Annotated in this window: 47 protein-coding genes and 1 tRNA gene (2 of these 48 cut by a window edge); 19 read left to right on the top strand and 29 right to left on the bottom strand. The window is 69.0% G+C overall.

The genetic code is table 11. The annotated features are described in order from the left end of the window. A protein-coding gene (locus tag ABDZ92_RS03925) for an autotransporter outer membrane beta-barrel domain-containing protein (RefSeq protein ID WP_206432218.1) crosses the window boundary here: on the bottom strand, positions 1-5,884 show its 5' portion. 1,346 nt of this gene lie to the left of the window's left edge; the window shows 5,884 of its 7,230 coding nt (coding positions 1-5,884); it begins with the start codon at positions 5,882-5,884; the stop codon falls past the left edge of the window. 175 nt (positions 5,885-6,059) lie between these two features. Continuing rightward, positions 6,060-6,899, bottom strand: coding sequence for a transporter family protein (locus tag ABDZ92_RS03920; RefSeq protein ID WP_125961250.1), 840 nt, complete (start codon positions 6,897-6,899; stop codon positions 6,060-6,062). Positions 6,900-7,228: 329 nt separating this feature from the next. On the opposite strand from ABDZ92_RS03920, the gene ABDZ92_RS03915 reads away from it, so the two are divergent. The 6 genes from ABDZ92_RS03915 (at position 7,229) to ABDZ92_RS03890 (ending at position 14,356) form a co-directional block, all read left to right on the top strand. Continuing rightward, positions 7,229-8,905 (top strand): sulfatase family protein, encoded by a 1,677-nt coding sequence (locus ABDZ92_RS03915; RefSeq protein ID WP_125961248.1) that lies wholly within the window; start codon positions 7,229-7,231, stop codon positions 8,903-8,905. Positions 8,906-9,005: 100 nt separating this feature from the next. After that, positions 9,006-9,503, top strand: coding sequence for a YciE/YciF ferroxidase family protein (locus ABDZ92_RS03910; RefSeq protein WP_125961343.1), 498 nt, complete (start codon positions 9,006-9,008; stop codon positions 9,501-9,503). Positions 9,504-9,590: 87 nt separating this feature from the next. Next, positions 9,591-10,058 (top strand): (2Fe-2S)-binding protein, encoded by a 468-nt coding sequence (locus tag ABDZ92_RS03905; RefSeq protein ID WP_125961247.1) that lies wholly within the window; start codon positions 9,591-9,593, stop codon positions 10,056-10,058. After that, complete coding sequence (locus ABDZ92_RS03900; RefSeq protein ID WP_125961245.1) at positions 10,058-12,397, top strand: xanthine dehydrogenase family protein molybdopterin-binding subunit; 2,340 nt, start codon at positions 10,058-10,060, stop codon at positions 12,395-12,397. Before ABDZ92_RS03905 ends, ABDZ92_RS03900 begins: the two co-directional genes overlap by 1 nt. Continuing rightward, complete coding sequence (locus ABDZ92_RS03895) at positions 12,394-13,716, top strand: c-type cytochrome (protein WP_125961243.1); 1,323 nt, start codon at positions 12,394-12,396, stop codon at positions 13,714-13,716. The genes ABDZ92_RS03900 and ABDZ92_RS03895 overlap by 4 nt, the downstream gene beginning before the upstream one ends. A gap of 211 nt (positions 13,717-13,927) precedes the next feature. Continuing rightward, positions 13,928-14,356: a hypothetical protein gene (locus tag ABDZ92_RS03890; protein WP_125961241.1), complete on the top strand. Its 429-nt coding sequence runs from the start codon at positions 13,928-13,930 to the stop codon at positions 14,354-14,356. Positions 14,357-14,488: 132 nt separating this feature from the next. On the opposite strand, the gene ABDZ92_RS03885 is transcribed toward ABDZ92_RS03890, so the two are convergent. The 6 genes from ABDZ92_RS03885 to ABDZ92_RS03860 all read right to left on the bottom strand — a co-directional run bounded on the left by ABDZ92_RS03885 (position 14,489) and on the right by ABDZ92_RS03860 (position 17,677). Beyond that, on the bottom strand, positions 14,489-14,794 hold the full coding sequence (locus ABDZ92_RS03885) for a hypothetical protein (RefSeq protein WP_125961239.1): 306 nt from the start codon (positions 14,792-14,794) through the stop codon (positions 14,489-14,491). A gap of 80 nt (positions 14,795-14,874) precedes the next feature. Further along, positions 14,875-15,414, bottom strand: a complete 540-nt coding sequence (locus ABDZ92_RS03880; protein WP_125961238.1) for a hypothetical protein — start codon at positions 15,412-15,414, stop codon at positions 14,875-14,877. A 13-nt stretch (positions 15,415-15,427) separates the two neighbouring features. Next, positions 15,428-16,225, bottom strand: a complete 798-nt coding sequence (locus tag ABDZ92_RS03875) for an SDR family NAD(P)-dependent oxidoreductase (RefSeq protein WP_343761647.1) — start codon at positions 16,223-16,225, stop codon at positions 15,428-15,430. Between the two features lie 76 nt (positions 16,226-16,301). Then, positions 16,302-16,478, bottom strand: coding sequence for a hypothetical protein (locus ABDZ92_RS03870; RefSeq protein ID WP_164521297.1), 177 nt, complete (start codon positions 16,476-16,478; stop codon positions 16,302-16,304). Between the two features lie 82 nt (positions 16,479-16,560). Further along, positions 16,561-16,636 (bottom strand) — tRNA-Val (locus ABDZ92_RS03865). Between the two features lie 42 nt (positions 16,637-16,678). Further along, the gene (locus tag ABDZ92_RS03860; RefSeq protein WP_125961342.1) at positions 16,679-17,677 is read right to left on the bottom strand and encodes an LLM class flavin-dependent oxidoreductase; all 999 of its coding nucleotides are present in this window, start codon (positions 17,675-17,677) and stop codon (positions 16,679-16,681) included. A 95-nt stretch (positions 17,678-17,772) separates the two neighbouring features. On the opposite strand from ABDZ92_RS03860, the gene ABDZ92_RS03855 reads away from it, so the two are divergent. Further along, a complete protein-coding gene (locus ABDZ92_RS03855) occupies positions 17,773-18,438 on the top strand; it encodes a pyrimidine 5'-nucleotidase (protein WP_125961234.1) in 666 nt (221 codons plus the stop codon). Then, complete coding sequence (gene dapD / locus ABDZ92_RS03850; RefSeq protein ID WP_125961232.1) at positions 18,435-19,256, top strand: 2,3,4,5-tetrahydropyridine-2,6-dicarboxylate N-succinyltransferase; 822 nt, start codon at positions 18,435-18,437, stop codon at positions 19,254-19,256. The genes ABDZ92_RS03855 and dapD overlap by 4 nt, the downstream gene beginning before the upstream one ends. Positions 19,257-19,370: 114 nt before the next feature. Here dapD and ABDZ92_RS03845 read toward each other — a convergent pair whose 3' ends face one another. Then, positions 19,371-19,799 carry a CoA-binding protein gene (locus ABDZ92_RS03845; protein WP_125961231.1) on the bottom strand — a complete coding sequence of 143 codons (429 nt, stop codon included), beginning with the start codon at positions 19,797-19,799 and terminating at the stop codon, positions 19,371-19,373. A 4-nt stretch (positions 19,800-19,803) separates the two neighbouring features. Beyond that, the gene (locus ABDZ92_RS03840) at positions 19,804-20,769 is read right to left on the bottom strand and encodes an Mrp/NBP35 family ATP-binding protein (protein WP_125961229.1); all 966 of its coding nucleotides are present in this window, start codon (positions 20,767-20,769) and stop codon (positions 19,804-19,806) included. A 70-nt stretch (positions 20,770-20,839) separates the two neighbouring features. On the opposite strand from ABDZ92_RS03840, the gene hflK reads away from it, so the two are divergent. The 3 genes from hflK to ABDZ92_RS03825 all read left to right on the top strand — a co-directional run bounded on the left by hflK (position 20,840) and on the right by ABDZ92_RS03825 (position 24,418). After that, positions 20,840-21,955: a protease modulator HflK gene (hflK, locus tag ABDZ92_RS03835; protein ID WP_272695267.1), complete on the top strand. Its 1,116-nt coding sequence runs from the start codon at positions 20,840-20,842 to the stop codon at positions 21,953-21,955. Continuing rightward, positions 21,952-22,809: a protease modulator HflC gene (gene hflC / locus ABDZ92_RS03830; protein ID WP_125961841.1), complete on the top strand. Its 858-nt coding sequence runs from the start codon at positions 21,952-21,954 to the stop codon at positions 22,807-22,809. Before hflK ends, hflC begins: the two co-directional genes overlap by 4 nt. A gap of 94 nt (positions 22,810-22,903) precedes the next feature. Further along, a complete protein-coding gene (locus tag ABDZ92_RS03825) occupies positions 22,904-24,418 on the top strand; it encodes a Do family serine endopeptidase (RefSeq protein ID WP_125961839.1) in 1,515 nt (504 codons plus the stop codon). Positions 24,419-24,737: 319 nt separating this feature from the next. Here the strand turns inward: ABDZ92_RS03825 and ABDZ92_RS03820 are convergent, their stop codons facing one another. From ABDZ92_RS03820 to queF, 3 genes are all read right to left on the bottom strand, one after another. Next, positions 24,738-26,018 carry a glycoside hydrolase family 130 protein gene (locus tag ABDZ92_RS03820; RefSeq protein WP_125961838.1) on the bottom strand — a complete coding sequence of 427 codons (1,281 nt, stop codon included), beginning with the start codon at positions 26,016-26,018 and terminating at the stop codon, positions 24,738-24,740. 41 nt (positions 26,019-26,059) lie between these two features. Next, positions 26,060-28,327 carry a glycosyltransferase family 4 protein gene (locus ABDZ92_RS03815; RefSeq protein ID WP_125961836.1) on the bottom strand — a complete coding sequence of 756 codons (2,268 nt, stop codon included), beginning with the start codon at positions 28,325-28,327 and terminating at the stop codon, positions 26,060-26,062. Between the two features lie 171 nt (positions 28,328-28,498). Continuing rightward, a complete protein-coding gene (gene queF / locus ABDZ92_RS03810; protein WP_125961835.1) occupies positions 28,499-28,945 on the bottom strand; it encodes a preQ(1) synthase in 447 nt (148 codons plus the stop codon). Between the two features lie 117 nt (positions 28,946-29,062). On the opposite strand from queF, the gene ABDZ92_RS03805 reads away from it, so the two are divergent. The 4 genes from ABDZ92_RS03805 to ABDZ92_RS03790 all read left to right on the top strand — a co-directional run bounded on the left by ABDZ92_RS03805 (position 29,063) and on the right by ABDZ92_RS03790 (position 33,615). Then, entirely contained in the window at positions 29,063-29,887 is an 825-nt protein-coding gene (locus tag ABDZ92_RS03805; RefSeq protein ID WP_241211956.1) for a sulfurtransferase, read from the top strand. Further along, positions 29,884-31,080: a cystathionine beta-lyase gene (metC, locus tag ABDZ92_RS03800; RefSeq protein ID WP_241211955.1), complete on the top strand. Its 1,197-nt coding sequence runs from the start codon at positions 29,884-29,886 to the stop codon at positions 31,078-31,080. The genes ABDZ92_RS03805 and metC overlap by 4 nt, the downstream gene beginning before the upstream one ends. Before the next feature lie 4 nt (positions 31,081-31,084). Further along, positions 31,085-32,419 (top strand): mechanosensitive ion channel family protein, encoded by a 1,335-nt coding sequence (locus ABDZ92_RS03795; protein ID WP_425542276.1) that lies wholly within the window; start codon positions 31,085-31,087, stop codon positions 32,417-32,419. A gap of 62 nt (positions 32,420-32,481) precedes the next feature. Next, complete coding sequence (locus ABDZ92_RS03790) at positions 32,482-33,615, top strand: GNAT family N-acetyltransferase (RefSeq protein ID WP_343761638.1); 1,134 nt, start codon at positions 32,482-32,484, stop codon at positions 33,613-33,615. Positions 33,616-33,699: 84 nt separating this feature from the next. Here the strand turns inward: ABDZ92_RS03790 and ABDZ92_RS03785 are convergent, their stop codons facing one another. From ABDZ92_RS03785 to ABDZ92_RS03755, 7 genes are all read right to left on the bottom strand, one after another. Further along, positions 33,700-35,313: a hypothetical protein gene (locus ABDZ92_RS03785; RefSeq protein ID WP_241211960.1), complete on the bottom strand. Its 1,614-nt coding sequence runs from the start codon at positions 35,311-35,313 to the stop codon at positions 33,700-33,702. Positions 35,314-35,459: 146 nt separating this feature from the next. Next, positions 35,460-36,677 (bottom strand): argininosuccinate synthase, encoded by a 1,218-nt coding sequence (locus ABDZ92_RS03780; RefSeq protein WP_125961829.1) that lies wholly within the window; start codon positions 36,675-36,677, stop codon positions 35,460-35,462. A gap of 91 nt (positions 36,678-36,768) precedes the next feature. After that, positions 36,769-38,112: an MATE family efflux transporter gene (locus tag ABDZ92_RS03775; protein ID WP_241211953.1), complete on the bottom strand. Its 1,344-nt coding sequence runs from the start codon at positions 38,110-38,112 to the stop codon at positions 36,769-36,771. Between the two features lie 275 nt (positions 38,113-38,387). Then, positions 38,388-39,626, bottom strand: a complete 1,239-nt coding sequence (locus ABDZ92_RS03770) for an SAM-dependent methyltransferase (protein ID WP_125961827.1) — start codon at positions 39,624-39,626, stop codon at positions 38,388-38,390. A gap of 62 nt (positions 39,627-39,688) precedes the next feature. Then, a complete protein-coding gene (locus tag ABDZ92_RS03765; RefSeq protein ID WP_125961826.1) occupies positions 39,689-41,053 on the bottom strand; it encodes a dihydrolipoamide acetyltransferase family protein in 1,365 nt (454 codons plus the stop codon). After that, entirely contained in the window at positions 41,053-42,057 is a 1,005-nt protein-coding gene (locus ABDZ92_RS03760) for an alpha-ketoacid dehydrogenase subunit beta (protein WP_125961860.1), read from the bottom strand. The genes ABDZ92_RS03765 and ABDZ92_RS03760 overlap by 1 nt, the downstream gene beginning before the upstream one ends. 50 nt (positions 42,058-42,107) lie before the next feature. Further along, a complete protein-coding gene (locus ABDZ92_RS03755) occupies positions 42,108-43,394 on the bottom strand; it encodes a thiamine pyrophosphate-dependent enzyme (protein WP_125961824.1) in 1,287 nt (428 codons plus the stop codon). A gap of 193 nt (positions 43,395-43,587) precedes the next feature. Here ABDZ92_RS03755 and ABDZ92_RS03750 point away from each other — a divergent pair, with 193 nt between their 5' ends. Beyond that, positions 43,588-44,157, top strand: a complete 570-nt coding sequence (locus ABDZ92_RS03750; protein WP_164521329.1) for a lysozyme inhibitor LprI family protein — start codon at positions 43,588-43,590, stop codon at positions 44,155-44,157. Next, positions 44,100-44,402: a hypothetical protein gene (locus ABDZ92_RS03745; RefSeq protein WP_125961819.1), complete on the top strand. Its 303-nt coding sequence runs from the start codon at positions 44,100-44,102 to the stop codon at positions 44,400-44,402. Before ABDZ92_RS03750 ends, ABDZ92_RS03745 begins: the two co-directional genes overlap by 58 nt. 4 nt (positions 44,403-44,406) lie before the next feature. Here the strand turns inward: ABDZ92_RS03745 and ABDZ92_RS03740 are convergent, their stop codons facing one another. The 7 genes from ABDZ92_RS03740 to rpmI all read right to left on the bottom strand — a co-directional run bounded on the left by ABDZ92_RS03740 (position 44,407) and on the right by rpmI (position 51,247). Beyond that, a complete protein-coding gene (locus tag ABDZ92_RS03740; protein WP_125961817.1) occupies positions 44,407-45,438 on the bottom strand; it encodes a glycoside hydrolase family protein in 1,032 nt (343 codons plus the stop codon). Positions 45,439-45,504: 66 nt separating this feature from the next. Next, positions 45,505-46,377: an aldose 1-epimerase family protein gene (locus ABDZ92_RS03735; protein ID WP_241211950.1), complete on the bottom strand. Its 873-nt coding sequence runs from the start codon at positions 46,375-46,377 to the stop codon at positions 45,505-45,507. Further along, positions 46,370-48,757 carry a phenylalanine--tRNA ligase subunit beta gene (gene pheT, locus ABDZ92_RS03730; RefSeq protein WP_125961814.1) on the bottom strand — a complete coding sequence of 796 codons (2,388 nt, stop codon included), beginning with the start codon at positions 48,755-48,757 and terminating at the stop codon, positions 46,370-46,372. The genes ABDZ92_RS03735 and pheT overlap by 8 nt, the downstream gene beginning before the upstream one ends. Then, on the bottom strand, positions 48,754-49,866 hold the full coding sequence (gene pheS / locus ABDZ92_RS03725) for a phenylalanine--tRNA ligase subunit alpha (protein WP_125961812.1): 1,113 nt from the start codon (positions 49,864-49,866) through the stop codon (positions 48,754-48,756). The genes pheT and pheS overlap by 4 nt, the downstream gene beginning before the upstream one ends. Positions 49,867-49,938: 72 nt before the next feature. Further along, complete coding sequence (locus tag ABDZ92_RS03720; RefSeq protein WP_125961810.1) at positions 49,939-50,559, bottom strand: LysE family translocator; 621 nt, start codon at positions 50,557-50,559, stop codon at positions 49,939-49,941. Positions 50,560-50,664: 105 nt separating this feature from the next. Next, positions 50,665-51,030, bottom strand: coding sequence for a 50S ribosomal protein L20 (rplT, locus tag ABDZ92_RS03715; RefSeq protein ID WP_125961809.1), 366 nt, complete (start codon positions 51,028-51,030; stop codon positions 50,665-50,667). 13 nt (positions 51,031-51,043) lie between these two features. Further along, positions 51,044-51,247 carry a 50S ribosomal protein L35 gene (rpmI, locus tag ABDZ92_RS03710; RefSeq protein ID WP_125961808.1) on the bottom strand — a complete coding sequence of 68 codons (204 nt, stop codon included), beginning with the start codon at positions 51,245-51,247 and terminating at the stop codon, positions 51,044-51,046. Between the two features lie 183 nt (positions 51,248-51,430). Here rpmI and ABDZ92_RS03705 point away from each other — a divergent pair, with 183 nt between their 5' ends. Continuing rightward, the gene (locus ABDZ92_RS03705; protein WP_125961806.1) at positions 51,431-53,587 is read left to right on the top strand and encodes an AsmA family protein; all 2,157 of its coding nucleotides are present in this window, start codon (positions 51,431-51,433) and stop codon (positions 53,585-53,587) included. 21 nt (positions 53,588-53,608) lie between these two features. Here the strand turns inward: ABDZ92_RS03705 and ABDZ92_RS03700 are convergent, their stop codons facing one another. After that, positions 53,609-54,184: a cysteine hydrolase family protein gene (locus ABDZ92_RS03700; protein WP_125961804.1), complete on the bottom strand. Its 576-nt coding sequence runs from the start codon at positions 54,182-54,184 to the stop codon at positions 53,609-53,611. 186 nt (positions 54,185-54,370) lie between these two features. On the opposite strand from ABDZ92_RS03700, the gene ABDZ92_RS03695 reads away from it, so the two are divergent. Further along, a complete protein-coding gene (locus tag ABDZ92_RS03695; RefSeq protein WP_125961802.1) occupies positions 54,371-55,480 on the top strand; it encodes a lactonase family protein in 1,110 nt (369 codons plus the stop codon). A gap of 323 nt (positions 55,481-55,803) precedes the next feature. On the opposite strand, the gene pepF is transcribed toward ABDZ92_RS03695, so the two are convergent. Further along, a protein-coding gene (pepF, locus tag ABDZ92_RS03690) for an oligoendopeptidase F (protein ID WP_272695264.1) crosses the window boundary here: on the bottom strand, positions 55,804-57,496 show its 3' portion. 182 nt of this gene lie beyond the right edge of the window; the window shows 1,693 of its 1,875 coding nt (coding positions 183-1,875); its start codon lies off the right edge, out of view; the stop codon is at positions 55,804-55,806.

Below are 57,496 nucleotides of genomic sequence, written 5' to 3'. Positions count from 1 at the left end.
CATCGCCGTTCATCGTCATCGTGCCGGGCGAGGCGCCGGGGCTGAGGGTGCCCGCGACCAGGACATCGCCGTTGATCGTGCCGGCCGAGCCGAAGGTGGCGCTGCGGCCAACCAGGATTTGCGGGGCGGTTAGGACGGAGCCCGCCTGTCCGACGAGGCGGCCGCCGACGAGTTCGACCGCGCTGAGCGAGGCCGTGCCGGCAAGTTGGGCGAAGCCGGCGGTCTGGGTATAGGATTCGATGTTGCGCAGATCGCCGAACGCGATCGGGGCTGCCTGGCTGCCGCCCGAGACGAAGAGACGGTCGTTGCCCGCGCCGCCGTCTACCGACCCGGCAAAGCCGCCGGCAATGGTGAAGCGGTTGTCGCCGCCACCGAACCGGACCTGAGCGTCGCGCAGCGTGCCGTTGGTGGCGATGGCGAGATCGGTGTTGGCGACGATGGCGGCAAGGCTGTGCGTCCCGCTGAGCGACAGCTGGCCGCGGCCCTCCGTCACCAGCATCTCGAAGCCGGTCAGCATGCGGCCGTCAAGCGTGCGCTCGCCCTCCAACTCCAGGGTGGCAGCGTCGGTGCCGCTGCCGCCCGCGACGGTGCCGGCGAGCATGGCACCGGCCGCGAGGCGGAAGCTGTCGTCGCCGGCGCCCAGATCGATCGTGCCACCAAGCGTGCCGCCACGGGTGGCGGTCAGTGCCTGATCGCCGCCGCCGAACGTGAGCGTGTCTCCCGTGCTGCCAAGCGTGCCGGCGACCGTCAGCGCGTCGCCTGCAAGCGAGATGGTCTCGAAATGGACCGCCGTGCCCGCGAGCGTCACCGGGCCTTTCGCGGTGAAGCGCAGGGCATCGTTGCCGCTTCCGCCGTCATAGATGCCCGAGGGGCGCGCGGTATCGAGCGCCAGCGCGTCGTTCCCGCCGCCCAGCGCCACCCGCGCGATGTCGCTCGCCATCGTCAGCGTCTCCGCTGCGTCGGAGCCGTTGACGGAGCCCACGGTATAGCCCCCGAGCGAAAGGTCGAGGCTGGTGCCGGCGAGTGCGATGGAGTCGAAGTTCTGGTCGGCGACAAGGGTGAGCGTCCCGGTGCCTTCCAGGCGGAGCTGCTCGAAGCTGGTGCGCGCGGTGATTCCGCTACGGTCGCCCGCCAGCACTACGGTGTAGAGGTCGGTGCCGGCGCCGCCGTCGACCACTCCCGCGACGCTGCTGCCGAGGCCCTCGACGAACTCGTCCTTGCCGTCGCCCAGCAGGACCGAGCCGGTGATCGCACCGCTGTTGACCACGCGGTCGGCACCGCCTGCCAGCGTCACCGAGCCGGCAATGGTGTCGTTGTTGACGACCGTTTCGTCCGTGTCGCTGCCGGTGATGGCGGTCGCGCCGCTGCTGGTGAGCGTCTCGCCTGCCGCCACTGTGACGGTGCCGCCGCTTACGCCGATGGTGTCGAAGTGGAAGGTGCCGGCATAGGTGACGTTGCCGTTGCCGACCTGGTTGAAGCGTTCGAAATCGACGAACTGGTCGCCATTAACCGTGCCACCGCCGGTCGCGTCGATGATCAGCGTGTCGGTCCCGTCCCCGCCGTTCACCATGCCCTCCAGGATCGCGCTTGCCTGCTGAAGGAAGCTGTCGTCCCCCGCGCCCAGGAAGACGTCCCCGCGAAGGGTGCCGCGGTTCTCGACACTGTCGTTGCCCCCTTCCAGCGCGATCGAGCCGATGATGGTGCCGGTGTTGATGACGCTGTCGGCTGCGTCACCGATCGTCTGGACCGCCCCTGCGAGATAGGTGGTGCCGTTCTGCAGCGCGCGATAGTCATCGTTTGCCAGCGTGCTGCCGGCACCGCCGCGGATCGTTCCCGCATTGGTGAGATCCAGCGCCCCGGCATAGGTGGCAATGGCGGTGGACAGCGGCCCGGTCGCCTCGATCACCCCGCCGCTTGCGTTCGCGATGTCGATGGTCCCGCCTGCATAGGCGCCGACGCTGATGGCCGACGCGGGCACCGTATAGGGCGGGTTGAAATAGCTCGCCTCGTACGCGATGCCGCCTCCATTGGCGCGGATCGTGCCCGAGTTGTTGATGGTGATAGCACTCGACTTGACGCCGGTGTCCGTCAAGCGGGCAAAGGTGCTGATCGACAGCGCGGTGCCACCGGCCATGCCTGCCTCGATGGTGCCGCTGTTGTCGAGGGTGACCGAACTGGTCTCCAGCCTGGCATAGTTGGTGACGGCCAGCGACACGGCAGCGGCGGGATTGTCTCCGGTAGCGGAAATGGTGCCCGCGTTAGTCATCACGATCGCAGGCGCCGGCGCGGGTGCGGTGACTCCCTCCACCGGTTCGCGGCTGATGACCTCGCCATCGATGCCCCCACCGGTGATCTGGCCGCTGTTGGTGATCGCCAGCGTGTCCTGCGCATAGAGGCGGACCGCAAGGTCGTCTCCACTGCTGGCGATGCTGCCGCTGTTGGTGAAGTCGAGCGCGGCCTTCTGGGAGATCGCGACGGCTTGCCCGTCGAACCCGTCGCTGCCGACGGACCCGCTGTTGGCGAAGCGCTGCGTCGCGGCAAAGAAGCCGCCGTCGATCCGGCCCTGGTTGGTGAAGGACGTGAGCAGGACGGCCGGTGCCCACGGGTCGTTGTACATCGACTCGGAATATACGCCGCCTTCGATCGTCGCGGTGTTGACGATCTGACCATCTCCGGAAAGATAGAGTACTTCCGCAACAGGCACATCGCTCTCGATCGTGGCGACGGTGTCCGTGCCAAGCACCTCGACGCCTTGCCCCTCGAAGTTGCGGACGTTCGACATGCCCAAGGTGACGATGCCGCTGGTCGCCAGACCATGGATGTACAGGTCCATGCCCTCACCACCGTCGATGATGCCGCTGACAGCACCTCCGGCGCTGCTCACCACGAAGCGATCGCTCCAATCCCCGAACAGCAGGTCGCCCAGGATCGTGCCACCATCGGCGATATAGGTGCTGCTGAGGTAGGAGCGTGAAGTGTCGCCCGGATAATTGGGCGCGCGATATCCGAGATCGACGGTGCCGGTGATGACGCCGGCATTGCGCAGCACGGCACCGTTGACCTGAACGGCAATGCCGTTGCCGCCGGCGATGGTGCCGCCGGCGAGATTGGTGAGCGTCAACTGCCGATAAAAAGTGTCCGTGCTCGTGACGGCGGGACCGGTTGTCGAGGCGAGCGTGCCGGAGTTGGTCACGCTGACCGGTTCGGACCCAAAGTACGAGCCGACCAGGACGGCGCTGCCATCGACCTTGATCGTGCCGCGATTGTCGAGGCTGCCGCTCGCGAACGTTACGCCGTTCCCCGCCAGCCCGCCCGCCAGCTGCTCGATGGTGCCGGTGTTGACGACGGTCCCGAAGGCCGCGATGCCGTTGCCGCCATCCAGCAGGATCCGGCCTTCGTTGGTCACGCTGGCGCCCTGGAACACGCCCGCCAAGCCATGGCGCATGGGATCGTTGACGGTGATGACGCCCGCGTTGGTGAAGCTGTCCGCCATGGACAGGCTGACCACGCCGCTGGTGTACCAGGAATACGGGTCCGCACCCTCGCCATTGATGGCGAGCGAGCCCCGGCTGACGATCGACAGGCCGTCTGCCACGTTCGGCGCGCCTGGATAGGGGATCGAGGGCACGGACGTCAGTGCGGCCGCAGCGCCCGTCGTCTCGAAAATGTCCGCGTCGAGATCGACGCTGCCGCTGCCGGCGAGCAGCAACGACTGCGTGCGCACCTGGCCGGCTGGCGCCGTGAGCGACAGCGTGGCACCGTTGGCGAGTTGATAGCCGGCGGTGCTGAAGGGGCCTACGGCGCCGGCGGGCAAGGTCGCGCTCGCATCGGCGTTGACCGCATAGCGGAGCGAGGAGGCAGCGCCGGCGGTTACCGTCCCCGAGATGCCGGCGAAGGCGCCAGGCCCGGTGTTGACCAGGTCGGTGACAAGCGTCGCCCCCCCGCCAAGGATCAGGTTGCCGTTGAGCATACCACCCGGCAGCGCCAGGTAGACGAGGTCACTGCCCGGTGAGTCGATGCCGCTGAAGACCACGTCGCCGTTGATGACTCCGGCATTGGCAACGCCGGCGTTGAAGCCGTACGCCGTGATGGCGGGGCCGGTTCCTCCCGACACGACGCCACCCGCGGCGTTGACGAAGAAGCCGTAGGGTCTGACCTGAACGCCGGTTTCGGCCGAGCTGATCGTACCGGAATTGGTGAAGTCGACCCCGATCACCGCACCGAAGGTGGCGCCACGGATGGTACCGCTGTTGCTCCCGGTGTAGCCGGTGTTGCCGTACAGATCGACGCCGATCCCACCTGTCGAGACGATCGTCCCGCTGTTCGTCAGTACCCCGTCGAAGACGTTCACGGCCTTGCCGGTTGCGGTGATGGTACCGCTGTTGTCGATGTCGTTGTACGACATCGACACGCCGGTGCCGCCGTACACGGTCAGGCTGCCGGTGTTGGCAAAGTTGTTATTGCTGAGTTCGACGCCGCCTTCGTAGTTGTCGCCGCGCAACGAAGCGGTGATCGATCCTTCGTTGCGGAACCAGGCGCTGCTGCCGAAGGAATAGCCTAGATCGGTCACGGCCGTCCCGACGAGGTCAATCGTCGCGCGGTTGACCACCGTGCCACGGCCGCCCAGTACCAGTGCGCGCGGCGTCGAAAAACCCGCTTCTAGCGTGGCCGTGACACCGGCGTCTGCAGCCAGCACGAGCTGCTGGAACCCGGTAGCCAGATCGATCGGGGTGGTCACGCTGGTGTCGGTCGCGAATTGCACGCGCTGGGTGTTTTCGCCGCCACCGCCGCCGATGGTGCCGCTGAAACCGGTCGCCAGGGTGCGGCTGCCGACGTACCGCGAGATCAACGTGTCGTCGCCATCCCCGAGGGTGAGCGAGCCGTCGACTCGCCCAGCCGTGGAATCGATCGTGTTCGAATCCCAGCCGCCAATGATGTCGCCAATGATGGTGCCGGCGTTGACGAGATCGAGCGACGTCGCGGCGGTGATGCTGCCGGTGATCCGGCCCCCCGCTTCGTTGATGACGCGCACCGTTCCGCCCGACAAGGCGCCGCCCGCGCCGGAATTCTCGATCGTGCCGGCGTTCTCGACGGTCAAGTAATAGGCGTCGCCGCCGGAGATAGTCGCCCCCGTCGAGGCGGAACGGATCGTGGCACCGGCACTGTTCGTCACATCCGCATAGTTGGTTTCGAGCGCGCTGCGGCTGCCGCCGTCGATGCTGCCCGCGTTCGAAAGGGTTTCGACAGGACCCAGAATGCCACCGACGATGCGGCCGCTCGCCCGGTTGGTGATGGTGGAGAACTGGGTAAGCTGCGCCGGATAGCCGTTCTCAGTCGAGATCACGTTACCGAGCAGGGCGACGCCGCCCGTTCCGATCAGCGTGCCGGAATTGTTCACCGTAGCGACGACCGTCCCGTCTGCGTTTCCGGGGGATTGAACGAGCGCAAGGGCAGTGGTGCCCGTGACGCTGGCACCTTCGCCGAGCGTCAGCGTCACCTCTTGGCGGCTATAGTAGGTGTCGGAGGTTGGCGTTCCCGACGCGACCACAATCGCATCGTGTCCGGAGGCGGAAACGCTGCCGAGAACGTCGATCGACACCGTCTGAGAGAAGCCGCCGCTGACAGGCACGTCGACGGCGATCGCGGAGGCGTTCGTGTTGGATACCGCGGCCCCGGTTTCTACCCGCACGCCGGTCCCCGGCGTGGTCACGCGGATGCCGTCGCTGTCCGTACCGGTGCAGACGGTGGTTTCGTTCGCGGCGGTCGGCTCCGGCGCGCATTGCGCTTGTGCGGCGGCCGGCAGCAAGAAGCCCAAAGCAAGCGTGCTGGTGCCAAGCGCGAAAGACACACGGCGGCTGCGCGCCCGCGACACGTAACGGATCATGTTGACATCCCCCCAAGCGGCATCGCCGCATGGCGGGTATTATGACATCTCGTTTCTCTGTCCAGTACTTGTGCCTGATGGAACAGGCGCTGGCTGAGAACTTTGGCCGTACTTGGGGTTCTGCGTCGAGGGCGGCACTACCGCACAATTCGGACGCCGCGACGCGCTGACGGACTCAGCGTTTCTGAGGAAAGAGCAGAACGGCGCCGATCCTGAGGCCGAAATCGGACCCGCCCGTCGGGCTTTCCAACCAGTATTTGCCGCCGATCGACATGCTCAGCGCCTGCTCGCCGATCTTGAGCACCTTGGAATAGGAAAGCGAGACCGGCAGCTCCCACTGCTTGTGTTTCCAGTCGTAGCCGACGTCGACGTTGGTCGAGATCGTGCGGCCTTGCCCGATGTGCCAGGCGACGAAGGGCTGCACTTCGGTGGCGCTGATATCCTCGCGGTCGTCCTTGCCCGCGATCGACCAGAGGTGATCGGCGGAGAGGCCGAAGGTCATCGTCGCGCTCTGCCTCAGCAGCAATACCGACGGCCCCATCGCAAGCTTGCCCGAGCCGAGCTTGCTGCTGGTGGCGGTGGGCAGGCTGACCTGCGGGCCGACCGCCCAGATGAACCCCTTGTGGCCCGCCGGCGTGAAGGAGATCGTCTGGTGGATGTCGCCCAGCCCGAAGACGCCCCCGCGCGGCCCCGCCGGATCGGCATAGGCGAGCGGGAAGTCGGTGTGCGAGATGAGGTTCCAGTTCGGGGTGAGCCGGAACGGCAGCACCGGCTCCACGTCCAGCAGATAGTGCTGGGAGTTGCCGGTGTCGTCGCCGCCGATGCTGAGTTCCGAATGGACCGGAACGCTGATCATGAAGGACGCGGGATTCGAGACCCTGCGGGCCAGTTCGTCGATGTCGGTGGAGGGGTGGTCCTGGTCCTGATCCTGCGCGTGGGCCGCGGTGCAGCCCAGCGTCGCCAGCGCCGCGGCGGCGACCATCGAACCGAGCCAGGATGCGCAATGCAGCGTCACGATGCAACTCCACCCGCAGGGTCGAAGAGGCGCGGCGCAGGTCGCCGGCCCGGACGGCATCGGGTGTATCGCGGCGCGTTCCGGCCTGGCTAGCTGGGGGTTGCTCGCCCGACATTTGGTGGAAACACCCGATAACCGGGGCCGCCCGGCTGCTTCAGCTTCGCACCGCCTCCGTCGCGCGGGGCAGCCGCCTCGGCTGGCCGGGGCGTGCCTGGTACACAATAAACCACCGGCGAGGCGGCGGAACGAAGGCGCCGCCTTGCGGTGGATCTTCTTTCCCCGGGCGCCGCTCCGCCAGCTGGGAGCGTGCCCCTGGCATCGGAGCGCCCATGACGATCCATCCGCCCGCCTCGCCTCCCAGCGGCTACAACATCCTGCTGGTGGTGGTCGATCAGGAGCGGCATTTCGGCCGCTATCCCTTCCCCGTGCCGGCGCGCGAGCGGCTGATCCGCGAGGGCACCAGCTTCAACCGGCACCAGAACTGCTCCAACGTCTGCACGTCCTCCCGCTCCGTGCTCTACACGGGGTGGCACATGCCGGTGACGGGCATGTTCGACAACTTCGGCCTGCCGTGGATGACCAACGACCTCGATCCGGCGCTCGGCACGCTGGGGTCGATGATGCGGCAGGCGGGCTATTACGCCGTCTACAAGGGCAAATGGCACCTGACCGCCGCGTTCGAAGGGGGCATCCACACCGAACCCCGGCTCGCCCAGGTGATGGAGCGGTACGGGTTCAGCGACTATCACGGCATCGGCGATGCGATCGGCTGGTCGCAAGGCGGCTATCTGTACGACGAGATCATCGCCGCCCAGACGGTGAACTGGCTTCGCGGCACCGGCCAGTCGCTGCGCCGGGCGGGGCGCAACTGGTTCCTCGCGCTCAACCTGGTCAATCCGCACGACGTCATGTTCATCGACACCGACCGGCCGGACGAGCAGGTCCAGTGGACGGGCGCGATCAACGAGGGCGGCGTCTCGATGAACCCGGCGCAACCGCCGGAGAACGAGCTCTACAAGGCGGAGTGGGCCGACGTCCCGCTGCCCGCCAACCGCCACCAGCGGTTCGACGAGCCGGGGCGTCCGCAGGCCCATGCGGAGTACCAGCGCGCCCGCGCGGCGCTGGTCGGCGACTTTGCGGACGAGGATCGCCGCTGGCGCAAGCTGCAGGACTATTATTTCAATTGCATCCGCGACAGCGACCGTCACGTGCAGCGCGTGCTGGACGAGCTCGACAGCCTGGGGCTCACGGAGAGCACCATCGTGGTCTTCACCTCCGACCACGGCGAACTCGGCGGCTCGCATGGCATGCATGGCAAGGGATCGTCGGTGTACCGCGAGCAGATCAACGTGCCGATGATCGTGGCACACCCGGCCTATCCGGGCGGATCGGCATGCGAGGCGCTGACCTGCCATCTGGACGTGGCGCCGACGCTGCTGGCCTTGACCGGCCTTGCCGCCGAGCAGCGTGACGCCATCCTGGGCAAGCGGCAGGGCGTGGATTTCTCCCCGCTCCTGTCGCAACCGGAAGCCGCGCCCGTCGACGCGATCCGAGAGGACAGCCTCTACTGCTTCAGCATGTTCACCTATGCCGACGGCGATTACCTCGGGAAAGTCCAGGCGATCCGGCGAAGTGACGCGCTGACGGCGGAGGGGAAGCAGCTGGCGATCGGCAAGGTGCCGATGGACCTGACCAAACGATCCGGTATCCGCTGCCTCTACGACGGCCGGTACAAGTTCGCGCGCTACTTCTCCCTGCGCCAGCACAATCTCCCGGAGACGGTCGAGGCGCTGACGTCCTACAACGACCTGGAGCTGTTCGACACGGTCGAGGACCCGGGGGAACTGCGCAACCTGGCGGCGGACGGCGACGCCAATCTGGACCTGATCGAGGCGCTGAACGCGAAGCTGAACGCGATCATCGCGCGCGAGATCGGCCGCGACGACGGCAGTTTCCTGCCCATGAGCGGCCTGCAGAGCTGGGATGTCCGGCTGGTGATCGAGTGAGGGTTGCCGTGCGTCACCTGCGGATCACCGCCTCACGGGGCGGAGCAGGAACCTTCCCGGGGTCGTGCGGTTTCAGTCGGACCAGCTGGAGGACCAAGCCGTGGCGCAAAAGACCCTGGACACCCTGTTTCACGACACGCTCAAGGACATCTACTACGCCGAGCGCAAGATCCTGAAGTCGCTGCCCAAGATGAAGCGGGCGGCGCAGTCGGAGGCGCTCAAGGCCGCGTTCGAGAAGCACAAGGAGCAGACCGAAGGCCAGATCGAGCGCCTGCAGCAGGTGTTCGAGATCATCGGCAAGGCCCCGCGCGGCAAGACCTGCGACGCGATCGAGGGCATCCTGGCCGAGGGCGAGGAGATCATGGAGGAGTATAAGGATACTCCGGCGCTGGACGCGGGGCTGCTGGCGGCGGCCCAGGCCGTCGAGCATTACGAGATCACCCGCTATGGCACGCTCAAGCGCTGGGCCGGCGTGCTCGGCCTGAAGGATGCCGTGGCGCTGCTCGACGAGACGCTGCAGGAAGAATCGCAGACCGACGAGGATCTGACCGCGATCGCCGACGCCGAGATCAACCAAGAGGCGTTGCAGGAAGGCTGACCTGGGTTGTTGCACGGCGCGGAAGCGCGGGCGTAGCGCTCGCCGCATTGCGTGCCGCGGAACAGGCGGCGCGATGCGGAGACACGAGTGACGACGATCCTGATCAATGGCGAGGCCCGCGAGGTCGACGTGCCGCCCGACATGCCGCTGCTGTGGGTGCTGCGCGACGTGGTCGGCCTTACCGGCACCAAGTTCGGCTGCGGCATCGCCCAGTGCGGCGCCTGCACGGTGCATGTCGACGGCAAGCCGGCACGCAGCTGCGTGCTGCCGGTCTCCGCCGTCGGCAACCGCGCCGTCACCACCGTCGAGGCGGTGGGCGAGACCGAGATCGGCCGCAAGGTGCAAGAGGCGTGGCTGGGCGTCGAGGTCGTCCAGTGCGGCTATTGCCAGTCGGGCCAGATCATGTCGGCAGCGGCGCTGCTGGGGCGCAACCCGGCGCCCGACGATGCCGCGATCGACGCCGCCATGTCGGGCAACATCTGCCGCTGCGCCACCTATCCCCGCATCCGCGCCGCCATCAAGCGCGCGGCCGGGCTGCCGGCGGAGACCGTCTGATGCACGGACCGATCGGCCGGCCCGCCTATGGCGTGCTGGAGCCCGAGGACCTGAGCGTCGCCTCGCGCCGCCGGTTCCTGAAGGCGGGCACGTTCATGTTCGGCTTCGCCGTGCTGGGGCGCGCGGGCAAGGCGGCGGCGCAGAGCCAGGGCGAGGAGCCCTCGCTGCGCGCGATCACGCCGGGCGGGCCGGAAAGCGGCGCCGCCTTCGACGGCTTCGCGCCGGGCGGCTTCATCCGCATCCCGCCCGAGGGCAAGATCACCTTCATCATCCCGTCGACCGAGATGGGGCAGGGCATCTACACCGGCGAGGCGATGCTGCTGGCCGAGGAACTGGAAGTCACGCTCGAGCAGGTGGAGGTGGTGCCGGCACCGCCCAACGAGCTGCTCTACAGCCAGCCGATCCTGAAGAGCCAGGCGACGGGCGGATCGACCTCCACCCGCGGCGCCTGGGGTCCGCTGCGGCAGGCGGGTGCGGCCGCGCGCACCATGTTGATCGCGGCCGCCGCCCAGCGTTGGAACGTCGCGCCCGACACCTGCTTTGCCGACCAGGGCCGCGTCTATTGCCGCGCCAACGGCCAGTCGCTGCCTTATGGCGCGCTGGTGCAGGCGGTGCGCAACCAGCCGGTGCCCAAGAACGTGCCGCTCAAGCAGCCGGGCCAGTTCAAGCTGATCGGGCGATCGCTGCAGCGGGTGGACACGCCGTCCAAGGTCAACGGCACGGCGGTGTTCGGCATCGACGTGAAGGTGCCGGACATGAAGGTGGCGGTGATGGAGATCTGCCCCGCCCAAGGCGGCCGGCTCCGATCGATGGAGGACCGCGGCGCGCGCACCGTACCGGGCGTGGTCGACGTGCTGCGCATCGACAATGCGGTGGCGGTGGTCGCCGACCATTTCTGGGCGGCCAAGAAGGGGCTGGAGCAGCTGGAGCTGCGCTGGGACTTCGCCGGCCACGAGAAGGTGTCGAGCGAGCGGATCCTCGCCGACCTGAAGCATGCGTCCGAGAACGGCAAGCCGATCCTGGGCCGCGAGCTGGGCGATGCCGACGAGGCGATGGACGACGCGCACAGCCGGGTGGAGGCGGTGTACGAGCTGCCGTTCCTGGCGCACGCCACCATGGAGCCGATGAACACGACGGTGCATGTGCGCCCGGACGGTTGCGACATCTGGGTCGGCACCCAGGCGCCGACCGCGGTGCAGGGTGCGGCCGCCAAGGTACTGGGCATCCCGCCCGAGCGGGTGATGGTGCACAACCACCTGATCGGCGGCGGCTTCGGCCGGCGGCTGGTGGCCGAAAGCGTCACCCAGGCGGTGCAGTTCGCGCGCCAGGTGCCCTATCCGCTCAAGGTGGTGCAGACGCGCGAGCAGGACATCCGCCACGACCTGTTCCGCCCGGCCTATTACGACCGCATCGCCGCAGGGCTCGGCCCGGACGGGCTGGTCAAGGTGATGACCGACCGGATCACCGGCGGATCGGTGCTGGGCAGCTACCTGCCGACCGGCCTTCCCGACGGGACGCTCGACACAGACGCGGTCGAGGGCGCGGACCGGACGCCTTATTCGATCCCGGCGGTACGCGTGGACTGGATCCGGCGCGACCCGCCGATCAAGGTCAACTGGTGGCGCGGCGTGGGCCCGGCCCACAACGTCCATGTGGTCGAGAGCTTCCTGGACGAATGCGCGCATTCGGTGGGGCGCGATCCGGTGGAATATCGGCTGGCGATGCTGAAGGACAATCCGCGCTCGCACCGGGTGCTGGAGATGGCGGCGCGCCGGGCCGGCTGGGGCAAGCCGCTGCCGCCGCGTACCGGCCGCGGCGTATCGCTGCACGACAGCTTCGGCAGCCACCTGGCATTGGTGTGCGAGGCGCATGTGACCCCGGCGGGCGAGGTGCGGCTGCGCCGGCTGGTGGCGGTGATCGACTGCGGCCAGGTGGTGAACCCCAACAGCGTCCAGGCGCAGATCGAGGGCGGCGTGCTGTTCGGCCTTTCGGCGGCGCTCTACAATGCGATCACCATCAAGGAAGGCCAGGTCGAACAGAGCAACTTCAACGACTATCGCCAGCTGCGCATCAACGAGACGCCGCCGTTCGAGGTGCACATCGTCCAGAGCACCGACGATCCCGGCGGCGTGGGCGAGGCGGGCACCGTGTCGGCAGCGCCCGCGCTCGCCAATGCGATCTTCGCGGCGACCGGCATCCGGCTGCGGCGGCTGCCGATCGACCGTGCGGCGCTGATGGAGAAGGACGCGCACAACCGCGTGATCGCGCCGCCCGCGGTGGCGCTGGGGCTGGGCGCGGCAGCGCTCGCCTGGGGTAGCGACACGGGAGGCGCGGCATGAAGGGCTCTCGCCTCAGGCGCTTCGGCCTGATCGCGCTGGCCGTTGCCGGCCTGCTGCTGGTGGCTGCGATCGCCTTCTTCGCCTGGCCCGCCAAGCTGGAGGCGGTGGCGCCGAGCCCCGCCCAGCCGACCGGCCGCGCGCTCGTGGAGAAGGGGCGCTACCTCGCCACCGCGGCGGATTGTGTCGCCTGCCACTCGACGCCCAATGGCGAGCCCTTTGCCGGCGGCCTGGCGTTCAAGCTGCCGTTCGGCACCATCTATTCGTCGAACATCACGCCCGATCCCAAGAACGGCATCGGCGCGTGGAGCGATGCGGAGTTCGTGCGCGCGGTGCGGCACGGCGTGCGCAACGACGGGCAGCAGCTGTATCCGGCGTTTCCCTACACCGCCTATACCCACATGAGCACCGACGACGTGCTCGCGATCCGCGCGTACCTCAACACGCTGCGGCCGGTGAACCAGGCGGTGGCGGTCAACCAGCTCTCCTTCCCGTTCAACCAGCGCTATCTGATGCGCGCGTGGAAGCTGCTGTTCATGCCCAAGCAGCCGCTGCGGCCGGACCCGAACCAGTCGGCCGAATGGAACCGGGGCGCCTATCTGGTGGAGGGCGCCGGGCACTGCGCCGAGTGCCACACGCCGCGCAACCTGCTGTATGGCCTCAAGAGCGGGCAGAAGTTCGCGGGTGCGACGACCCAGGGGTGGAAGGCGTACAACCTCACCAGCGATCCTGAGACGGGGATCGGCGACTGGTCGGTGGAAGAGATCACGCGCTACCTGGCGACCGGGCACACGCCGGGCCGCGGGGCTGCGGCCGGATCGATGGGGGAGGCGGTGAGCCTGAGTCTGAGCCGGCTGACGCCGCAGGACCTGCGCGCGATGGCGGTGTATCTGAAGACCATTCCGCCCAAGCCCGGCACGCCGGGGTCGAAGGTCGACCCGAACCCGCCGCTGATGGCCGCTTCCACGCCGTTCGCGCCGGCACGCGCGGAAGTGGGTCCGGACGCCGTCGGCCTGCGCATCTTCGAAGGCGCCTGCGCCAGCTGCCACGGCTGGGACGGTTCCGGGACGCACAGCCCCTATGGCGCGCTGCGCGGGGCGCAGACGGTGAACGATCCGGAGGCGACCAACCTGGTCCAGGTGATTCTCCACGGTTCGGAGATCCGGACGCCGCAGGGCGGCGCGTCGATGCCGTCGTTCGGCCGCGCCTATGACGATGCCGAGATCGCGGCGGTGGCGAACTATGTGCTGCGCCACTTCGGCGGCAAGGCAGCGACCGTGACGCCCGAGCGCGTGGCCAAGGCCCGGCGCGAAGGGGAGTAGCGACGCCGGACGATGCGGGATCAGGGGGGTGGGGCTCGTTCCTGCCCCCTTTTTGCCGTGAAGGCAGGATTCGAGTGGGGCGCGGCTCGCTCTTGCCGAGGATGAAGCCGAGCATCTGTACGGATCGACCACCCCAGGCCATAGATCATACGGTCTGCGTGCGGTTGGGGGGAAGACGGTGCGGCGCTTGCTTCGACGATCGGATCAAGAGTTGGCGGAGGAGGTCAGCCAGGAACGGCCGGCCGAGGTGTCGCCGGATCTGGCCTATGAGCTCCAGTCCAAATTGCTGGACCAGCTTGCGACCGTCAGCGTGGCCGGAGCGGGACTGGCCATCACGCTGATCGGAAGCCTGCTCCAAGGGGCGCCGGGGTCGGTGTGGATTTCGGTGGTCTTCTTCGGCTTGGCGGCATTGACCGCGGTCGGCGGCAACGTCCGGCTGATCGACGGGATCTTCCATCGCAAGGCTGTCCTGCGCCGCAGCAGGTTGGACGTTCAGGTCGCGATGGCGATGATCGGTGCCGCTGCCGGATTCCTCAGCATGGAGATCTACTCGCAGTCGAGCCGGTCCCCGGAGCGTGCGCAGGCGGCGCAGCAAGCGACCGCGCCGGCATCTGGAGATGCTTCGAGGCCGCGCCCGTAACGAACAAAGAAAAGGCCAGCGCGTCCGGGAAGAAGCGCTGGCCCGAGGGGTTCGGTGGGGGCCGAAAGGGGTACGTCGCCCGGGAAGAGCGGGGTCTTCCCCGGCATTGCGTGTTCTTCGCGGCGGCGCCGATCAGGCGATCCGGTCGGGATCGTCCTCCGGCGCTTCGGGCGGCAGGTTGCGTGCGTCCGTCTCGGGCGTGCCCGCCTCCGACGCCTGCGGCGCGCGCTGGCCGGTGCCCCGGGCCTCGGCGAAGCTGGTGCCGGAGCTTTCCTCCACCACGATCGCGCCGTCCTCGGTCGCCACGGTGCGGCGCTGTTCCGGGTGCCCGGCCGAGGGATCGCCACCGCGCTCGCCGCGGAAGCCCGAGACGCCCTGCGCCTGCTGGTCCGAATTGCCCTCGCGATCCAGGGGGATGCCGGTTCTCTTGTCGGTCACGGATGTGCGCTCCACTTCGATCTTCGGCAGACCAACCACGCGGCGGCGGTGCTGTTCCCGGCTACCCGACGAAAAGCGCGTCAGCCGCGCCAATCGCGGATGGCGCGATCGTAGCGATCGCGTTCCTGGTCCCGCAGGCGTTCGAGGCGTGCCTGCTCGGCCGCCTGGCGCTTTTCCAGCGCGCGGCGTTCGCGCGCGAGCTCGGCTTCGCGCCGGGCGAGCGCTTCCTGCTCCTCGGCGTGGCGCGCCTGCGCGTCCGCGAGTGCCTGCTCCGCCTCGTGCAGCGGTGTGCGGTCCGGCTTGGGCTTCGGCTTCGGCTTGGCGTTGCGGGCGGGCTTTTCCGCCTCCGGCGCCGCGCGCGGACGGCGGGGCGGGTCCTTGGGGAGGGCAGCGATCTGCTCGGCGGTGGTGCCGCGCAGGCGGCGGATGACCGTGCCGGGGTTCGCCAGCGGCTCGCGGGTGAGCTCGGGATCCTCGACCCGTTCGGCGACGCCGCGCGCGAACAGGTCGTGGTCGCTGCCCCAGGCCCCCAGCGCCGCCTTCTGGCTCGGAGCGGCGACATAGGCGTCGTGGAAGCCGATCGGCGTGCGGAACACCTTCAGCCGGGCGCTGCGGGCCATGGGCGCGCCGCGCTCAGTCGGCGGAGCCCGGCTCGGAGAGGCCGCGGTGGGCCTGCGCGGCCGCCCGGTCCGGCAGCGCGTCGGCGATCGCGCTCAGCACCTTGTTCTTGAGCGTCGGCAGCACCTTGTCCTTGCCGGCCATCAGCGCATCGAACCCCGCCTTGGCGACGACGGCAGGATCGTCCTTGTTCGCCTGACCGGCGCGGGTGTCGTCCATGTCGGCGCGGTGGAAGAAGTTGGTTTCCGTCATGCTCGGCATCAGCACGGTGACGGTGATGCCCGTGTCCTTCAGCTCGTTGCGCAGCGCTTCCCCGAACCAGCGCAGGAAGACCTTGGTGCCGCCGTACACGGCCTCGAACGGATCGGGCATGGTCGCGGAGATGGACGAGGTGAAGAGCAGCTTGCCGCTGTCGCGCGCGACCATGTCCTTGAGCACGAGCTTGGTGAGCTGCACCGCGCCGCGGACGTTGAGGTCGATCATCTGGAGCTCGGTCTGGAGGTCGGTCTCCACGAACGGACCGCCCAGGCCGATGCCGGCGTTGACGCAGAGCACGTCGACCGGGCGGCCGGTGGCGACGATGGCGCGATACAGGGCGTCGACCGCCTGTTCCTGGCCGAGATCGCCGGCGTGGATGTCGACATGCGCACCGGTGCCGGCGAGTTCGGCCGCGGCGGCGCGCAGATGAGCCTCGTCCTGGGCGGCGATCAGCAGGTCGTAGCCGTTTTCGCCGAACTGGCGGGCGAGTTCGAGGCCGATGCCGTTGGAGCCGCCGGTCACGACGGCGAAGGGGCGGGGGGCGGTGTCTGTCATCGGTCGGTGTCCTTGATGCGGGGCGCATCCAGGAACGGGCGAGGGGGCGAAAGGCTGCGCACCCCGTCGGCGGGCGCTAGCGACGGCGGCCGATCTTCACCAGCGCATAGCCCATGACGCCGCTGATCGCGATCGCCACGACCAGCCCCGCGACCGCTCCCCAGGTCGCGCCATCCGGCCCGGCGAGGAGGCCGCCGAGCACCAGCCCGAGCAGCGGCAGCACGACGAGCGACAGGCATCCGACCGCAATCATGCGCCGGGCATAGGCCGGGGAAGGAGCGCGGCCAAGCGGGGCGGCGGCAGGGGGAGGTCCGGGGATGCGCCGGATCGACGCATGGTGGGCGCTGACGGGCTCGAACCGCCGACCCTCTCGGTGTAAACGAGATGCTCTACCAACTGAGCTAAGCGCCCGGTGGCCGTGCCGGTACGCGAATGGCGTGCCGGCTGCAAGGGTCAGCCGCGGGCGTTCAGGCGCTGCATCGCTTCTGCGGCGATGCGGGTGCTGCGGCGGCGGTCGGCGGGGTCGTACATCGCGCCGGTGATCATCACCTCGTCTACCTTGGTCCGCTCCAAAAAGGCGGCGAGGCCGCGCTCGACGGTGTCGGGGCCGCCGATCGCCGAGCATTCGAGCACCTGGTCGAGGATCGCGGAGCCCTGCGGGCCGATCGAGTCGCGATAGTTGGCGACGGGCGGCGGCATCTGGATGGCGTTGCCGGTGCGGATTGCGACGAACGACTGCTCGGTCGAGCTGGCGAGGAAGCGGGCTTCCTCGTCGGTGTCGGCGGCGAGCACGTTGAACGCGGCCATCGCATAGGGCTTGTCGAGCTGCGCCGAGGGGCGGAAGTCGCGGCGGTAGATGGCGAGCGCCTGATCGAGCGCTGCCGGCGCAAAGTGCGAGGCAAAGGCATAGGGCAGGCCGAGTGCTGCGGCGAGCTGCGCGCCGAACAGGCTGGAGCCGAGAATCCACAGCGGCACGTTGGCACCGCCGCCGGGAACCGCCTCGATACCGGTGCGACCGTCGGCCGCGAAATAGCTCTGCAGCTCCATCACGTCCTGCGGGAAGGCGTTGGGATCGCTGTCGAGCGTACGGCGCAGCGCACGGGCGACTCGCTGGTCGGAGCCGGGCGCGCGGCCGAGGCCCAGGTCGATGCGGCCGGGGAACAGCGCGTCGAGGGTGCCGAACTGCTCGGCGATGGTGAGGGGCGCGTGGTTGGGAAGCATGATGCCGCCTGCGCCCACGCGGATGGTGCGGGTGGCGGCGGCGACATGGCCGATCACGACGGCGGTAGCGGCGCTGGCGATGCCGGGCATACCATGGTGTTCGGCGACCCAGTAGCGCTTGTAGCCGAGTCCCTCGGCATGGGCGGCGAGATCGGCGGCGTTGGCGAGGGCGGTGCCCGCGTCGCCCCCGGCGACGATCGGAACCAGGTCGAGCAGCGAATAATCGGTCATGGACAAGAGATGGGGACGCAGGCGCCGCGCGCCAACCATGCGGCCGATGCTGCGGCTTGCCCGGCGGAGGGCCGGTGCCTAAACGGGCGCCGCCCATGACCCCCGCGCTCGCCCCCATCCGCACCTGGATCTTCGATCTGGACAACACGCTCTATCCGGCGAGCGTGAGCCTGTTTCCGGCGATCGACGCGCGGATGACGGCCTATATCGCCGAGCACCTGGGGATGGAGCCGGCGGCGGCGCGCACGCTGCAGAAGCGCTATTACCATGCCCATGGCATGACGCTCGCCGGGCTGATGGCCGAGCATGGCACCGACCCGCACCATTTCCTGGACTATGTTCACGACGTGGAGATGGACGTGCTGGAGGACCTGGGGCTGGCCGCGCGGATCGGCGCGCTGCCAGGCCGCAAGCTGGTCTTCACCAACGGCGACGCGACCTATGCGGCGCGGGTGCTGGACCGCATCGGCTTGGCCGAGACGTTCGAGGCGGTGCACGACGTGCATGCGACGCAGTACCGGCCGAAGCCCGACCCGATCGCCTATCAGGGGCTGTGCGACGCCTATGCGATCGATCCGACGACGGCGCTGTTCGTCGAGGATCTTGCCCGCAACCTCAAGCCCGCCAAGGCGATCGGCATGACCACCGTGTGGATCGACAACGGCTCCGAACAGGGGCCGGGCGCCGACCGCAGTTTCATCGATTATACCGTCGCCGACCTGGGCGACTGGCTCGACACCATCCTGGAGACACCCGCGTGACCGACCTGCAAACCACCATCGACGCCGCCTGGGACGATCGCGCGAACCTGGGCCTGTCCACCACCGGCGCGGTGCGCGAGGCGGTGGCCGAGGCGCTGGCGCAGCTGGATGCCGGCGCCGCGCGCGTGGCCGAGCCCGATGGCGAGGGCGGCTGGCGCGTCAACCAATGGCTGAAGAAGGCGGTGCTGCTGTCGTTCCGACTGAACGACAATGCGGTGATGCAGGGCCCGGGCGGCGCCAACTGGTTCGACAAGGTGCCGTCGAAGTTCCAGGGCTGGGACGAGGCGCGCTTCCGCGACGCCGGCTTCCGCGCGGTGCCCGGCAGCGTCGTCCGCCAGGGTGCGTTCGTCGGGAAGGGCGCGATCCTGATGCCGAGCTTCGTCAACATCGGCGCCTATGTGGGCGAAGGAACGATGGTCGACACCTGGGCCACCGTCGGCAGCTGCGCGCAGATCGGCAAGAACGTCCACCTGTCGGGTGGTGCGGGCATCGGCGGCGTGCTGGAGCCGCTGCAGGCGGACCCGGTGATCATCGGCGACGGTGCCTTCATCGGTGCGCGCGCGGAAGTGGCCGAGGGCGTGCGCGTGGGCGAGGGTGCGGTGCTGTCGATGGGCGTGTACCTGGGCAAGTCGACCAAGATCGTCGATCGCGCGACCGGCGAAGTGACGATGGGCGAGGTGCCGCCGTACGCGGTGGTCGTGCCGGGATCGCTGGGCGGCGGCGAGGGCAAGCCGGCGCTGTACTGCGCGGTGATCATCAAGCGGGTGGACGAGAGCACGCGCGCGAAGACCGGGATCAACGAGCTGCTGCGGGATTGAGGTCGTTGTGCTCCTGCGCAGGCAGGAGCCCAGGGTACCGGACGTTGCGCTGTGTGGCTCTGGGCTCCTGCCTGCGCAGGAGCACGGTGGGGTAGGTAAAAGGCCGGGCGGGCGTCAGGCGACGCGCGGGATGCCCAGGCGCGGGATTTCAATTGCCGGGCAGGCGTTCATCACCACCTGCAGGCCAGCCGCCTCGGCGCGGGCGGCGGCGGCTTCGTTGATGACGCCGAGCTGCATCCAGACTGCCTTGGCGCCGACCGCGATCGCCTCGTCCACCGCATCCCCGGCGGCGTTCGAGTTGCGGAAGATGTCGACGATGTCGATCGGCTCGCCGATCTGGGCGAGCTCGCGGAAGACGAACTCGCCGTGGACGTGCTCGCCGGTGATCTGCGGGTTGACCGGGATCACGCGATAGCCGTGGTTCTGGAGATAGGCCATCACGCCGTAGGAGGGCCGGCTGGGGCGATCGGAGGCGCCGACCAGCGCGATGGTGCGGGCGTTTTCGAGAAGCGTCCGGATGTCCTCGTCGCGGGTCAGCGGCATGCGGTTATCCCTGTTTGCGGTCCAGCCATTCGCCGACGGATGCGGCAATCTGGTGGAACGCGGTCGCCTCCGGCCCGTTCCCGGCGGCCGGCGGCGTGCCCGCGTCCGATGCCTGGCGCACCGCCATCGCGAGCGGAATGCGGCCGAGGAAGGGGATGCCGAGCTTCGCGGCCGCAGCCTCGGCGCCGCCCTGGCCGAACGGCTCGGATGCCTCGCCGCAATGCGGGCAGACATAGCCGGACATGTTCTCGACCAGGCCGATCACCGGCACCTCGGCCTTGGCGAACAGGTCGATGGCCCGGGTGGCGTCGATCAGCGCCAGGTCCTGCGGCGTCGACACGATCACCGCGCCGGCCGGCTTGTGCTTCTGGATCATGGTGAGCTGGACGTCGCCGGTGCCGGGCGGCAGATCGACCACCAGCGTGTCGTGGAGGCCCCAGTCGGCTTCGGCGAGCTGGGTGAGGGCACCGCCCGCCATCGGCCCGCGCCAGGCGATCGCCTGGCCGGCGGGGACGAGCTGGCCCATCGAGAGCAACGGCACGCCATAGGGGGTTTCGACCGGTAGCAGCTGCTTCTCGCGCGCTTCCGGGCGCGTGCCCTCGACGGCCAGCAGCTTGGGCTGCGAGGGGCCGTAGATATCGGCGTCGATCAGGCCGACCCGGCGGCCGGCGCGGGCGAGGGCGATGGCGAGGTTGGCGGCGACCGTGGACTTGCCGACGCCGCCCTTGCCGCTCGCCACCGCGATCAGCCGGCGGCCGACGCGCTCGCTGGTCTGGGCGACGCGCACTTCCGCGATGCCGGGCGTGGCGAGGGCGGCGGCGCGGACGTCGGCCTCCAGCGCGTCGCGGGCGGCAGTGGGAAGCCCGGTCACGTCGAGGACGATGCTGGCCCGCGAGCCCTCCACCCGCGCGGTGGCGCGGCCGGCGGCGACGGGGGCAAGGGCGGCTTGCAGGGCAGAACGGTCGGTCATCGCGTCGCAGATAGGCGCGCAGCAATGTCTTGCCACTGTAAATTGCGTTCCGCCCTCCTATAAAGAAGGGATGCGAAGCTTTTCCGGCTGGTTCGCACGCGCCGGCGTGCTCAGGAACGACAACATCAAGGGTCCCTGGGGCGGGCGCGGCGGTTCCGAAGGTGGATCCGGCGGCGGCGACGGCCCGAGTGGCCCGCGCAACCCGTGGAACCTGCCCCCCGACGGCCGGCGCGCGCGCCCGGCGACCGCGACCTCGCTGGAGGATTTCCTGCGCCGCGCACGCGGGGGCGGCGGCGGCGGCGGCAATGGCGGCCGCGGTGGGCCGGGCCTGCCGACCAATGCGGGCAAGCTGTGGCTGATCGGCCTGATTGTGCTGGTGGGGCTGTGGCTGATCACCTGCGTCCACGTCGTGGGCCCGCAGGAGCGCGGCGTCGCCACCAGCTTTGGCCGCTATACCGGCACGCTGGATCCGGGGTTCAAGCTGACGCTGCCGACGCCCTTCGCCTCCGTCCAGATGGTGGACGTGAAGGAAGTGCGGACGGAGAACTTCCCGGCGGGCAACCAGCCGAACCTGATGCTGACGGGCGACCAGAACATCGTCGACCTGGGCTATTCGGTGCGCTGGGACATCAAGACGCCGGAGAATTACGTCTTCGAGATCGCCGACCCGCGCGAGACGGTGCGCGCGGTGGCCGAGAGCGCGATGCGCGCCGAGATCGCCAACGTCGAGCTGGACCAGGCGATCGGTGCCGGCCGTATCGGCATCCAGGGCGACGTGCAGCAGCGCATGCAGGCGCTGCTCGACGAGTATAAGTCGGGCATCCGCATCCTGGGCGTGGCGATCAAGCAGGCGGCGGCCCCGGCCGCGGTCGACGACGCGTTCAAGGCGGTGACGGCGGCGCAGCAGCAGGCGCAGTCCAACCTCAACGACGCGCGCGCCTATGCGCAGCAGGTGATCGAGCGGGCGCAGGGCGATGCCGCGCAGTTCGACCGCATCTACGAACAGTATCGCGCCGCCCCCGAGGTGACCCGCCGCCGTCTTTATTACGAGACCATGGAGCAGGTGCTGCGCGGCGCCGACAAGACGATCGTCGAGCCGGGCGTGCAGACCTATCTGCCGCTGCCCGAGGTGCGCCGCCGGGCCACCGCCCCGACCACGCCCGAGGCGATGGAGACCGCACGATGAGCCGCAGCCTGTTCCGCAATCCCGTGGCGATCGGGATCGCGCTGCTGGTGCTCGCTATCCTGGCGGTGAGCTCGATCGCGATCGTGCCGGAAGCCAAGCAGGCGGTGATCCTGCGCGTCCAGCAGCCGATCGCCATCGTCAACCGCTATGAGCCGGGCCAGCCGTTCGGCCGCAGCGGTGCCGGCATCGTGCTGCGCATTCCGTTCCTGGACCGGCTGGTGTGGGTGGAAAAGCGCGTGCTGGCGGTCGAACTCGACAACCAGCAGGTGCTCTCCAGCGACCAGCAGCGGCTGGAAGTGGACGCGTTCGCGCGCTTCCGCATCGTCAATCCGGTGCAGATGGTGGTGACTGCGGGGTCCGAGCAGAGCGTGGCCGACCAGTTGCAGCCGATCCTGGGCTCGACCCTGCGCGGCGAACTGGGCAAGCGCCCGTTCGCGGCACTGCTGAGCCCGGAGCGCACGCAGGTGATGGAGAATATCCAGACCGCGCTCCAGCGCACCGCCGCGCAATATGGTGCCGAGATCGTCGACGTGCGGATCAAGCACGCCGACCTGCCGGAGGGCAGCCCGCTCACCAGCGCGCTCAACCGCATGCGCTCGGCCCGGCAGCAGGAGGCGGTGACGATCCAGGCGCGCGGCCAGAAGCAGGCGCAGATCATCCGCGCCGATGCCGAGGCGCAGGCGGCGCAGATCTATGCGCAGAGCTTTGGCAAGGACGCGGACTTCTATGCGTTCTGGCGCGCGATGGAATCCTATCGCACGACCTTTGCCAAGGGGGAGGACAACGGCGATACCTCGATCGTGCTGTCGCCGAACAATGGCTATCTGCGGGAGTTCCAGGGTCGAGAACGCTGAGGAGACCGTGCCGGGGGGCATTCAAATCAAGTTCAGCATCAAGCACATAGCCTGGGATCGAACGATCCCTGTCGTTTAGAGAGGACCTATCCTAGTGCGTTACGCCTACGCCCTTACCTCTGCGCTGCTGCTCGGCGGCACCGCGGCAGCCTTCAGCTTCCAGCCCCCCGCTGGCGCCCAGACGGCACAGAACGAACCCGGCGCGATCGCCAGCACCGCGCCGCGCGCGGGCGCGCCGATGAGCTTCGCCGACCTGGTCGCGCGGCTCCAGCCGGCGGTGGTCAACATCTCCACCACCCAGCGCGTGACCGTGCAGCAGAACAACCCGTTCGCCGGCACCCCGTTCGAGCAGTTCTTCGGCGGCCCGCGCGGCGGCGGCGGTGGCGCCCGCACGCAGGAGGCGCAGTCGCTCGGCTCGGGCTTCCTGATCTCGGCCGATGGCTATGTCGTCACCAACAACCACGTCGTGTCGGCCGGCACTGCCTCCGCGGTGGTCGAGACGATCACGGTGACGCTGTCCGATCGTCGCGAGTTCAAGGCGCGACTCGTCGGCCGCGACGCGGCCTCGGACCTGGCGGTGCTCAAGATCGAGGGCGCGACCTTCCCGTTCGTGCGCTTCGGCGATTCGCGCCAGGCGCGCGTCGGTGACTGGGTCGTCGCGATCGGCAACCCGTTCGGCCTGAGCGGATCGGTGACCGCGGGCATCGTCTCGGCGATCAACCGCGTGACCGGCGGCGGCACCTATGACCGCTTCATCCAGACCGATGCCGCGATCAACCGCGGCAACTCGGGCGGCCCGATGTTCGACCTGCAGGGCAATGTCATCGGCATCAACTCGCAGATCCTGTCGCCGACCGGCGGCAACATCGGCATCGGCCTCGCGATCCCGGCCGAGCAGGCCAAGCCGATCGTCGACAAGCTGATGCGCGGCCAAGCGATCGAGCGCGGCTATCTGGGCGTCGGCATCCAGCCCATCGACGAGAACATCGGCGCGGCGCTGGGCCTGCCCAAGGATCGCGGCGAGCTGATCTCGCGCATCGAGCCGGGCGAAGCGGCGGCCAAGGCCGGCATCCGCCAGGGCGACGTGGTAGTGGCCGTCAACGGCAAGGAAGTGACGCCGGAGCAGACGCTGAGTTATCTGGTCGCCAACACGGCGCCGGGAACCCGCATCCCCGTCGAGCTGCTGCGCGACGGCAAGCGCCAGACGGTGACCGTCACCGTCGGCAAGCGGCCGCCGGAGGAGCAGCTGGCGCAGTTCAACCCCGAAGACGACAGCGGCATGCCGCAGGAAGAGGCGCCCCAGGATACGGGCGCGGCATCGCTGGGCATCGGCGTGACCCCGCTGACCCCGTCCATCGCGCGCAGCATCGGCGTCGATCCGGCGGTGAAGGGCGTGGTGGTCACCGGTACCGACCCGTCGAGCGATGCGGCCGGCAAGGGCATCCGCCGCGGCGACGTGATCGTCTCGGTCAACCGGACCCCCGTCGCCAACGCCGCCGACGTCGCCCGCCTGGTGACGCAGGCCAAGGCGGCCGGTCGCGACCAGGTGCTGCTGTTCGTGCAACGCCGCGGCCAGGGCATCTACATGCCGGTGCGCATCGGCGGCTGAGGCTGCCTTTCCGTATTGCATTGCGGCCCGTCGCTTGAGGGAGCGGCGGGCCGTTTGCGTTTGGGGGGAATGGTCGAGGAGATCGTGCGCTCTCTCGTGTTCCCGCGCGGGCGGGAGCACCTTTGGTGCACCCGTACTCCTGCGGAGGCAGGAATCCAGGGCCAAGCAGACCAACGGCTTGCGGTGCTTGGAACCCTGGGCTCCTGCCTCCGCAGGAGCACTGTTCCGCTGAGGCGGGGTAGAGACCCTCGCTGTCGTCCCCCAACTGAGCCCCGGCCTTCGCCGGGGGTACGGAGAGGGGAGGCGGGGGCCTCCCGGCTTACATCACCGAGAGCAGCGACTGGATCTCGACAAAGGCGAAGGCGACGGAGCTGTCGGCGACGCCATAGGGGATGAAGAGCTTGTCGCCGTGGCGCAGCGCGCCGCAGGAATAGACGACGTTGGGGACATAGCCCTCGCGGTCCTCGTTGGCGGCGGCGAGGATCGGCTCGCGGGTGCGGCCGATCACCTTCGACGGATCGTGCTTGTCGAGCAGCACCGCGCCGATCGAATACTTCCGCATCGCGCCGACGCCGTGGGTCAGCACCAGCCAGCCCTCGTCGAGCTCAATGGGCGGGCCGCAATTGCCGATCTGTACCAGCTCCCAGGGGTATTCCGGGGTGAGCAGCAGCGCACCTTCGTCCCAATGGGTGAGGGTGTCGGACTCGATCAGGAACAGGTTCTCGCCGTCCTGGCGACCGATCATCATGTACTTGCCGTTCACCTTGCGCGGGAACAGGCCCATGCCCTTGTTGCGCGCCGCGCTGCCGGTCATCGGCACGAGGTCGAACGCGCGGAAGTCGCGGGTGCGCAGCAGCTCCGACTGGATCTGCGAGCCGTTATAGGCGGTGTAGGTGCCCAGCCACTCCTGTTGCCCATCGTCGTGGGTGAAGTGGACGAGGCGCATGTCCTCCAGCCCCTTGGACTGGGCCTGGGTGATCGGGAAGATGACGGTGCCGGACAGCGTCGAATCGCGGTGGCGGTAGACGGTGACGGGGCCGGCGGGCGCCGTTTCCTCGTCGCCGATCGCGTCCGCCGCGGTCGCGAACGGCGGCTCGGGCGCGAGGCGCATCTCGTTCTGGTCGGTGATGATGCCTTCGCGGAAGGCGACCGAGGAAATGTGGCCCTCACCCACCGAGCGCATCGACATCAGGATGCGCAGGCTTCCCGGCTGCATGCCCGTCTGGTCGAAGTGCGGCACGGCGCTGGGGTTCATCAACGCCGCGGCGGCATAGCTGTACTCGTGGCAGAAATAGGCGCCGATCAGCTGGCGCTTTTCGTCGCCGATCTGACTGCCGTCGAGCCCGAGCTGCGCCTCGATCTCGTCGTAGCGGGTCATGAAGACGCGCCGCGTCTGCCAGTGGCGTGCCTCGAAGTCCTTGAGCACCACCTCGAGCTGGTGGCGCGTCTCTTCGGGCGACATCGCCAGTACCGCCGTCACCATCCGCTCGGTGCGGCTGGGGGTGGTGCCGTTCGACTGCCAGGCGATATGGAAGGGCCGAACCACCACCCGCGAGGGATCGGCGTGCAGCCGCAGCGGGTGCGTGACCAGATTCAGCATGCGAAACCTCTGGGAAGCTCTCGTATAGCGCGTTCGCCCGTTCAGGCGACGGCGCGGCCCTCTGCCACGACCGGGGGCCGCTTTGAAAGCCGGGAAATCGCACAGGACGCGAGTTGCAGGGCGAGGATCGACTCCGCGCCCTGATTCTGGTTGAGCCCGTGCGGCATCAGGCCGTCGAAGCAGCCGCCATCCGCACCGGAGGCGAGCGGCAGGTCGAGGTCGTTGACCCCGAGATACCAGCGATAGGCCTTCATCGCCTCGACCGCCCAGCGTTCGTCGCCCGTGACTTCATGCGCGGCGATGCAGGCGTCGATGGTCGCCTGCGCCTCCAGCGGCTGCTGGTCGAAGGGCAGCGGGTCCGCATAGGGGCGGTGGAAGCTCTCGGTGCCGACCGCGCGGAAGCGCCCCTCGGGCGAGGTCTGGCGCGCGACGATCCAGTCGAGCGTCTCCAGCCCCACCTGCAGGAGGTCGGGACGCTCCAGCGTCTGGCCGGCTCGGATCATCGCTTCGGGCAGGCGCGCGTTGTCATAGGCCAGCACGATCTCGAACCACTGCCACTCGGGGCGGCGGGTTTCGTGGAGCAGCTCCACCAGTTCCTCACCGAAGCGGGTGAGGATGTCGCGCGCGAGCGGGTGGCCCGGATAGACGTCGAGCATCGCGGCGGCGCCGAGCATCGCAAAGGCGCGGGCCCGCGGGCTGCCGAGTTCCAGCGCGATGCCGGCGGTGGCGTCGAACAGCGCGATCGCCCAGTCGCGATGCTTGCGCGCCCGCGCCTCGCGCGCGGTGACGCCCAGCGCCCAGAGCGCACGGCCGTTCGAATCCTCCGAACCCTCGTCCTCGCACCAGCTGCGGTCGAAGTTCATGAAGTTGCGGAAACGCCGCGTGTCCGGGTTCCAGGCGTGCTGGAGGAAGGCGGCGTAAACGCTGGTCCACTTGTCGCGCGTCGCCTCGTCGAGCTCGTCGATGCGGTGCATCAGGATCAGCGCGCGGGCATTGTCGTCGATGCAATAGCCGTGGCGCCGATCGGGGATCGAGAAGATCGAATGCTGGAGCATGCCCGTGGCATCGCTCATCCGCTCGACCGCGGCGATGGTGGGCTTGAGCGGGGCGAGCTCGTTGGTGCGCGGGATGCGGTGGGGGAGGGCCGCGACGGCATCGGCGACCTCCGCCATCGCGCGCTCCGCCAGGCGCGGCCACAGCATGGAGCGGCCATGCGCATAGGCACGCTCGGCGAGCGCATGGCGAGCACCCGCGTTGCCGAGCAGGCGGTTGATCTCGCGCGCGAAGGCGCCGCTGTCGCCGAACGGCACCAGCACGCCATGGTCGTCGGCAAGAATCTCGCTGGCGTGCACATAGGGCGTCGAGATCACGACCTTGCCCATGCCGACGGCATAGGAAAGCGTGCCCGAGGTGATCTGGGCCGGGTTGCTGTAGGGGGTGACGTAGAGGTCGGCTGCCTGGAGGTAGTCGAGCAGTTCCTCATGCTCGACGAAGGCGTCGACGAACACGACGTTGTCGGCGACGCCGCGCTCGGCGGCGAGCGCCTTCAGCCGGTCGCGATAGGCCTCGCCCTCATGCTCGACGAGGTGCGGGTGGGTGGCGCCGAGCACCACGTAGAGCGCACGCGGGTGCGCGCCGACGACCGCCGGCAGCGCCTCGATCATCGTCTCGATGCCCTTGTTGGGCGCGAGCAGGCCGAAGGTCAGGATCACGTCGCGATCGCCCCAGCCGAACCGGCCCTTCATGGCGGCGGGCTCGACATAGGCGCGGTTGGGCACGCCGTGCGGGATCATCACGAGCTTGTGCGGATCGACGCCGTGGACGCGGGTCAGGATCTCGCGACCCTTGTCGGCCATGACGATCACGCGCGCGGCACGGCGCAGGAGCGCGTCCATCACCCGGCGCTCGTCGGCGCTGGGCTTCTCCAGGATGGTGTGGAGGGTGACGATGACAGGAACGGTGACGCGGTCGAGCAGCGCCAGCAGATAGTCGCCGGCCGCACCGCCGTAGATGCCGTATTCGTGCTGGACCCACAGCGCCTTCGCCCCGCTCTCCGCGATCCGGCGCGCAGCCTCGCTATAGGCGGCGCGGTCGTTCTGCGGGATGCTGTGCGTGACCGCGGGCGGATAGGCGTGCAGGCCCGGCCGGTCGTCCATCGCATAGACGTCGACCTTGAGGTCCGGGAAGCGCTGCTTCAGCGCGTTGTAGGTGTCGGTGGTGAAGGTCGCCAGGCCGCACTTGCGCGGCAGGAAGTTGCCGATCAGGGCGATGTGATCCATGCCACCCGGTGCGGCGATACTCGGCGCCATCCACGTCCCTCACGCTGGAAAGACCGGCGAAACACTCGCCGGCTACAACAGGCAAATGCGTGAGGCGGAAGTTAGTTTCACCGATGGTGCAGTGCAATATCTGAAAACCGACGCAGCAGGGCAAAAAGCGCTTCTTTCCTGCTGCGCCGCGTCAGGGCCGCGAAGGCGAACTCAGCCGCGCCCGCGGTAGCCGGGGACGTCCTGCGACGGGATCCAGACGCCCGCCGGCGGCTCGCCCGACTGCCAGAACACGTCGATCGGGATGCCGCCGCGCGGGTACCAATAGCCGCCGATGCGCAGCCACAGCGGCTTCATCTCGGCGAACAGCCGCTCACCGATGCCGACCGTGCAATCCTCGTGAAAGGCCGCGTGGTTGCGGAACGATCCCAGGAACAGCTTCAGGGACTTGGATTCCACGATGGTGGCGTCGGGCACATAGTCGAGCACCAGGTGCGCGAAATCCGGCTGGCCGGTGACCGGGCACAGCGAGGTGAATTCGGGCACGGTGAAGCGCACGCAGTAGCGCGAGCCTTCCCGCGGGTTGGGGACATAGTCGAGTTCGGCCTGTTCCGGCGATGCGGGAAGCCCGCTGCTCTGGCCCAGATGCTTTGGAGTCATGCGCGCGCATGTAGGATGCCGGCCACCGAAAGGGAACGGGGCGATCCGCCTTTCCGATGCCTCGACGGGACCGGCGGCGATGCGTAGAGCACGAGGCGACGCAGCGAAGGAGACGGCATGGACGCGCTGGTGACCACACACGAACTGGCGGCGCAGCTGGGAAGCCCCGGGCTTCACCTGCTGGACGCGACCTGGTTCGGAACGCTGGGCGCCGAGGGGCGCGATGCGGCAGCGGAGTTCGCGGCCGGCCATATCCCCGGCGCCGCCTTTCTCGACCTCGGCCATCTTTCGCAGGCGGCGGCCGAGGGTGCCACCGCTGGCGTCGCCCGGCTGCTGGGTGCGCTGGGCATCGACGATGGCGCGACGATCGTCCTTTATGACGACTCCCCCTATCACAGCGCGGCGCGCGCCTGGTGGCTGCTCAAGCGCTATGGGGTGGCGGCGAGCCTGCTCGACGGCGGAATCCCGAAGTGGCGCGCGGAAGGGCGGCCGCTGCAGACCGGCCATGGCGCGGCCCATACGGTGACGCGCCACCTGCACTTCGATCCCAGCCGGATGCGGACCAAGGCGGACGTGCGCGCGAACCTGGACAGCGGTGCCGAGCAGCTGCTCGACGCGCGTTCGGCTGCGCGCTTCAGCGGCGCCGAACTCGACCCGCGCGGGCTGCCGACCGGGCACATCCCCGGCTCCTTCAACCTGCCCTATGGCAAGCTCTTTGCCACCGACGGCACGTGGAAGCGGGGCGACGCGCTGCGCGCCGCGTTCGAGGACTCGGGCGTCGACCTCGACCGGCCGATCGTCACCACATGCGGTTCGGGCGTGACGGCGGCGGTGCTGGCGTTCGGGCTCCACCTGCTCGGCCGCGACGCCGCACTCTACGACGGCAGCTGGACCGATTGGGCATCGGACCCGACCACGCCCAAGGCGACGGTGACATTGTGAGCGAGGCGGGCGAGGGCAAGGGTGCGGGTACGCGCGTCGTCGGCGCAGGGCGGCGGCCGGAGTGGACCCAGCGCATCGTCAACCCGCCGGTGTGGCGGGCGTCGACCATCCTCTACGATACGGTCGAGGAGCTGCGCGCTACCGCCGGCCGGGACACCCACCACAAGCTGTTCTACGGCAGGCGCGGCACGCCGACGCAATGGTCGCTGGCCGATGCGCTGACCCAGCTGGAGCCGGGTGCCGAGGCGACTTTGCTCTATCCGTCGGGCGTGGCGGCGATCTCGACCGCGCTGCTGGCGGTGCTGTCGCCGGGCGACGAGCTGCTGCTGGTCGACAGCGCCTATGACCCGACCCGCCACCTGGCTGACGGGCTGCTCAAGCGCTTCGGCATCACCACGCGCTACTACGACCCGATGGTGGGCGCGGGGATCGCCGAGCTGATCGGGCCGAACACGCGCGCGATCTTCATGGAAAGCCCGGGGAGCCTGACCTTCGAGGTGCAGGACGTGCCGGCGATCGTCGCCGCCGCCAAGGCGCGCGGGGTCACCACGCTGCTCGACAACACCTGGGCGACGCCGCTGCTGTTCCCGGCAATCGAACTGGGCGTCGACTATACGATCATGGCCTGCACCAAGTACGTCGTCGGCCATTCGGACGCGATGCTGGGATCGGTGACGGCGGCGCCCGGCAAGTTCGCGGCGCTGCGCAACGCCAGCTACCAGCTGGGCCAGCATGTCTCGCCCGACGACGCCTATCTGGGCTCGCGGGGGCTTCGCACCATGGCGGTGCGGCTCGACCGGCATGGCGAGAGTGCGCTCGCGCTCGCGCGCTGGCTGGGCGAGCAGCCGGGGGTCGCCCGCGTGCTGCACCCGGCCCTGCCGGGCACGCCGGGCCACGACATCTTCGCGCGCGATTTCCGCGGGTCCTCCGGCCTGTTCTCCTTCGTCCTCGACGGCGGGGACGAGGCGGCGCGGGCAGCGCTGATCGACGGGCTGGAACTGTTCGCGATCGGCTATAGCTGGGGCGGGTTCGAGAGCCTGGCGGTGCCGATCGACCCTGAGCGCTATCGCAGCGCCACCCGCTGGCAAGCCGAGGGGCCGATGGTGCGGCTGCAGATCGGGCTGGAGGACGTGGACGACCTGATCGCCGACCTCGACGCCGGGCTTGCCCGCTTCCGCGCAGCGCGGGGGTGACGGCGTGGTGAGCCGGCTCGCCGAATTCGGCATCACCATTCCCGGCACGCCGGCGCTGATCGAGGCGCTGATCGCGGCGGCGCTGGTGTTGCTGGCGCTGACGCTCGGCTGGATCGCCGGCCGCCGGCTGGGGCCCGGGATTGCCGGCTTCTGGCGCAACCACTTCGACGGGCAGGGGGAGGGGATTGCCCCCCGCCTGTGCCAGATCGTGCGCTATGCCGCCGCAGCCGCGCTGCTGTCGATCGTCGCCGGCAGCTATGGCTGGCACCCGCTGTCGGCGTTCGGCATCGGCCTGGTGCTCGGCTGGACCACCGCGCGGCTTGCGATCGACGTGCTGCGCGGACTGCACCTGCCGCGCTGGGCGGCGTGGACGATCGGCGCGGTGATCTTCGTGGGCGTGCTGAGCAATGCGCTGGGCGGCTTCGACAATGTGACGGGCGCGCTTGAGCGGGTCGGCTTCGATGTCGGGCGACGGCGGCTGTCGCTGCTGTCGCTGGTGTCGGTCGCGGTGGTGGCGGTCGGCCTCTATGCGCTCGTGCGGCTCGCCAACCGGCTGGTCAGCCATTCGATCGGGCGCGCCAAGAGCCTGGATGCGACGCAGAAGCTGCTGGCGCAGAAGCTGGCGGCGATCGGCGCGGTGGTGGTCGCCTTCTTCTTCGGCATCGACCTGCTGGGGATCGACCTCACCACCTTTGCGGTGTTTTCGGGCGGGCTCGGCCTGGCGATCGGCTTTGGTCTCCAGAAGACCGTCGGCAATCTGATCGCGGGCATTATCCTGCTGATGGACCGATCGATCAAGCCGGGCGACGTGATCGTGGTGGGGGAGAGCTTCGGCTGGGTGAACAAGATCGGCGTACGCGCCGTCTCCGTCATCACCCGCGACGGCAAGGAGCATCTGATCCCCAACGAGAATTTGATGACGCAGGAGGTGGAGAACTGGTCCTTCACCGACCGCAACGTGCGCGTGCGCATCCAGGTGAAGGTGGGGTATGAAAGCGACCTGAAGCTCGCGCAGGCGCTGATGCTGCGCGCGGCGAGCGAGAGCCCGCGGGTGTTGAAGAGCCCCAAGCCCAATGTGTGGCTCACCAGCTATGGCGACTATGCCGCCGAGCACGACATCCTGGTGTGGATCAGCGATCCCGAAAGCGGCGTCGGCAATGTGCGCTCCGACGTGCTCAACCGGCTGTGGCTGTTGTTCAAGGAGCACGGCATCGTAATCCCGGTGCCCAGGCGCGAGATGATCCTGCGCGATTCTGCGGGTGCAGCCGCCTTTGTCGCCCATGGTGCTGCCGATGCGGATGCGGTTCCGCCGCAGGCTCCCCCGGGCCCCGACGCCTGAGCGTGGCAAAAACGGTGCGGCCGGTGCTTGGAGGGAGCCCGGCGCGTGCCTAGATTGCTGGCGTGAGCACCGCCATCACTGCGCGCATCGCCGAGGGCGTGCTGTCCATCCCCGCTGCCGACTGGGATGCCTGCGCCGGCACGGGCAATCCGTTCCTGAGCCACGGATTCCTGGCCGCGCTGGAGCGGTCCGGATCGGTCGGCGGGCGAAGCGGCTGGCAGCCGTTGCCGGTGGTGGTGGACGGGGCAGACGGGCGCCCGGCGGCGATCGCCCCCGCCTATGCCAAGGCCCACAGCCAGGGCGAATATGTGTTCGACCACGCCTGGGCCGATGCCTGGGAGCGCGCCGGCGGCGACTATTATCCCAAGCTGCAGGTGGCGGTGCCCTTCACGCCGGTGCCGGGGCCGCGGCTGCTGCTGCGCGATTCCGCCCGGGCGCCGGCGCTGATCGCCGCGCTGGAGACGCTCACCCGGCAGAACGGGCTGTCCTCGGCGCATGCGACGTTCGTCGATTCGGAGGAACTGCCGCGCTGGCAGGCGGCGGGCTGGCTGATGCGGGCAGGGACGCAGTTCCATTGGGAGAACCAGGGCTATGCCGGGTTCGACGACTTCCTGGGGGCGCTGGCGAGCCGCAAGCGCAAGGCGATCCGCAAGGAGCGCGCCGCCGCGGGCGAGGGGCTGACGATCCGCCACCTGGCCGGTGCCGAGATCAGCGAGGCGCATTGGGACGCGTTCTGGGCATTCTACCAGGACACGGGCAGCCGGAAATGGGGGCAGCCGTATTTGACGCGGTCGTTCTTCCCGCTGCTGTCCGAGGCGCTGGGCGACCGGGTGCTGCTGATCCTGGCCTATCGCGGCGACCAGCCGATCGCCGGGGCACTCAACCTGGTGGGGGCGGATGCGCTCTACGGGCGCTACTGGGGCGCGGTGGAGGAGGTGCCGTTCCTGCACTTCGAGCTATGCTATTACCAGGCGATCGAGGCCGCGATCGCGCGCGGGCTCAAGAGGGTAGAGGCGGGCGCACAGGGCGAGCACAAGCTGGCGCGCGGCTATGCGCCGGTCACGACCTGGTCGGCGCATTACCTGCCGGACCCGAACTTCCGCCGCGCCGTCGCCGAGTATCTCGAGCGCGAGCGCGAGGCGGTGGTGCACGAGCAGGAGTATCTGGGTGAGCTGACGCCGTTCCGGCGGGGGTAACGGCGGCTGAGGCGCCGGTCGGCGTCGCGCGCCCTTATTGCCGCCACCCCAACTGGACCCCGGCCTCCGCCGGGGTGCGCACCCTCAGGACTCGCGGGTGGGGCGGTCGATGCGGCGGCCGGCGGGGCCGTAGAGGTCGGTCGGCATCAGCGTCGCGGCGCGCTGGCGGTGGTCGATGCGGAACACCGCGCTGGTGCCGTTGCGCCACAGCGGGATCAGCCCCTGCTCCAGCCGCCGGTCATATTTGGGCGGGCGGATCATCCAGACATAGTCGAACTTGTCGCGCGGGAAGCGGTGGAGCGCACCGGCGACAGGGCGCCACCATTCGCGCGGGCACTGGACGTCCGTCACGATCTGCGATGGATCGTGCGAGAAGCCGCGCGCGGGGTAGCGGGTGGTGAGCAGCTGCGCGCCGACCATCGACCACTGGTCATTGGCGTAGGCGAGGCGCCGTTCGAGGGCGATCCCGGGCAGGTGCTGCAGCCGGGTCATCGTCCACTCGTTGTGGCACGTCTCCCCGATGAAGGTGATGAGACGGGCGCCGACCGGCACGTGCGGGAGCCCGGCGAGCTCCTGGTCATAGTCGCGGTCGTAGAGCCAGTAGCTGGCGGTCGTCGCGCCGATGCGGCCGACGAAGATGGCGAGGCCGATCGCCGCGACGGTCGCGGCATGGCGGATCGACATGCCGGGCTTGGGCCGGAGCGCGATCAGCGCGATGCCGAACAGATAGGGCACCAGCCGCATGTCCGCATAGGCGGAGCCGAACACGATGCGGGGCAGCAGGAGGTAGACCGCGAGCAGGAACAGCGCCGACAGGCCGAGGTTGCGCGAATATTGGATGTTCGGGTCGCGCACGCCCTTGAACAGCACCAGGTAGAGCACCGCGAGCGAGGCGATGTCGTAGAGCTGCCAGCGGTCGCGCAGCACCATGGTGACCCACTGCATCTTGAGCCGCCAGTTGAACCAGTCGGCGGTCTGGCCGCTGACATGGCCCGAGCGCCACAGCAGCATCAGGAGCGCAGGGGGCGCGAGTACCAGGCAGTGCAGCCCGGCGTGGAAGAGGGCGGCGAACCAGTTGCGGCGGCGGTCGTGCTCGCGGATCAGCTCGGCCGAGGCGGCAAGCACGCCCAGCGTCCCCCAGCCGAACGTGTGGGTTAGCCAGATCAGCGCCGCCAGCGGCACGAAGATCACCCCGCGCAGCTTGAGCTTTCCCAGCCGCCCCAGCCGCAGCCACAGCGCAAAGGCGTTGAGGGCCAGCGCCATCGACAGCGCGAAGTTCACGAAACCGAAGTGGAAGGGATAGCTGTAGACCAGCGGCAGCGCGAACAGCGCCGTGGCCGGGATGCGGCCGTGCACCTCGCGCGCGATCCACAACAGGCCGACCGCGGTCAGCACCGGGATCGCCATCACGATCAGCTTGACCGCGAGTTCCAGGCCCAGGATCGGCTGGAGGGGCACGATCAGGAGATCGACCCCCAGATTGCCCATCAGGCTCCAGTGGAAGTTGTACCAGTCGGTGAGCCAGGGCGCAGCGCCGGTGCCGATGGTCTGCTGCACGCGGTAGCGGCCCATGTGGCCGGGCAGGTCGACGAGCGGGGGGATCTCCGGCCACATCAGCGGCACGGCGGCCAGCACCGCCATCGCGAACACGAACCATCGCGTCTGCCACCAGTGTGGCGTTGCCCCATTCCCCTGCATGGGCCCGCTTTTACCCGGCATCTGCCCGGCGGCAAGCGAATGCGCGTCGGCGTGCCGCCCGGCGCGCGGCGAGGAGGGGGGCAGAAGCTGCGACATGGGGAGGAAAGGCGCGGGGCCGGCGCGGCTGCACCGGCCCCACGAGGCCTTTAGCGGTCGCGGCGGCCGAGCAGGCGCAGGCGCAGTGCGTTCAGCTTGATGAAGCCGGCGGCGTCGCGCTGGTCATAGGCGCCCTGGTCGTCCTCGAAGGTGACGACCTTTTCCGAGTAGAGCGAATAGGGCGACTTGCGGCCGATGACGTGGACGCCGCCCTTGTAGAGCTTCAGCCGCACGGTACCGGTGACCTTGGTCTGGCTGTAGTCGATCGCCGCCTGGAGCATCTCGCGCTCCGGCGAGAACCAAAAGCCGTTGTAGAGCAGCTCCGCGTAGCGCGGCATCAGCTCGTCCTTGAGGTGGGCGGCGCCGCGGTCGAGCGTGACCTGCTCGATCGCGCGGTGTGCGGCGTGCAGGATGGTACCGCCCGGGGTCTCGTACATGCCGCGGCTCTTCATGCCGACGAAGCGGTTCTCGACCAGGTCGAGGCGGCCGATGCCGTGGGTACGGCCGAGGTCGTTGAGCTTGGCGAGCAGGGTCGCGGGCGAAAGCCCCTCGCCATTGATCGCGACCGCGTCGCCGCCCTCGAAGTCGATGGTGATGATCTCGGGCTGGTCGGGCGCGTCCTCAGGCGAGACGGTGCGCGAGAAGACATAGTCCGGCACCTCTTCCCACGGATCCTCGAGCACCTTGCCCTCGGACGAGGTGTGGAGGAGGTTCGCGTCGGTGGAGAAGGGGCTCTCGCCGCGCTTGTCCTTGGGGACCGGGATCTGGTTCTTTTCGGCAAAGTCGATCAGCGCGGTGCGGCTGGTGAGATCCCATTCGCGCCAGGGCGCGATCACCTTGATGTCGGGCTGAAGCGCGTAATAGCCGAGCTCGAAGCGGACCTGGTCGTTGCCCTTGCCGGTCGCGCCGTGGCTGACCGCGTCTGCGCCGACCATCTTGGCGATCTCGATCTGGCGCTTGGCGATCAGCGGGCGCGCGATCGAGGTGCCGAGCAGGTACAGCCCCTCGTAAAGCGCGTTGGCGCGCATCATCGGGAAGACATAGTCCTTCACGAACTCTTCGCGCAGGTCGTCGATGAAGATGTGCTCGGGCTTCACGCCCATCAGCTCGGCCTTCTTGCGGGCGGGCTCGAGCTCCTCGCCCTGGCCGAGGTCGGCGGTGAAGGTCACCACCTCGCACTGATATTCGGTCTGCAGCCATTTCAGGATCACGCTCGTGTCGAGGCCGCCCGAATAGGCGAGCACCACGCGATTGATCTTGTCGGCCATCAGCTCATTCTCCGAAATGCCCTCACCGGGGCCCGCGTGCCGGTGGCAGGGCGGGCCGGCGCTTCTCACGCGGGCAGGTTGCGCGCGCGCTCTATGCCTCGCGCGGCGCTTCCGCAAGCGGTTGGCCGACGGATCGCACCAGCCGCGGGAGCGCGAGGCCGAGGCCGGCGGCGCGGTAGAGGTAGCTGGCGAGCAGCGCGACCCACATGCCGAGTGCACCCCAGGGGCGCAGCAGCAGGTCGGTCGCGAGGTAGAGCAGGGTGGCGGCGACGGCGGCGTTGCGCAGGCTCTTGCCGGCGGTGGCGCCGATGAACACGCCGTCGAGCAGCCAGGCGGGGGCGCCGACCAAGGGCACCAGCGCGGCGAAGGGCAGGAGCGCGATCGCGTGGGCGCGGACGTCCGGATTGTCGGTGACGGCGTCGATGAGCGGCACGCCGGCGACGTGGATCAGGAGCGCGAAGGCGGCGCCGGCGATGAGCGTGAACTCGCCCGTGAGGCGGGTGGCGCGCAGAAGCTCGCTGCGCGCGCCGCGGCCGATCGCCTCGCCGATCCGCGACTCGGCGGTGAAGGCAAAGCCGTCGAGCACGAAGGCGGAGACGGAGACGAACTGCATCAGCACGTGGTTGGCGGCGAGCGGGACTGCGCCCAGGCGCGCGCCCGCATTGGCGAACCAGCCGAACAGCACGAGCAGGGCGACGGTGCGGACCATGATGTCGGCATTGACGGAGAACAGCCGGCGCAGCTTGTCGCGATCGAACAGCCGCGCGCTGAGGCCGGTGAGGGCGCCGGGGCCGAGGATGCGCAGTGCGAGGAAGATGCCGAGCAGCAGCGCGCTCCATTCGGCGCAGGCGGTGCCGAGGCCGACGCCCCGTGCGCCAAGACCCAGCCCCCAGACGAACCAGATGTCGAGCACGGCATTGACGAGGTTCATCGCGATCTGGAGCAGCAGCGCCGCGCGGGTGCGGCCGAGCCCGAGCAGCCAGCCGTTGAGCGCGAACACGCCGAGGCTGGCGGGCGCGCCCATGAAGCGGCCGCTGACATAGCCGCTCGCCGCGGCGTCGAGCGCGCCGCCGCCTGCCAGCAGCGAGAAGGCGAGCGGGACCAGCAGCAGCTGGAGCGCGAACAGCGCGACGCCGAGCCCGAAGCCGAGCGCCAGGCCGCGCAGCAGCATGGCGCGCACCTCCTCCGTATCTCCGGCGCCCTGGGCCTGGGCGGTCATGCCGGTCATCCCCATGCGCAGGAAGCCGAAGCTCCAGAACAGGAAGTTGATGACGGTGGTGCCGAGCGCGACGCCCGCGAGGGCGGCGGCGTCACCGGTGCGGCCAATGACGACCGTGTCGACCATGCCGACCAGCGGCACGGTGGTCTGGCCGAGCATGATCGGCCACGCCTGCTGGAAGATCGAGGTGCGGGTGAGCGGGGTGGGCGTGGTCATGGAGCTGCCGTGCTATGGTCGAGCGGCCGGGTGCAAGTGGTGCATGGGCGCGCTGCTAAGCCGCCCTCCCTCCCCCGTTGGCCTCGAGTAGCCGTCGAGCTTGTCGAGACGGCGTATCGAGAGGCGGTGGTGGCTCTCTCGATACGGGCTCTCGACAAGCTCGATCCCTACTCGAGACAAACGGGGTGGGAGATGGGGCTGGGTGCTTCGATACGGGGCTTCAACACGCTCAGCCCCACCTCCGCACGAACGGGAGGGACTGCGGTGAGACCGGATCAGGCCTCCACCACCTCGTGCAGGCGCTGCTCCTCCTCCAGCATATAGTCGCGCGTCAGCGGCAGCGCGTCGCGGGAGCGGGCGAACTGGAGCTGGTAGTTGACCATGCCGCCATAGTCGAAGCTGACCTGCGACCCGGCGAGATAGAAGGTCCACATGCGGAAGAAGCGCTCGTCGTAGAGGTCGACGATCGCCTGCCGGGCGGCGACGGCGCGGTCGTACCAGTGGGCGAGGGTGAAGCCATAGTGGCGGCGCAGCACCTCCACGTCGGTGAGGAACATCTTGTTCCCCTCATGCGCGCGGACGATCTCCGACAGCGCCGGGATGTAGCCGCCCGGAAAGATGTACTTGGCGGTGAAATGGTCGGTGACGCCGGGCCCGCCGGCGCGGCCGATGGTGTGGAGGAGCATCACGCCGTCGGGGGTGAGCAGCTCGCGGCACTTGGCGAAGAAGGTGCGGTATTGCGGCGGGCCGACATGCTCGAACATGCCGACCGAGACGATGCGGTCGAACTGGCCCTGGACCGCGCGATAGTCGATCAGCTCGAAGCGGACCTTGTCGGCGACGCCCGCTTCTTCCGCGCGGCGGCGGGCGACCTTGAGCTGTTCCTCGGACAAAGTGACGCCCAGCACCTCCGCGCCCGTCTTGCGGTGGAGGTAGAGCGCCATGCCGCCCCAGCCGCAGCCAATGTCGAGCACGCGCATGCCCGGGCGCAGCGCGAGCTTGGCTGCGATGTGCGCCTTTTTGTCGACCTGCGCCTGTTCGAGGCTGACCGCGGGATCGGTGAAATAGGCGCAGCTGTACTGGCGGTCGACGTCGAGGAAGAGGTCGTAGAGCCGGTCCGACAGGTCGTAGTGATGGGCGACGTTGCGCTTCGACTGGCGGGCCTGGTTGTAGCGATCGAGCCGGTGGAGCACGGCGTTGGCGACGAGGCGCATGCCGCGCGCCTTGAGCTTGCTCTCGCCGGCTTCCCAGAGGTTGTTCTTCTTGAACAGGACCAGCAGGTCGCGGATGTCGCCCTGCTCGATCACCAGGCGCCCGTCCATGAAGGCTTCCGCCGCCCCGAGGCTCGGGTCCCGCACGATCGAGGCGAGGACCTTGCGATCCGTGAAGCGGATCGTGACGTTGGGGAAGCCGGGGTCCGGCGTGCCGAAGCGGCCGGTACTCCCGTTGGCATGGTGGACGGTCAGCTGGCCCTTTTGAACGGCCCGCGCGAAGAACATGTCGATCAGTGCCATGGCGGCGAGGCTAATCGTTTCGGGGGCGGAAAGCTACCGCTCGGTTCGATTATACCTCCCGCTCAGTCGGCGAACAGCAGCACGGGCGTTTCCAAGAGCTTCTTGAGCGCCTGGACGAAGCTCGCCGCATCCCGGCCGTCGACGACGCGGTGGTCGCACGAGATCGACACGTTCATCAGCTTGGCGCGCCGGATGATGTCGCCGCCGCGGCCGTCGTCGACGAACACCGGGCGCTCGACGATGCGGTTGGGACCGACGATCGCGACCTCCGGCCGGTTGATGACCGGGGTGGTGGCGACGCCGCCCAGGGGCCCCAATGAGGTGACGGTGATGGTGCCGCCGGACAGCTCCTCCGAACGCGCCTTGCCGGTGCGGGCGGCCTCGGCTAGGCGCGTGATCTCGGCCGCGAGCTGCCAGACGTTCTTGTCCTGTGCGTCCCGGATCACGGGCACCATGAGGCCGGCGTCCGTCTGCGTTGCCATGCCCATGTGCACGCGGCCGTGGCGGGTGACCACGCCGGCCTCGTCGTCATAGCGGGCGTTGAGCATCGGGAAGTCGGGCAACGTGCGGCAGAGCGCGGCGATGAACAGCGGCAGCAGGGTGAGCTTCGGCCGGTCGCCGCGGTTGGCGTTGAGGTCCGCGCGCATGGCTTCGAGCGCGGTTACCTCCACTTCCTCCACATAGGTGAAGTGGGGGATGTGGCGCTTGGAGGCGGCCATGTTGTCGGCGATGCGGCGGCGCATGCCGATGACCTTCACGGGCTGGTCGTCGCGCGCACGGCTAGCGTGGGGGGCATGATAGCCCTGGGACTGGCCGTAGCGGAGGTGCGCGTCGAGGTCGGCGTGGCGGACACGGTCGGATTCGGTGCGGACCTGTGCGAGGTCGATGCCGAGGTCGCGGGCGCGGGCGCGGACTGCGGGGGAGGCGAGGATGGGGTGCTTGTGCTTCCCCGCTTCTTCGTACGCCGGCGTAGGCCGGGGCCCAGCATCGGTGTCCTTGGTGGCGGGTGCTGCGCTTTCCTCGCGGGCGTCTCCCAACTGGGCCCCGGCCTTCGCCGGGGTACGGGTTGGGGGTGAGGCAGCGTCGGTAGCCTCTTCCTCCGGCGGAGTTAGGCATGCCGGCGTCGCGTCCGTCGCGACTTCCACGCCGGGGTTTTCCGCGACGACGGTGTCGCTCTCGGTCTCCGCCTCGGTTTCGATCACCACCAGCGTCGAGCCGATCGGGATCGAGTCGCCAGGTTCGCCCGCGAGTTCGATGACGATGCCGGCGACGGGGCTCTCCATCTCGACCGTCGCCTTGTCGGTCATCATATCGGCGATGCGGCCGTCTTCCTCGACGCGATCGCCGATGGCCACGTGCCAGGCGACGATCTCCGCCTCGGAAATGCCTTCGCCGATGTCCGGCAGGCGGAAGCTGAAGCGTGCCATCAGGTCCTCATCACTTTCTTGAGCGCTTCGCCGATGCGAACGGGGCCGGGGAAATAGGCCCATTCCAGGCTGTGCGGGTACGGCGTGTCGAAGCCGGTGACGCGTTCGATCGGCGCCTCCAGGTGGTAGAAACAGCGTTCCTGCACCAGCGCCGACAGCTCGGCGCCGAAGCCGGAGGTGCGGGTCGCCTCGTGCACGATCATGCAGCGGCCGGTCTTCTTCACCGACGCCTCGATCGCCTCGATATCCAGGGGGACGAGCGTGCGCAGGTCCAGGATCTCGGCGTCGATGCCGGCTTCCTCGACCACGGCCTGGCAGACATGGACCATGGTGCCATAGGCGAGGATGGTGAGCGCCTCGCCCGGGCGGACCACTGCCGCCTTGCCGAGCGGCACGCGGTAGTAGCCGGTGGGGACGGTGGCGGCGGAATGCCCCGCCCAGCTTTTCGCCGGGCGATCCCAATGGCCGTCGAACGGGCCGTTGTAGATGCGCTTGGGCTCGAAGAAGAGGACCGGGTCATTGTCCTCGATCGCGGCGATCAACAGGCCCTTGGCATCATAGGGGGTGGAGGGGATCACCGTCTTGATGCCCGAGACATGGGTGAAGATGCCCTCGGGGCTCTGGCTGTGCGTCTGGCCGCCGAAGATGCCGCCGCCGAACGGCGAGCGCACCGTCATCGGCGCGATGAACTCGCCGGCCGAGCGGTAACGCAGGCGCGCCGCTTCCGACACGAGCTGGTCGAGGGCGGGATAGATGTAATCGGCGAACTGGATTTCCGGCACCGGGCGCAGGCCGTAGGCGCCCATGCCGATCGCGACGCCGACGATGCCGGTCTCGGTGATCGGCGTGTCGAAGACGCGGGTCTTGCCGTATTTCTTCTGGAGACCGGCGGTCGCGCGGAACACGCCGCCGAAATAGCCGACGTCCTCGCCCATCACGATCACGTCCGGGTCGCGCGCCATCATGACGTCGAGTGCGGAGTTGATCGCCTGGATCATGTTCATGGGCGCGGTTTCGCCCGGAGCGGAGGTGTCCGCCATCACTGCTTCCTCGCTCACTTGCGGGCCCACGGCCGGCCGGAGGCGGCCTCTTCGGCGAGCATCTGCGCCTGCTGCTCGCGCAGGTGCCAGGGCATCTCCTCGAACACGCCGTCGAACAGGCTGTCGAGCGGCTGGTGCAGGCCGTGGCCGAGCACGCCGTTCTTCTCGGCCTCCTTCTGGGCGGCGCGGACTTCCTCGGCGACCTCGCGGTCCATCGCGGCGTGGCGTTCGTCGTCCCACTCGCCGATCGCGACGAGGTGCGCCTTCAGCCGCGCGATAGGGTCACCGAGTGGCCAGGCGGTGGCCTCTTCGGCGGAGCGGTACTGCGAGGGATCGTCGGAGGTGGAGTGTCCCTCGGCGCGATAGGTGAAATGCTCGATCAGCGTCGGCCCCTGATTGGTACGGGCGCGCTCGGCCGCCCATTGGGTGGCGGCATAGACCGCGAGCGCGTCGTTGCCGTCGACGCGCAGCCCGGCGATGCCATAGCCGATCGCGCGGGCGGCAAAGGTCGTCGCCTCGGCGCCGGCGAACCCGGAGAAGCTCGAAATCGCCCACTGGTTGTTAACGACGTTGAAGATGACGGGGGCGCGATAGACGGCGGCAAAGGTGCAGGCGGAGTGGAAGTCGCCCTCCGCAGTCGACCCTTCCCCGCACCAGGCGGCGGCGATGCGGGTGTCGCCCTTGGCCGCCGATGCCATCGCCCAGCCGACCGCCTGCGGGTATTGGGTGGTGAGGTTGCCCGAAATCGAGAAGAAGCCGGTGTCGCGCGCCGAATACATGATCGGCAGCTGCTTGCCGTGCAGCTTGTCGCCGCTGTTCGAGTAGATCTGGTTCATCATCTCGACCAGCGGATAGTCGCGGGTGATGAGGATCCCCTGCTGCCGATAGCTGGGGAAGCACATGTCTTCGTAATCGAGCGCCAGCGTCGCGGCGACGGCGACCGCCTCCTCGCCCGTGCACTTCATGTAGAAGCTGGTCTTGCCCTGGCGCTGGGCGCGGAACATGCGCTCGTCGAACGCGCGGGTGCGGGCCATGGCGCGCAGCATGCGGCGCAGCACCTCTGGCGCGAGCCGCGGGTTCCAGGCGCCGACCGCTTGGTTGTCCTCGTCCAGCACGCGCACCAGCGTGTAGGCGAGCTCGTGGAACTCGGCCGACTGGGCGCTGGTGTCGGGGCGGCGGGCCGCGTCGGCGGGGGGGATGGCGACCTCCGCGAAATCGACGGGATCGCCGGGGCGGAAGCGGGGCTCCGGCACGTGCAGCGCCAGGGGCGGCAGATTGGGTCGCAGCGACTCTTCGCTCACTCGTCTCTCCTAGGCCTGCCGTCCGGGGCCGGAACCCCGCGCAGACTCGTTTCAAGCGAGTGTTATAAAATTTCAAAGGCCGGCGGAAGCCAGGATCGTCGCTGCGGTGCAGCGTCGCGGTGATCGGGTGGTTTCCGGCGGCAGGTGCACCCGCTTCGCTCGCGCTGGCGGCCGTGGCGGACTATGGAGCGGCATGGCCATGCTCTCCAACCCCCTCCCGATGCGCGGCTTCGGCCTGGCGCTGATCCTGCTCGCCACCGCCTGCAACGGCGGGGGTACGGCCGCACCCGACAATGCGGCGACGGAGCCGGTGCCCGAAGCGACGGCGACGGTCGCGCCGGTACCGACAGCCACCGCGCCCGTCGCTTCGCCCGAGCCGACCGCGACGGCCCTGCCGCAGAAGCCGCCGGCACTCGACATCACCGAGGCGGATGTCGAGGCGCAGCTTTCGCCCGCGTTGGAGGCGTGCCTGAACTCGGGCGATGCCGCCAAGGGCGTGTCGGTGGCGATGGGGGCGTGCGTGCGGGACGAACTGGCGGTGCAGGACGCGCGGCTGAACGCGGCCTACAAGTCGGCGATGGCCAAGCGGGGGCCGGCGGAGCGGGCGACGCTGCGGGACGAGGAGCGGGCCTGGATCAAGCGCCGGGACGTGGAGTGCGAAGAGCAGCGGACCGGCGGGACGATCGACATGGTCGAGGTGCCCATGTGCCTGCTGCACGAGACGGTGCGGCGGCGGATCACGCTGCAGCCGATGGCGGGCTGATCGCCGTGCGCGCGCTGTCCAACCTGCTGTTCGTGCTTGCGGGCGGCATCGCAGTCGTGGCGTTCCTGGTCTCGAGCTTCGCGCGTTCGATGGCGTGCGGCTATGCACCCAACTCCACCGGGTGCCGGGCGGCCTGGCCCTGGGAGATGAACGGCGACGACCGATGGTGGCTGTTCGAGCTGCCGTTGTTGGTCGTGCTGGGGCTGGTGGCCGGCGCGGTCCTCTTGCGGCGCAAGTCGCGCTGACGCTTCAGCCTTCGGGAAAGGCGGCGCGCAGGGCGTCATACTGCCGACGGCTGATCGGCAGCATCGATCCGTGGCGGGTGCCGGCGGGCATGTCGTAGCGGTTCCATTCGGGAACGCCGCTGTTGCCGGACACCTGGTACCAGGGCCCCTGGAGGGTTGGCGCCATCGAGAGGCCGTAGCTGGTGCCGGCATATTGCTCGTAGAAGAGCAGCCAGTCCTTGTCGTCGGGCGAGCGGATCAGCGTCGGCGCCTCGCGGAAGTTGGGGCTGAGCGGGGCTCCCGGCAGCGGATAGGGGCCGAGCAGGTTGGCGGCGCAGCTGATGCGGATCGTCTTGCCGGTGGTCCATTCGTAGGACGGGTAGCGTTCGTCCTTGATCACCGCGCAGTATCCGCCGCGGGGATCGGGCTGAAGGTTGGTGTCGATGGTCGCCATGTCCCAGCTGAACAGCCGGCGGGGCTTGGTGGCGAAGGTCTTGAGGTCCGGCGACTGGACGTAGAGCGTGCGTTGGCTGGCCCAATAGCGCTCCGGATCCTCGCGATTTCCGTCTTCGTTCGGGGTGTGCCAGGTCAGCAGGAATTGGCGCGAGGGCTTGTCGAAATAGAGCTTGGGGGCGCCGATGCGCTGCATGGCGTGCGGGTGGCCGGGGATGTCCCTGAGATCGGGACGGTAGGTGCCGAACGGCGCCCATCGGACGAGGTCGTCGGAGACCCAGAAGCGGATCAGGGGATCTTCGTCGCTGTTGTTGCCGACGAGGTAGTAGCGCCCGTCGGGACCTTGGGCGATCGAGGCGTGGCCGTGGTAGTCGGCGGAGACGGGCTTGCCGCCGTTGAGGCGCGTCCAGTGGAAGCCGTCGAGGCTGACCGAATAGTAGAGGACGCCGTAGCGTTCCTTGGTCATGTGGGCGAAGAGATACGCCTTGGCCGGATCGACATATGGGGTGACGGGGCCGCCGGGTGCCACCTGCGCGATCGCGGGCAGGGCTGCGGCAAGGGCGGCGAGCGCCGCGACGACACTGCGCTTCCAGAGGACTCGCATGGCTCTCTCCCGTTGATCTTTTGATCGTACAAATAGGAGAGGGGCGGGTTTGTCCAGCAGCCCCGGTCAGGGCAGCAGCGTCACCGACATAATGGCGCTGCGGGTGGCGCCGGGGGCGACGCGCATCATGCCGGGCTTGTCCCAGATGTCGCCGGAAAAGCCGACCGGGTCGGCGATGCCATGCCAGGGCTCGACGCAGACGAAGGCGGCGCCGGGCTTGGTCCAGATGCCGAGCATCGGCGTGTCGGGGAAACCGATCTCCAGCGCAGGGCCCTCGCCGGCGTCGTAGCGCAGCGACTGGCTTTCGAGCTGCTGCCAGACGAGTGCATCCTCGGTGAAGAGGTCGTCCGAGAGGGGCAGCACGCGGCCCTGGAGCGGGCTCGGGCGTGGGGCGGGGGCGATCAGCCCGTCCTCGATCGACGCGAGGCTGGCGGGCTCGTGCTCCGGAAAGGTGATGCGGTGGGCGTCGCGCGGGCGGCCATAGGGGAGCGGCCAGGCAAAGGCGTGGTGGAAGCCGATGCTGGCGGGCAAGTCACGGGCGTCGCGGTTGATGATCGTGACGGTGGTGGTGAGGGTCGCACCTTCGAGCGCGTGCAGCACGTCGAGAGCGAAGGCGAAGGGGTAGACCTCGCGGCTCTCGGCATCGTCCTCAAGCCGGAAGCGGACGTGCGCCGCGCCCTGCTCTGCCAGCGTGAAGATGCGGCGACGGGCGAAGCCGTGCTGGGGCAGCGGATAGTCGCGGCCGTCGAGCCGGTAGCGGTCGCCCGCCAGCCGGCCCACGATCGGGAAGAGGATCGGCGCGTGGCCGGTCCAAAAGGCGGGATCGGCATCGGTCATCAGCTCGCGGCCCTGCGCATCGCGTAGCGACACGAGCTCGGCACCCAGCGGGTCGATTGCCGCCGTGAGCGTGCCGTTGCCGATCTCCACCCGGTCAGCCACGCAAGGTGGCTCCCAGCTTGGCGGCGGCAGCGACCACCTTGTCGGCGACCCCCTTGATCTCCGCATCGGTGAAGCTCTTCTCGCCCGGCTGGAGCGTGACTTCGACGGCGAGCGACTTCATGCCTTCCTCGACCCCGGCGCCGGTGAAGACGTCGAACAGCCGTGCATCGACGATCGCCGCCTTGTCCGCACCGCGCACGGCGCGCACCAGCGCGTCGCCGCTGACGGTGGCGGGCACCAGGAAGGCGAAGTCGCGCGTCACCGCCTGCAGGGCCGGCGGCGCATAGGCCGGGCGCATGAAGCCGCTGCCGCGCTTGCCCGGCAGCGCATCCAGGAACAGTTCTACCGCCACGACCGGGCCGGAGAGGTCGAACGCCTTGGCGATGCGCGGGTGGAGCGTGCCGAAGGCGGCGAGCACCGTCTTCGGCCCAAGCCGCAGCGTCGCCGACTGACCAGGGTGATAGGCGTCGCCCGCGCCGTCCATGACCTGAAGGTTGGCGACCGGCGCACCGGCGGCCTCCAGCAATGCGAGGGCTTCGGCCTTGGCGTCGAACGCGTCGAAGGCTGCTGCCTTGCCAGCCTGCCAGCCGCGGCTGCGCTGCTCGCCGGCTAGGACGACGCCCAGCGTCAGGCGTTCGCCGTCGGCGAGGTAGCGGCGGCCGATCTCGAACAGCCGCACGCCGGTGGCGCCGCGCTTCAGGTTGCGGTTCGCAGCCGACAGCAGGCCGGGGAGCAGCGACGGGCGCATGACCTTCATGTCCTCGCTGATCGGGTTGGCGAGGCTCCAGGCGCCGCCGCCGAAGGGTGCGGCCGCATCCTCGGCGATGAAGCTCCAGGTGATCGCCTCGTTGAGGCCGCGCGCCGCGGCCGAACGGCGGAGGCGACGTTCGAGCTTCTGCTCGGGCGTGGCGGTCGGGCGGGCGACGCCGGCAGGGCGGGGCAGCGGCGTCGAGGGGACCTTGTCGATGCCCTCGATGCGGATCACTTCCTCGACCAGGTCGGCCGGGCCGTCGATGTCGCGGCGCCAGCTCGGCACCACCACGTTCCATTCCAGATCCACCACGAAGCCGAGGCGCTCGAGGATCTCCTGCTGCCGCTCGGGTGCGACCGCGAGACCGCCGAGGGTTTCCGCGAGGTTCGGGTTGTAGGCGACGAGGCGCGGGTCGACCGGCGGCTCGCCGGCGCGGGTGACTTCGCTCGGCGTGCCGCCGCACAGCGCGAGCACCAGGCGGGTGGCGATCGCCAGCCCCTCGTCGAGGAAGGCGGGATCGACGCCGCGCTCGAAGCGCTGGCGCGCGTCGGAGGTGAGCGCGAGCTTCTGGCCGGTGCGGGCGATCGTCTCCGGCGTGAAATAGGCGCATTCGATGAGCACGTCGGTGGTCGTCTCCGACACGCCCGAATGCTCGCCGCCCATGATGCCGCCGATGTCGTGCACGGCTGCGTCGTCGGCGATGACGGTCATGTAAGGGCTAAGAACATACTCCCGATTGTTCAAAGCGACGAAGGGCGGATTATTATCGGACGCTTTCGCCTTTCGTGCGACCAGGCCGCCCTGGAGCTTCGCGCGGTCATAGACGTGCAGCGGGCGGCCGAGGCCGAGCATGACATAGTTGGTGATGTCGACCAGGGCCGAGATCGGCTTCTGGCCGACCGCGGTCAGGCGGCGCTGGAGCCAGTCGGGCGAGGGGCCGTTGGTGACGCCGGCGACGGTCTGCGCGAAGAAGGCGGGGCAGCCCTCCGGGTCCTGGGTGGACACGTCGGGGCCGGCGCCCTGCGGAGTGATCTGCGGCAGGCCGCTGATCACCGCGTCGAGCGGGCGCAGCGTGCCGAGGCCCGCGGCGGCGAGGTCGCGGGCGATGCCGCGCACGCCCATGCAGTCCTGGCGGTTGGGCGTGATCGCTACGTCGATGACGGGATCGTCAAGGCCGGCATAGTCGGCAAAGGTCGTGCCGACCGGCGCGTCGGCCGGCAGCTCGATGATGCCGTCGTGATCCTCGCCGAGTTCGAGCTCGCGGGTGGAGCACATCATGCCGTTGGATTCGACGCCGCGGATGGCGGCGACGCGCAGCTCCATGCCGTTGGCGGGGACGACCGCACCGGGCATGCCGAACACGCCGACCAGGCCGGCGCGCGCGTTGGGGGCGCCGCAGACGACCTGGAGCGGGCCGTCGCCGGCGTCGACCGACAGCACCTGGAGCTTGTCGGCCTGCGGATGGCGCTCGGCGGTGAGGACTCGGGCGACGCGGAAGCCGTTGAGGCGCGCGGCCGGGTTCTCGACGCCCTCGACCTCCAGGCCGATGGCGGTCAGGCCGTCGAGGATCGCGTCGAGCGAAGCGTCGGTGTCGAGGTGCTCGCGCAGCCAGGAAAGGGTGAACTTCATGCGCCCACTCCCCCCGACAGCGTGGGCACGTCAAGCGCCGAGAAGCCGTAATGCTTGAGCCAGCGCAGGTCGCCGTCGAAGAAGGCGCGGAGATCGTCCATCCCGTATTTCAGCATCGCCAGCCGGTCGACGCCGGTGCCGAAGGCGAAGCCTTGGTACTCGTCAGAGTCGAGGCCGCAGGCGGCGATCACCTTGGGATGGACCATGCCGGAGCCCAGCACCTCCATCCAGCCTTCCGAACCGCCGACCACGCGCTTGCCCTTCTGCAGGGTGTAGCCGATGTCGACCTCCGCCGAAGGCTCGGTGAAGGGAAAGTAGCTGGGGCGCAGGCGCAGCACGATGTCCTCGCGCTCGAAGAACGCCTTGAGGAAGGTCTCCAGCGTCCACTTGAGGTGGGCGAGGGTGATGCCCTTGTCGATCACCAGCCCCTCGATCTGGTGGAACATCGGCGTGTGGGTGGCGTCGCTGTCCGAGCGATAGACGCGGCCGGGCGCGATGATGCGGATCGGCGGCTTCTGCGAGAGCATGGTGCGGATCTGCACGGGCGAGGTATGCGTGCGCAGCACCATCCGCTCCCCCGATGCGAGCCGGTCTAGCTCGTCATTTATGTCTTCGGACTCGTTGTTGACATAGAAGGTGTCGTGCATCGCGCGTGCCGGATGGGTCTCCGGGATGTTGAGCGCGGTGAAATTGTGCCAGTCGTCCTCGATCTCCGGGCCGGTCGCGACCGCGAAGCCCAGGTCGGCGAAGATCTCGGCGAGTTCGTCCATGACCTGGCTGACCGGGTGAACGCTGCCGGGGGCGGTGCGATCGACCGGCAGGGTCATGTCGAGCGTCTCGGAGGCGAGGCGGGCGTCGAGCGCGGCCTGCTCCAGCCCGGCCTTGCGGGTGGCGATCGCCTCCGTCACCGACTCGCGCAAGCTATGGATGCGCGGGCCTTCGACCTGGCGCTGCTCGGGCGTCATGCCGCCCAGCGTCTTCAAGAGGCCGGTCACGGCGCCCTGCTTGCCGAGCGCATGGACGCGCACCGCCTCCAGCGCGTCGAGCCCGGCGGCCGCGTCGATCGCCGCCAGGAGGTCGGCTCGCAATTGTTCGAGATCGGGGGTCATTGGAATTCCGTTCGCAAGATTGGGAGGTCCGAACCTTAGTCGGCGGCTCAGGTCAAGCCGTTCCGGGGTCCGTCACGCGCGGGCGGCGAGCAGAAGGCCGCCGAAGCCGATGAACAGCGACCCCGTCGCGCGGTTGAACAGCCGCTGCCGGCGCGGCGGTGCCAGCCAGCGGGCGAGCGACCGGCCGCCCAGCGCATAGGCGGCGTACCAGCCGCCCTCGATCACCACGAACGTCGCGACCAGGATCGCCAGCTGGAGCCAGAAGGGGCGGCTGAGGTCGAGGAACTGCGGGAACAGCGCGGCGGCGAAGACGATGAGCTTCGGGTTGGAGAGGCCGGTGCCGAGCCCCGCCGCATAGAGCGCGCCGGGACGGCTGCGGGTGAAGCCCTCCGCCCTGGGAGCATCCGAGACCGGGGCCCGCCACGCCTTGATCCCGAGCCAGATCAGATAGGCGGCACCGGCGAAGCGCAGCGCACCGTAGAGCCGCGGCGACGCCTGGAGCAGCGCACCAAGTCCCATTGCCGAGGCGAGCAGGCACAGCAGGTTGGCGCTCATCAGCCCGGCCATGGAGAAGACCGCGCGGCGGGGCCCGTGGTGGATGCTCTGCACCATGACGTGCAGCATGTTCGGGCCGGGGGTGCCTGCGATCAGGAACACGGCGGTGACGTAGAGCCACCAGAGGTGCATCGCCATTCGTGCCTCCTCATTTGCCCTGGCCACCGAATGGCCAAGGGCGAAAACGAAAAGGGCGCCGGTGTTGCCACCGACGCCCCATGTTCGCGTAACGCTGCAGGTCGCTTAGGCGGCCTGGGGCAGCGCCGCCTTCGCCTGAGCGACGATGGCGGTAAATGCCTCACCTTCGTGCATCGCGATATCCGCCAGGACCTTACGGTCCAGCTGGATGCCGGCGAGCTTCAGGCCGTGCATGAACTGCGAGTAGGTCAGGCCCTCGGCCCGGACGCCGGCGTTGATGCGCTGGATCCAGAGGCCGCGGAACGTCCGCTTCTTAACCTTGCGGTCGCGATAGGCGTACTGGCCGGCCTTTTCGACGGCCTGACGTGCGATGCGGATCGTGTTCTTGCGACGGCCATAATAGCCCTTCGCCTGATCCAGAATACGCTTGTGCTTGGTGCGGGTCGTGGTGCCGCGCTTGATACGTGCCATGTGTCAGACCTCCTTAGCGCAGACCGTAGGGCGCCCACGCCTTGACGTGTGCGACGTCGGCGTCGGCGAGCACCGAGGTGCCGCGGTTCTGGCGGATGTACTTGGCGTTATGGCTGATCAGGCGGTGGCGCTTGCCGGCCACACCGTGCTTCACCTTGCCGGTGGCGGTGAACTTGAAGCGCTTCTTCACGCCGCTCTTGGTCTTGAGCTTGGGCATTTTTTTCTCCTTGTGTGTCACGACCCAGCAGATCGCCGCGGCAGCCCTTTTGGCCGGGCGATCCCTCGAGACAGGCTCGAAGAGTCGTGGAAAGACGGCGCGCTTAGCGCAATGGCGGTGCATGCGCAACCGCAGCAGGCGGTGCGCGGGAACTCGTTACGCCAGCGGCGAGTTTTTGGCCGCATGGCTGATCGCGAACTGCCCCCTGTCGCGGACGATGTGCCGCCGCCGCCCGCCGAAACCCCGGCGGCGCCGCCGCGACGCGGGCGGCCGCGCTGGCTCACCATCCTGCTGCGGGTGGTGCTCGGCATCTTCATCGCCTTGTTCCTGGTGTGGGCGATCCTGTTCATCACCAAGGGCCGCTTCCTGAAGGGCACGTTCGAGAAGATCGCGTCGAGCTCGGCCGAGCGGCAGGTGCGGGTCGCGGGCGACTTCCAATTCTACTTCAACCCGATCAACCTGAAGTTCCTGGCCGAAGGGCTGACCGTGTCCAATCCCGAATGGGCGGGCGGCGGCAATTTCCTGGAAGCGCGGAAGTTCGACAGCCAGATCGCGACCTTCACCTTCCTGTTCGGCCAGCGACGGATCAACTGGCTGGGGCTGGACGGCGCGCGCGTCGACCTGGCCTGGGACGCCGACCACCGCCGCAACACCTGGACCTTCGGCGACCCCAACGCCAAGGGCGAGCCGTTCGACATGCCGGTGATCCGCCAGGCGGCGGTGAGCAATTCAGGGCTGCGCTACAGCGATCCGTCGATGCGGATCCTCGCCAACGTCCGCTTCCGCACCGTGGAGGCGCGCGACAGCAAGGTCGCGAACGCCGTGCGGTTCGACGGAGATGGGCGTGCGCGTGGCATTCCGTTCACGCTGACCGGCGCGCTCCTGTCGCCGAACGCGGCGCTGGCGGGTGGGCAGACGCAGCTGGCGCTGACCGTGCGGGCGGTCGATGCGGTGGGCACCGTCACCGGCACGCTGCCCGAGCCGACGGTGATCGAGGGATCGGACCTGAAGGTCGACCTGCGCGGCCGCAACCTAGCGAACCTGTTCGAGGTGTTCGGGCTGACCGTGCCCGACACGCGGCGCTACCATCTCGCCTCCGCGCTCACCAAGCGGGGCGAGGAGTGGCGCTTCACGGGGCTGCGCGGCACGTTCGGCGACAGTGATCTGAGCGGCGCGTTCAGCGTGTTCCAACGCGAGCCGCGCATGTACCTGACCGCCGACCTCGCCACCCGCCGGCTGGACATGATCGATGTCGCGCCCTTCATCGGCTACAATCCCGACCGGCTGGACAAGCAGGGCAAGGCGGGCACAGTGACGCGGGTGGGCGGCACGCCGCGGCTGTTGCCGGACACGCCGCTCAACGTCGACGCGCTCAAGAACTTCGATGCGAAGGTCAACTGGACGGTGCGGCAGGTGCGGTCGGAAAACGTGCCGATCTCCAACATCAAGCTGGGGCTGTCGCTCGACGACCGGCTGCTCAAGCTCTCGCCGCTCAACTTCACCATGGCGCGCGGCACGGTGCTGTCGGACATCAGCATCAACGCGCGCCGGGCACCGGTCTTCACCGACTATGACATCCGCCTGACGCCGACGCCGATGGGCCGGCTGCTCGCAGGCTTCGGCGTGGCGGAGGCGGGCACCAGCGGCACGATTTCGGCGCGCGTGAAGATGACGGGCAGCGGCAACAGCGTGCACGACTCGCTGGCGAGCTCCAACGGGCGCATCGCCTTCATCATGCCCAAGGGCAGCTTCTGGACGCGCAACATCCAGCTGTCGGAAATCGACGTCGGCACGTTCATCCAGAAGATGTTCGAGGACAAGCTGAAGGAGCCGGTGCAGATCAACTGCGGGCTGATCGGCTTCACCGTGCGCAACGGCGTGGCGGCGGCCGACCCGATCCTGATCGACACGCAGAAGAACGTCATGCTCGGCCGTGGCGGCTTCAGCTTCAAGACCGAGGCGATCGACCTGGCGTTCCGGGCGGATTCCAAGAAGTTCTCGCTGTTCGCGGGCCAGTCGCCGGTCGGGATCAACGGCTATTTCGCGGAGCCGGGCTTCGACGTGATCAGCCCGGAGCTGGTCGGGCGTGCCGGCATCGGCCTTGGCCTGGCGGCGGTCGCGACCCCGATCGGCGGGCTGCTCGCCTTTGTCGACGTGGGCGATGCCAAGTCGGCCGCGTGCGGGCCCATCCTCGCTGGCGCCACCGCTAAGGCGCAGCGCACCACCAAGGGCAAGCCGCGCGACGACGTGGGCGCGGGCACCACGTCGAAGGACGAGGACGGCAAGGGATCGGGCGAGGAAAAGAAGACCCAGCGCAAGAAGTTCCTGGGGATCTTCTGAAGCCGTCGATCCGCTTCGTGACTAAGGAAGGTCCGGCCCGGCCAGATCGGTGAGCACTTCCTCGGTCGTGCGGATCTCCGCATATTCGTCGTGCAGGTTGCTGAGCGATGCCATGTGGATCTCGTCCGCCGAACGGTGGACGCCGCTCAGGTCCGTCCGTGCAAAAGTGAAGCACGCGTCGGAAACCAGGGTCGCGGTGAAGCCCAGGCAGCCAGCCGACCGGACGGTTGCCTCCACCGAATAGTTGGTGGCGACGCCTGCGAAGACGAGCGCCCGGATCGAGCGCAGGTGGAGGTGCCGTTCCAGTCCCGAGCCGGCAAAGGCATCGGTGACGTGCTTGTCGACCACATGCTCCCCACGCGCGGGCAGGAACGCCTGCTGGAACTCGGCCCCTGGCTGCCCGGGTTGGAAGCCGGATTCTGGTTCAAGGGAGAGGTGGCGGACGTGGATCACCGGACGGCCCGCGTGCCGCCAGACGGCCAGCAGTTGGGCTGCGTTCGCCTCCGCCCGCGGGTTGTTGCGCGCCGGGCGGGTCGGATCGGCCATGGTCCGTTGCAAGTCGATGAGGACAAGGGCGGGAGCGGTCGCTTGGATCATGCGCTGCCTTGTCGAGTCGAAGCTCCCCGTCGGCAAGGCCTGTTTCCGGCTGCAGGCATGAAGGGGGCACGGGGAAGCAGGCGAATCCGAGGAGGTTGAGTTCGGCCCGACGCGGACAGCGCTTTGCGTCTGCCCGTCGGGACGCGCGATCTTTGCCGCCGCGCCCAAATGCGCCATCAAGCGGGCATGGCTTCCTCCCCGCTTTCCCTGTCGCGACGGACGCTCGTCGCCGCCGCTGCCGCTGCTGCGGCGTTTCCGACCCGGCTTCTGGCGCAGCAAAGCCGCAGGGTGCTTGCCGGCACCTATGTGCAGGAGGGTGGTGCCGGGCTGGTGCCGCTGGTGCCGTCGAACGGCGCCTGGACGGCGGGCCGTGCGCTGCCGGAGATCGCGAACGCCTCGTTCGGCGTGCGGAGCGAGGCCCGCGGTCTACGCTATCTGGTGGATGAACAGGCGGAGGGTTCGCTCGGCATCTATGGGCGCGACTTCCGGCGCATGGCGCGGGTGTCGACGCTGGGCGCCGATCCCTGCCATGTCGCGCTGAGCCCGGACGGTCGTGCGCTGGCGGTGGCGAATTATTCGAGCGGGAGCGTGGCCGTCTGGAAGCTCGACCCCGCGACCGGGCTGCCGATCGACGAGGCGGCGCGCATCGTCCATGCGGGCAGCGGCCCGGACCGGGAGCGGCAGGCTGGCGCCCATGCGCACTGGGTCGGCTTTGCTCCGGGAGCGCCGCTGCTGCATTCGGTGGACCTGGGCGCCGACGCGGTCTTTGCCCACCACCTCGATCCGCGATCGGGCGGGCTGGCGAAGACGACGGTCGCCTATCGTGCCGAGCCGGGATCGGGGCCTCGCCACCTGGCGCGGCATCCGCGGCTGCCGGTCGCGTATCTGGTGGCGGAGCTCGCCAACACGGTGACGATCCTCGGTGCAGAGGGGGACGGGAGCTTTCGTCGGCGCGGCGTGGTGTCGACGTTGCCGGCGGGGTTCGCCGGGTCTTCGGCGGCGGGGCACATCGCGCTCAACCGCAAGGGCGACCGGCTCTATGTCTCCAATCGCGGGCACAACAGCATCGCGGTGTTCGCCGTGGGTGGCGATGGCGGGCTGACGCTGCTCCAGCATGTCGGGTGCGGCGGGGACTGGCCGCGGATGTTCCTGCTGCTGGAGGAACGGGGCGAGATGCTGGTGGCGAACCAGCGATCGGGCACGGTGGCGAGCCTGCGTATCGGGAGTGACGGGAAGCTGGGGAAGGCGGCGTCGCCCACGGGTTCGGTGCCTGGCGTCGCGTATCTGACGGTCTGAGGGCGGAGTCAGCCCAAATCTGGGGCCGGAGCGCAAATTGTTCCCCCCGGCGCACGCCCGACCTTTGCGAAGGACGCAACCGGCCTCCGGACACTGTCGTATCCCTGCGCAGGCAGGAATCCAGGGCCAAGCAGAACCGCGGCGTGCGGCGCTTGAGGCCCTGGGCTCCTGCCTGCGCAGGAGCACGAGAAGGGTGAGGGAGGGCCCCGGCGACGGTCGGGGTTCAGATGCGTGAGACTGATGGGCCGCAACCGGCGCCACCGTGATCTGGTGCGGCCGCACCGCGGCAGAGAGGAGGCGGTCGTGCCGCCTCCCCTCTTGCCTCAGCCCAGCAGGGCTTCGGCCTGGTCGAGCGTTTCCTTGAAGCTCTGGACGAGCTGCCGGTACGGTTCCGGGCTCGTCATATCGAGGCCGGCGCGCTTGAGGATGTCGATCGGATAGTCCGAGCCGCCCGCCTTCAGCACCGCCAGATAGCGGTCGCGCTCCGCCGTGCCGCCGGTCAGCACCGAGCGGGCGAAATACTCGGCCGCGGTGATCGAGGTGGCGTACTGGTAGACGTAGAAGTTGGAATAGAAGTGGGGGATGTACGCCCACTCGATCGCATAGGCAGGGTCGATCGCGACCTTGGGGCCGTGGTAGCGCTTCAAAAGGTCGAGGTAGAGCGCGGTGAAGCGCGCGCCCGACACGCCCTCGCCCTTCTCCGCCAACTCATGTGCTTCGAGCTCGAATTCGGCGAACATCGCCTGGCGGAAGAAGGTGCCGCGGATGCTCTCCATGCGCTGGCCGAGGTAGAAGAGCTTCTCCTCGCGGGTCTTGGCGCGCTTGAGCATCATGTCGACCAGCAGCGCCTCGTTCGCGGTCGAGGCGATCTCCGCCAGGAAGATCGGATAGTCGGCCATGTCATAGGGCTGGGCGCGGTTGGAGAGCAGCGAGTGGATCGCATGGCCCCATTCGTGAGCATAGGTCGACAGCCCCTCGTAGTTCTCGCCGAGGTTGAGCAGCAGATAGGGGTGCACGTCGTAGGCGCCGGGGTTCATGTACGCGCCCGAGCGCTTGCCGGTGCGGGGAAAGGGATCCATCCAACGGGCCGCGGTACCCTCGGCGATCAGCTTGGCGTATTCGGGCCCTAGCGGCTTGGTCGCCTCCAGCGTCAGCGTGCGCATGTCCGACAGGGTGAAGCGGCGATCGAGCGACACCAGCGGCGGGTAGATGTCGTAATAGGCCATGTCCGGCAGCTTGAGCATGCGACGGCGCAGCTCGAAATAGCGGTGGAGCTGCGGCAGGCCGGCGTTGGTCTCCTGCACCAGCGTGCGATAGACGCCCTCGGGGATGTTGCCGCCCGACACCGCGGCTGCCAGCGAACTCGGGTATTTGCGGGCGCGGGCGTTGAAGATGTCGCCCTTGATCTTGGCGACATAGGCCGAGCCGAGCGAGCTTTCGAACGCGCCGTAGCTCTTCCAGAAGGCGTCGAACACCTGCTTGCGATCGGCGCGGTTGGGCGCGTCGCGGTTGAGCGAATAGCCCTGGTCGTCGAGCCGCACCGACTTGCCGGTCGAAAGCTGGACGGTCGGGCGTGGCATGTCCGAGGAACGCAGCTGCTCGGCGGTCTCGCCCGGACCCGACAGTGCGGCGCCGGCGCTCGCGAGCAGCGCCTCGCCCTCGGGGCTGAGCGTGTGCTCGGCCTGACGCAGGACGTTCTTGAGCACCATGGCGAAGCGGGTGCGCAGCGTTGCGTTCTGGGCGGTGAACGCCTCGATCTTCGGGCGACCGAGTGCGATCAGCTCGGGGCCGGTCCAAGCGGTCGCCTCCCCGAGTGCCACCCACAGGTCGGTCGCCTGGGCGCGGCGTTCCTGGTTGGCGGCGACGCGCACGTCTTCGTCCGCCTTGAGGCTGATGTAGGTGTAGATGCGCGACACGGTGCGGCCGACGTCGGACTGGGCGGAGAGCGCCTGGGCGAGCACGTCCGCGCTTTCGCCGAGCCGGCCCTTCCACTGCGCCAAGGCCTTGGCGTCGGCG

This window comes from Sphingomonas molluscorum, from assembly GCF_039522995.1.
Taxonomy (GTDB): Bacteria; Pseudomonadota; Alphaproteobacteria; order Sphingomonadales; family Sphingomonadaceae; genus Sphingomonas; species Sphingomonas molluscorum.
The sequence above is the reverse complement of the archived record's forward strand: the minus strand, read 5'-3'. Positions and strand labels throughout refer to the sequence as shown.

Bases quoted from the DNA above. Each gene is read 5' to 3' on its own strand.
- ABDZ92_RS03915 (WP_125961248.1), top strand. From the start codon at position 7,229: ATGACGATCCATCCGCCCGCCTCGCCTCCCAGCGGCTACAACATCCTG.
- ABDZ92_RS03900 (WP_125961245.1), top strand. From the start codon at position 10,058: ATGCACGGACCGATCGGCCGGCCCGCCTATGGCGTGCTGGAGCCCGAG.
- ABDZ92_RS03895 (WP_125961243.1), top strand. From the start codon at position 12,394: ATGAAGGGCTCTCGCCTCAGGCGCTTCGGCCTGATCGCGCTGGCCGTT.
- ABDZ92_RS03880 (WP_125961238.1), bottom strand. From the start codon at position 15,414: ATGGCCCGCAGCGCCCGGCTGAAGGTGTTCCGCACGCCGATCGGCTTC.
- ABDZ92_RS03875 (WP_343761647.1), bottom strand. From the start codon at position 16,225: ATGACAGACACCGCCCCCCGCCCCTTCGCCGTCGTGACCGGCGGCTCC.
- ABDZ92_RS03870 (WP_164521297.1), bottom strand. From the start codon at position 16,478: ATGATTGCGGTCGGATGCCTGTCGCTCGTCGTGCTGCCGCTGCTCGGG.
- ABDZ92_RS03860 (WP_125961342.1), bottom strand. From the start codon at position 17,677: ATGACCGATTATTCGCTGCTCGACCTGGTTCCGATCGTCGCCGGGGGC.
- ABDZ92_RS03855 (WP_125961234.1), top strand. From the start codon at position 17,773: ATGACCCCCGCGCTCGCCCCCATCCGCACCTGGATCTTCGATCTGGAC.
- ABDZ92_RS03845 (WP_125961231.1), bottom strand. From the start codon at position 19,799: ATGCCGCTGACCCGCGACGAGGACATCCGGACGCTTCTCGAAAACGCC.
- ABDZ92_RS03840 (WP_125961229.1), bottom strand. From the start codon at position 20,769: ATGACCGACCGTTCTGCCCTGCAAGCCGCCCTTGCCCCCGTCGCCGCC.
- hflK (WP_272695267.1), top strand. From the start codon at position 20,840: ATGCGAAGCTTTTCCGGCTGGTTCGCACGCGCCGGCGTGCTCAGGAAC.
- hflC (WP_125961841.1), top strand. From the start codon at position 21,952: ATGAGCCGCAGCCTGTTCCGCAATCCCGTGGCGATCGGGATCGCGCTG.
- ABDZ92_RS03820 (WP_125961838.1), bottom strand. From the start codon at position 26,018: ATGCTGAATCTGGTCACGCACCCGCTGCGGCTGCACGCCGATCCCTCG.
- ABDZ92_RS03815 (WP_125961836.1), bottom strand. From the start codon at position 28,327: ATGGCGCCGAGTATCGCCGCACCGGGTGGCATGGATCACATCGCCCTG.
- queF (WP_125961835.1), bottom strand. From the start codon at position 28,945: ATGACTCCAAAGCATCTGGGCCAGAGCAGCGGGCTTCCCGCATCGCCG.
- ABDZ92_RS03805 (WP_241211956.1), top strand. From the start codon at position 29,063: ATGGACGCGCTGGTGACCACACACGAACTGGCGGCGCAGCTGGGAAGC.
- ABDZ92_RS03785 (WP_241211960.1), bottom strand. From the start codon at position 35,313: ATGCAGGGGAATGGGGCAACGCCACACTGGTGGCAGACGCGATGGTTC.
- ABDZ92_RS03780 (WP_125961829.1), bottom strand. From the start codon at position 36,677: ATGGCCGACAAGATCAATCGCGTGGTGCTCGCCTATTCGGGCGGCCTC.
- ABDZ92_RS03775 (WP_241211953.1), bottom strand. From the start codon at position 38,112: ATGACCACGCCCACCCCGCTCACCCGCACCTCGATCTTCCAGCAGGCG.
- ABDZ92_RS03770 (WP_125961827.1), bottom strand. From the start codon at position 39,626: ATGGCACTGATCGACATGTTCTTCGCGCGGGCCGTTCAAAAGGGCCAG.
- ABDZ92_RS03765 (WP_125961826.1), bottom strand. From the start codon at position 41,053: ATGGCACGCTTCAGCTTCCGCCTGCCGGACATCGGCGAAGGCATTTCC.
- ABDZ92_RS03760 (WP_125961860.1), bottom strand. From the start codon at position 42,057: ATGAACATGATCCAGGCGATCAACTCCGCACTCGACGTCATGATGGCG.
- ABDZ92_RS03750 (WP_164521329.1), top strand. From the start codon at position 43,588: ATGGCCATGCTCTCCAACCCCCTCCCGATGCGCGGCTTCGGCCTGGCG.
- ABDZ92_RS03740 (WP_125961817.1), bottom strand. From the start codon at position 45,438: ATGCGAGTCCTCTGGAAGCGCAGTGTCGTCGCGGCGCTCGCCGCCCTT.
- pheT (WP_125961814.1), bottom strand. From the start codon at position 48,757: ATGAAGTTCACCCTTTCCTGGCTGCGCGAGCACCTCGACACCGACGCT.
- pheS (WP_125961812.1), bottom strand. From the start codon at position 49,866: ATGACCCCCGATCTCGAACAATTGCGAGCCGACCTCCTGGCGGCGATC.
- ABDZ92_RS03720 (WP_125961810.1), bottom strand. From the start codon at position 50,559: ATGGCGATGCACCTCTGGTGGCTCTACGTCACCGCCGTGTTCCTGATC.
- rplT (WP_125961809.1), bottom strand. From the start codon at position 51,030: ATGGCACGTATCAAGCGCGGCACCACGACCCGCACCAAGCACAAGCGT.
- rpmI (WP_125961808.1), bottom strand. From the start codon at position 51,247: ATGCCCAAGCTCAAGACCAAGAGCGGCGTGAAGAAGCGCTTCAAGTTC.
- ABDZ92_RS03705 (WP_125961806.1), top strand. From the start codon at position 51,431: ATGGCTGATCGCGAACTGCCCCCTGTCGCGGACGATGTGCCGCCGCCG.
- ABDZ92_RS03700 (WP_125961804.1), bottom strand. From the start codon at position 54,184: ATGATCCAAGCGACCGCTCCCGCCCTTGTCCTCATCGACTTGCAACGG.
- ABDZ92_RS03695 (WP_125961802.1), top strand. From the start codon at position 54,371: ATGGCTTCCTCCCCGCTTTCCCTGTCGCGACGGACGCTCGTCGCCGCC.